Here is a 49565-nt window from a genome sequence, read left to right as displayed (position 1 = left end):
GCTCTTCACTGAGTTTGTCTGATCGCATGGAGCCCCCGAAAAAACCCAAGCTTCGCTCAGCTCAGACTCATTGAAAAGATGGGTTCGGCAAACGCTTACAAGGAAATGACCTCGGGCTCCTGATGATCCACCCTGCCCGGCCAAGCTCACTGCAGGTCGGGCGCCCACCCGATTTTCTAGGCGACCCATGACTACCCACACCACTGCGCAGGCTGTCCCACCCATGCTCGACGTGCAGGGCATTGAGGTGATTTACAACCATGTCATCCTCGTCCTCAAGGGGGTATCCATTCGCGTCGACAAGGGACGCATTGCAGCGCTGCTCGGAGGCAACGGGGCAGGGAAAACCACGACCTTGCGCGCAGTGTCGTGCCTGCTTCGTGCCGAGCGTGGCGAGGTGACCAAGGGTTCCATTCACTATGAAGGTCACCGGATCGACAAGGAGGACGCACCCGCCTTGGTTCGCCAAGGTGTGGTGCAGGTCATGGAGGGACGACACTGCTTTGCCCACCTGACCATTGAGGACAACCTGCTTGCCGGCGCCTACAGCCGCCGCGATGGCAAGGGTGCGGTGCAAGCGACCCTCGATAAGGTCTACACCTACTTTCCACGCCTGAAAGAGCGTCGTCACAGCCAGGCCGCTTATACCTCGGGCGGCGAACAGCAAATGTGCGCCATCGGCCGTGCGCTCATGGCGAGTCCGAAGCTCATCCTCCTCGACGAACCTTCGATGGGCCTTGCGCCGCAGGTCGTCGACGAAGTGTTCGCGATCGTTCGCGAGCTCAACCAACGCGAAGGTACGACTTTCCTGCTGGCCGAGCAGAACACGGCCATGGCCTTGCGCTATGCCGATCACGGCTACATCCTGGAGAACGGCCGTGTGGTCCTCGATGGCGCTGCGGCGGATCTGGCCGCCAACGATGACGTACGGGAGTTCTATCTCGGTCTGGCCGACCGGGGCCAGAAGTCATTCCGGGAGGCGCGAAGCTATCGCCGTCGAAAACGCTGGCTGAGTTGACCCGGCGGTAACCGTCAACAGATACCGAGGAGTAACCGTAGTCATGGAATGCCACGATACCCCCTATGACGCCCTTGAGACTCGGTCCGCAGAGCAGCGAGAAGCCGAGTTCTGGAAGGCCCTGAGGCTCACCGCCGCGCATGCCAAAGCCAATGCATCAGCCTGGGCAGATAGGCTGCGCGAGATAGAACCTGAAGAACTTACTGGGCGCGACGCACTCGCACGCATTCCAGTCTTGAGAAAGAGCGAGCTGCTGGCATTGCAAAGAGCAAGTTGCGAGCGCGGTGGCGATGTGTTTGCTGGCCATGCCACCGTTGGTTGGACCACGCAGCAGCCACACCGGGCCACCGCACTCCGCGTATTCAGCTCCCCTGGCCCCATCTATGAACCTCAAGGCAGCGGCATTGATCCCTGGCGCATGGCGCGCGCCCTGCACGCAGCTGGGTTGCGCCCTGGGGAATTGCTGCACAACAGCTTCTCTTACCACTTCACCCCGGCAGGGGCCATGCTCGAAGGCGGCGCGCATCGGCTCGGATGTACGGTTTTTCCCGCTGGAATCGGACAGACCGAGTTGCAAGTGCAGGCCCTCGCCGATTTGGGCGCGCATTGTTATGGCGGAACGCCCTCATTTCTCGGCATCCTGGTCGATCGCGCCCAAGCGTTGGGCATCGCGCTGCCAAGACTGACCAAGGCACTCGTCTCTGGAGAAGCATTGAACAGTGCGCTGCGCGAGCGGCTGGATGCCGCAAACATTACCGCATTGCAATGCTATGCCTCCGCAGATGTGGGCCTGATCGCCTTTGAAACCCGAGAACGAAACGGATTGCTTATCGATGAATCCGTGCTGATCGAAATTTTGGATCCAAACAATCGTCCCGTCCCTGATGGCGAGGTCGGTGAAGTGGTTGTCACCGTACTCAACTCGGCATACCCGCTGATTCGTTTCGGCACAGGTGATCTGTCCTCTATCGTTCCCGAATCGCGTCACACTCCGCTATCTTGCGGCCGCACGCAATTGCGCATCGCAGGCTGGATGGGCCGAGCTGATCAGGCCACCAAAGTAAGAGGCCTTTTCGTTCACCCGCATCAGATTCAGGATGTTCTGAAACGCCATCCAGAAGTCCGCTGGGCACGACTGGAAGTGTCGCAGCGCGACGGAGAAGATCAAATGCAACTGATCTGCGTCTCGGAAGTGGCATCGCCCAACCTGGCCCAAACCCTGCAACAAACGATGCGCGACCTCACAAAGCTGCGCGCCGAAGTCACCTGGCAGTCCAGCGAAAATTGGCTGCAGAATGCACCTACCATTTCAGACCTTCGTGCCAGACCTTCAAGCCAAGCTCAGGCCGATGGTTGAGGCGACAACCCCATCATGCCCGGACCGACCGCTGAATTCTGGAACGAACGCTTTCTCACCCACACGACTGGATGGGATCGCGGCGCGGTACATCCACAACTTCTGCACTGGATCGCCGAGGGCACGCTCGAACCCTGTCGCATTCTGGTGCCGGGCTGTGGCGCGGGGCATGAGGTTTTGCATCTGGCGGCCGCAGGGTTTGAAGTCACCGCGTTGGACTACGCGGAGCAGGCCGTCGCCCTGGTGACCGAGCGCTTGCAGAAACAGGGCTTGAGCCCGACCGTTTTGCAAGCCGACGTGCGGCAATGGGACGCCCCGCAACCGTTTGACGCCATCTGGGAGCAAACCTGCCTTTGCGCGCTTTACCCGGACGATTGGATGACTTACGCTAATCGGCTGCATCACTGGCTGGCACCACATGGGCGGCTCTTCGCCCTGTTCATGCAGACCGCAAAACCCGGCGCAGAGGAAGGGTGGATACAGGGCCCGCCCTATCACTGCGACATTCTGGCCATGCGCGCAGTATTTCCTTCCACACGATGGCAGTGGCCCAAGCCGCCCTACCCGCGCGTTCCGCACCCCGGCGGTTCGGCCGAACTGGCGCTCGTGCTCTCCCCAGTTGTATCAGACGCGCGGAAATAATCGGCCATGCCGTTCGATCTGGGCAGCGCGGCAGGTCGCCGCTTGAGCAGCGATTTTTCCGACGTTTTGGCGTTCAAACAACGAAACTCCCAAGCCCGCAGTTTGTCTGCATCGAGAATTTCCACCCCGCCATACCGCAGATGCAGCACGCCGTCCGCCTCCAGCCGTTGAAAGGCCTGATTCACCCGCTGGCGCGACAAATGACAAAGCTGGCCGATTTCTGACTGGGTGACTTTCAGCGCGCCGCCATTCGCACCGGAGAGCGGGTGAAACAAATGCCGCAGGGTTCGGGCGACAATCGATTCAGCACCGCTTTGCTGATCGTCTAGCGCCTGCAAAGTCATCAGTTCGAGACGGTCATTGAGTTGCTGCAGCAGGTAATGGTTGAAGGCAATATTGCGCTCCAGCAACCAGAGAAAAGTTTCGCGCGGCACCAGCGCCAATTCGCAAGTGCGTATGGCTTGGGCCTGATAGCGCCACACCCCCAACCGCATCAGCGTTCCTTCGCCGAACCAACCGCCAGCCCCCACGCCGGAATAAACCAACGGTTTGCCAGTGGTCGTTGTCACGGTAAATTTCGCAAGCCCCGACATCAAGCCGATCCAATGCTGGGCCGTTTCGCCCAAAGGCTGCAGCGCCTGCCCTGCTGGCACGCTCTGGTAGCCCACTTCCGAAGCCACACGGGCCTTTTCTACTGGCTGCAAACGCCCCCACCAGCCGCTGCGGGCTGCCCAGATTGGCGTTTTGGAGTCGTTCATGCAAGTGTTTCCTGGCTCAGGCTCTATGCTCGCGATTTTTTGCCGTCACTCGCATGACTGCGTGTAAATATCATGACTTAACGCAATGCAGCGTTGAGAGCGTCACCCATAAAAAAACCGGGTCATCCCCGGTTTTTATGTTGCGAGCCTCACTCGCAACATGCAGGCAAAGCGCCGTGCTGTATTCAGATCAGGAAAGATTCCTTGCTTTTGCCGCCGTCCACCGCGCTTTGAAGCCAGCGCGGCATTTTTCCGCGGCCAGTCCAAGTTTCGCCCGTCTGCGCGTTGCGATATTTCGGCGCGACCGTCGATCCCTTGGACGACGCCCCGCCACGACGCGAACCGAGATCGGCCAAGGTAATACCGTATTCATCCATTTTGGCGCGAATATCGCTCACCACGGCAGCAATCTCTGCCTTGCGTTGCGTTTCAGCCTGCTGTTTGAGGGCTTCAATCTGTGACTGCAATTCTTTATACGTTGCCATGAGCACCTTCTCCTGTGTTGAAAGTTAAAACCGGGCCCATCATACGACAAAACAAAAAATAAAAAAGCCCGCACAAGGCGGGCTCATTCATAAGCACTGGAATGCTTCAATCCATCATTCGATGGCCTTGGTGATATCTTCTACGACCTTTTTGGCATCGCCGAAGACCATCATGGTTTTGTCCATGTAAAACAGTTCGTTATCCAAGCCGGCATACCCTGCAGCCATCGAACGTTTGTTCACGATCACCGTTTTTGCCTTGTAAGCCTCAAGAATTGGCATACCGGCAATCGGTGATTTTGGATCGGTCTTCGCCGAAGGATTGACCACGTCATTGGCGCCAAGAATCACGGCGACATCAGCCTGCCCGAACTCTGGGTTGATATCGTCCATTTCGAAAACCTGGTCGTAGGGCACCTCGGCCTCGGCAAGCAGCACATTCATATGGCCCGGCATGCGGCCAGCCACAGGGTGAATCGCATATTTCACATTCACGCCGCGCTCGGTGAGTTTCTGCGCCAGTTCCTTGACCGCATGCTGCGCGCGGGCCACGGCCAAACCGTAACCGGGCACGATGATGACTGTTTCGGCATTGGACAAGAGAAACGCGGCGTCGTCCGGGCTGCCCGATTTCACCGGGCGTTGCTGCACCGCTGCGGCGGTTGTGGAAGACTCGGCGCCAAACCCGCCCAGAATCACGCTGATGAAAGACCGGTTCATCGCCTTGCACATGATATAGCTCAGAATTGCACCGGAAGATCCGACCAATGAACCGGCGATGATGAGCATATTGTTTTCGAGCGAAAAACCAATGCCAGCCGCAGCCCAACCGGAATAGCTGTTGAGCATCGACACGACCACGGGCATATCGGCGCCGCCGATGGGAATAATCATCAGTACGCCCAACACGAAGGCCAACGCCATCATGATGAGAAAGGGCGTCCAAGCCGCCGTAGCCCAGAACCAAAGACCAAAAGCGATAGCCGCCAGAAAAATAATCAGGTTGAGCCAATGCTGCCCGGCAAACCGCACGGGCGCGCCCTGGAACAGGCGGAATTTGTAGCGCCCAGCGAGCTTGCCAAAGGCGATGACCGAACCGCTGAAGGTAATGGCGCCCACGACCGTGCCGATGAAAAGCTCGATACGGTTCCCCGGAGGCAGCGGGTCACCTGCAGCTTGAACGATGCCGAAGGCGTGGGGCTCGGCGACTTCGGCCACGGCGATACACACTGCGGCCAGACCGATCATGCTGTGCATGAAAGCCACCAGCTCGGGCATTTTGGTCATTTCGACGCGGTTGGCCATAAAAGCGCCAATGCCGCCGCCGACCACCAGCCCGAGTAGCACATATCCGAGACCAAGCGCCCCGGCATCGCCGCCCACCTTAATAATCAAGGCGACTGTGGTGAAGACGGCGATGACCATACCTGTCATGCCGAACACATTTCCGCGCCGGCTGGTCGTTGGGTGCGACAAGCCTTTGAGCGCTTGAATGAAAAAGACCGCTGCGAGCAAATACAGCAGGGTCACGAGATTCATGCTGAGTGTCATAAATTGAGTCCTTGATGCTGCGAGTCACCTGCCGCGGTTCGAAACAGATCGGTGCGACATCTGTTGGCGAAGCGGTAACGTCAGGTATCTATTGGGGTGTGATTTAGCTCTTGCCGGCTGTTTTCTTTTTGAACATGGCCAGCATGCGCCGCGTCACGAGAAAGCCGCCGAATACATTGACCGCGGCCAGCGCAACCGCGAGGGTTCCCATGATTTTGCCCAGAGGCGTCACGGTCAACGCGGCGGCCAGCATGGCGCCCACGATGATGATGGCGGATATGGCGTTGGTCACCGCCATCAGCGGGGTATGCAAAGCCGGGGTGACATTCCAGACCACGTGGTAGCCCACATAGATTGCCAAAACAAAAATAGTGAAATTGATCACCAGAGGAGAGATTTCATGCATGGCTCAGTCCTTTTTCAGGATGAAAATCATTGACAGAGTGAAAAATCAGGCCGTCTTGCGCAGCAACTGTCCATCGCGGCACATCAGGCAGGCGGCGACGATGTCGTCTTCCATATTCACCACAAAGCCCTTTTCCTTGTCGAACACCAGTTTCAGAAAATCGAGCACGTTGCGCGCGTATAGAGCCGATGCATCGGCGGCCACGAGAGCGGGGAGATTGGTTTCTCCCACCAGGGTCACGCCATGCTTGACCACGGTTTTGCCAGCTTCGGTCAAAGGGCAGTTGCCGCCCTGCGCTGCGGCCATGTCGATAATCACCGAACCCGGTTTCATCGACTTGACCATTTCCTCGGTAATCAGCACCGGCGCCCGGCGGCCCGGAATCAGCGCCGTGGAAATGACCACATTAGCCTGCTTGACCCGCTCGGCAACAAGGGCGGATTGCCGCTGCATCCAACTGGCGGGCATCGGACGGGCATAACCGCCGACGCCTTGGGCAATATCGCGCTCTTCATCGGTCTCGAAGGGCACGTCGATGAACTTCGCGCCCAGCGACTCGATCTGCTCTTTCACCGCAGGACGCACATCCGAAGCCTCGATCACCGCGCCCAAACGTTTTGCCGTGGCAATGGCCTGCAAACCCGCCACCCCGGCGCCCAAAATCACCACGCGCGCGGCCTTGACCGTGCCCGCAGCAGTCATCAGCATGGGCATGAAACGCTGGTAAACATTGGCCGCCAATATGACGGCCTTGTAACCGCCGATATTGGCCTGGCTGGACAATACGTCCATGCTCTGCGCACGCGAGGTACGGGGCGCCGCTTCGAGGGCAAACGCTGTCAGGCCCGCGTCGGTCATGGCCTGCAAGCCTTCGGCGTTGAACGGGTCGAGCATGCCGACCAACACAGTGCCGGGCTTCATCAGCCCAAGTTCCTCGGCTGTGGGGGGCCTGACCTTGAGCACCATTTCGGCCGCAAAGGCCTCAACGCGATCACCGATGGTGGCGCCCACGGCGATGTAATCTGCGTCGGGGGCGTCAGCGCGCAGGCCAGCATCGGCTTGCATCACCACGGTGTGCCCCTGGGCAATCAATTTTTTGACTGTTTCCGGTGTTGCTGCAACACGGGCTTCGCCGGCCAAAGTTTCCGCCGGAATGCCGATACGCATGGAGTCTCTCCTTTGAAGTCTGCTTTATCGGGGTCTGAACGCAGCACGAACACGAGATCGTTTCAGCCCCACTCAGTCGGAACAAATCTGCTTGCCTAAGCAATAGATCCAAGCGCAGCATTATCCCGCGTTTTCCCTAAGATTGCTGCAGCGCAAATTACGTACATCAGGAAATCTCTTTTGCTTTTTTTAATATTTTGCATCAAGCCCTATTTCTATTTCTTGCATTCTTGCCGCTATGCGATTTGATCCCTCTGCGCGTCCTCGCGTCACCGTTGCCGCCATCGTCGAACAGGACGGTCGTTTTCTGCTCGTCGAAGAGCAGACGGCGGGTGGCCTGCGCCTGAACCAGCCCGCAGGCCATCTGGAAGTGGGTGAAAGCCCGCTACAGGGCGCGGTACGTGAAGCACTGGAAGAAACCGGCCGGGTGTTCGTCCCCACCGGCCTGGTGGGCGTGTATCTGTCGCGCTCCCAGCGTCAAACGGCCAGCGGTCATCAGGACGTGAGCTATCTGCGGCTCACGTTCTGCGGCGAAGTCTCTGCTGCAGACCCGGGGCGCGCGCTGGACGAGGGCATTGTGCGCACGTTGTGGATGGACCTCGACGCCCTGCGCGCCAGTGCCAGCCGTCATCGCAGCCCGCTGGTGTTGCGCTGCGTAGAGGATTACTTGCGGGGGCAGCGCTACCCCCTGGAACTGATCGCCACCGACCCGAGTGTGTTCGGTTGAACCCAGCCTTCTTTCTACAATTTGCGCATGACATCTTCTTCTCGCGGCACCGTTGTGGTCGGGCTTTCCGGCGGGGTCGATTCCTCCGTTTCCGCCTGGCTGCTCAAACAGCAGGGCTACACGGTCGTTGGCCTGTTCATGAAAAACTGGGAAGACGACGATGACAGCGAATACTGCTCCACGCGTCAAGACTGGCTCGACGCCGCGAGCGTGGCCGACCGTATCGGCATCGATATCGAGGCGGTGAATTTCGCCGCGGAATACAAAGAGCGGGTGTTTGCCGATTTCCTGCGCGAATATGCCGCCGGACGCACGCCCAACCCGGACGTGCTGTGCAACGCCGAGATCAAGTTCAAGGCCTTTCTCGACCATGCCATGCGCCTGGGCGCAGACCGCATCGCCACCGGACATTACGCGCGGGTGCGTGAGACCGACCACGGCTTCGAGCTGCTGCGCGGGCTGGACGCCTCGAAAGACCAGAGCTACTTTCTGCACCGACTCAATCAGGCGCAGCTCGCGCGCACGCTGTTTCCGGTGGGCGAGCTGAACAAGACCGAAGTGCGCAAAGTGGCCGAAGCGATAGGCCTGCACAACGCCCGCAAAAAAGACTCCACCGGCATCTGCTTCATCGGCGAGCGCCCGTTTCGCGACTTTCTCAGCCGCTACCTGCCCACGCAACCCGGCGCGATGAAAACCCCGGAGGGCAAAACGGTAGGCGAGCATCTGGGACTGGCGTTCTACACCCTCGGACAGCGCAAAGGCATCGGCCTGGGGGGAAGCAAGAGCGGCAACGGCGAGCCCTGGTTCGTGGCCGGAAAAGATCTGGAACGCAATCAACTCATCGTGGCACAAGGCCACGATCATCCGCTGCTGCTAAGCCACACGCTGCAGGCGCTGTCGGCCAGTTGGGTGTCGGGCACGGCGCCCGCTGAGGCGGCCTGCGGCTACGGTGCGAAAACCCGTTATCGTCAGGTGGACGCCGCCTGCCGTTTTCAGGACCAAGGCCCTGAGCGCTTCACCTTGAAGTTCGACGCACCGCAATGGGCGGTGACACCAGGACAGTCTGCGGTGCTGTATGACGGCGAGGTCTGCCTGGGCGGCGGCATCATCGAGGCCGCATCGAGGAACGACTGAAAATTTTCAGTTCATACGGGCCAGCAGGGTTTCAACTTCGTCGAGCATGGCGCTGAGCCTGGGCTGCTCGCCGCCCTCGGTGGGCTCTAGACGCCCGTCGAGTTCCTGCTCCAGAAAGCACACGGTCATGCGCACAAAAGTGCTGTCGAGCGCCTTGCGCACGGCTGAGAGCTGCTGAGCCACCTTCAGGCAGGGTTCGCCCTCTTCGATCATTCGCTGCACGCCGCGCATCTGCCCTTCGGCACGCTTGAGGCGGTTGAGAATGTCCGTGCGAGAGGCTTCGTTGGTCAGAACTGACATGGTGATGGCTCCGGGAATCTGTATGGGCTTGGTGCTGCGTTTCATCCAATCTTCTCCATCATAGGCGAGCGGCTCGAATCCGTCGGCCGCGTCCGCCAAGCCCATTTAAGCCGCATGAATCAACGCCACCGGCTCGGGTGCGAGCAAGCTGCCATCGCGCAGGCCGCGCGCCGTCGCCAGGGTCAACCAGCCGATGATCACCGAGGCCAGCGCCAGCGCCAGAATGGCAAAGGTCTGCATCGCACCGTTTTGCGTCATGAGGGCGAGGTGCATCGACAGTCCGGCAAACGCAGCCAAGGGAAAGGACAGCGCCCAGTGGCCGATGGTGAAGGCTTCTTGCATCATCGGCTTGAAGGACAGAAAGCTCAGGATGACGAAGAACAGCGCAATGCCCCACGCCCCTTCCAGTGCCTCGACGGGTGCACCCAACTGGGCAAGGCCCAGGCCGCCGGCCGCCGGAGGTGCTACTGTGATGAACAGCATGGGCAAGAGCTTGCGCGGCAGCATGCCGAAGGCCGCGACGCGCACCATGAACAGCACCAGCACCACGACAAAAAACAGTGCACCGATTGTCCATTGCGCTACAGACCAGATCTGAAAACCGAGAGCGACGCCGGCAAAGGGCACGACCACATTGCCCGCCGCAGCCAGAAAGAGCGCAGGGGTAATGCCCGCCCAGTTGGGGCCTTTTTCAGTCGCTGCGCTCTGCCGCAGGCGATGAAAGACCCATACCGTCGCAGCCAACTGAGCCAAGGCGCCGAACATCCAGAATCCTGCCATCCAGACGCTGTTGGCGCTCAGAACCTGCACGGCAAACCCGGCAACGCACATCGGCCAACCAGTCGGATGCATGCCGCTGCAATCTCAGCCCGGTAAGCAGCGCGAGCAAGCCCAGCGCGCCGATGGCGGCCCAGCCCAGCACTTGCGAGATCATGGCCGCAGGTTCACCGAGCAGGGCCGTGGCCTGATGCCAAGCCAAAGCGAGGCCGCCCCAGCCCAGCACCACGGCAAACCAGCCGGGCGCGAGGAATTTGAGGCGGGGATGAGCCGAACGTGCCATCACCCTGCCCGATCAGCCGCAGCAGTTGGCTTTGGAATCGGGCACACCCAGTTTGCGCAGGAAAAAGCCCAGCGGGCACAGATTGGTGAAACCGAACTGCAGCAGGTTGGCGCCCACGAAACCGGTGAACAGCAGGAACCACTGCGAGACGAAGATCGGGCTCGCGGGTGCGCCCAACAGCACTGAGATCAGGATGAATGTGCCGGCAATGACACGGATATAGCGTTCGACAGTCATTTGAAAATCTCCAAGGTTGTGTTGTTGAATCGTCAGATTCAGGTCGTCAGCACAGGCTCAGCCGGTGCGGCCGGAGCCTTGGGCGGAACTTTGGGCTTCACCCGGATCTGCCAGACGTAGTAGAGCAGAGGGATGACGAGCAGGGTGAGGATGGTGGACAGCAAGGTGCCGAAGATCAGCGATACGGCCAGGCCACCAAACACCGGATCGGACACCATGATGGCCGAGCCGAACATGATGGCCAATGCCGTGAGCAGAATCGGCCGCAGACGCACTGCCCCTGCCTGCGCGACCGACTCTTGCAGGCTGTAGCCGCGAGCCCGGTAATCGAGGATGAAGTCGATGAGCAGCAGCGAGTTGCGCACCACGACGCCCGCGAGCGCGATGACCCCGATCATCGAGGTGGCAGTGAACGACTGATGCGTGATCCAGTGGCCGGGGAACACGCCGATGAGCGTCAGCGGAATGGCCCCCATCACAATGACCGGCAGCAGGAAGGACTTGTAATACGCCACCAGCAGCAGGTAGATGAACACCAGCGCCACCATGAAGGCCGCGCCCAGATCTCGGAACACGTCGAGCGTGAGGCGCATTTCGCCACCCCACAGCAGTTGATAGCCCTTGAGGTCGCTCGCTGGAGTTTCGGTGAAGCCGAGGTTGCCGGTGGTGAAGGTGGTGCCGTTGGCCAGTTTCTTGCCGTCGAGCATGGAGTTCAGGCTCAGGGTGGCATAGACCGGGCTGGAATGAATCATTTCGCCCCCCACATAAACCACGGGATGCTGGTCACGGCTGTAGATGGGTTTGGCCAGCGTAGTCTTCTCCACCGTGGCGATGCTTGAGAGCGGAATGACCTTGCCTTGCGCATTCTGGATCGGCACGTCGAGCAGTTGCTGCGGGTTCTGGCGATCGGCGCGCGGCACGCGCACGATGATGTTGACCGGCTCCAGCGCGTTGCTGTCATGCACCGCACCGACCTTCAGCCCCGACACATAGTTGTGCAGCAGCTGGATGATCTGCCCCGGCACGATGCCCGACATCGCCGCTTTCTGGCGGTCGATCTTGATGCGGTATTCCGAAGATGTGGACGTCACCGAGTCGTCCTGGTTCATCAGGCCATAGGTTTTGTCGAAATCGCCCAGCACGTCTTTCGCGGAGGAGCGCAGAGTCGCATAGCTCGGGCCATACAGCTCGGCCATGACCTGCGCACGCACCGGCGGGCCCGGCGGGGTTTCGAACAGTTTGATGAAGGTCGATGGGAAACGCGCGCGCACCGGGGCGAGCTGCTCGTAGAGCTTCTGCACAATGGCATGCGACTCCACCGAGCGCTCGTCCTTGCCCACCAGATTGACGCGAATCTGCGCAAAGTTGTCGCCGCGCTTGAGCATGTCGCCGCGCACCAGCGAGGCGAAGTCGATCGGCGCCGCCTGCCCAACGAAGGTCTGGTAATCGACCACATAAGGATTGGTCGCCAGCACATCGCCCACCGCACGCGCCACCTGATCGGTGCGCTCGAGCGTCGAGCCCGCCGGGGTGTCGATCTGCACCAGGAAGGTGTTGGTGTTGTCGTTGGGCAGCATCTTGAGTTCGACGCCCATCGCCGACAAGGGGCCGTTCATGCCCGAGGGGCGGATGAACTGCCAGGCCGGCATCAGCATGGCCGCGATGAGCAGCAGCAGCACGGCGAGGAACATCAGGTTGCGTTGAACACGGTTGCGCAACAGCGGCTCGATCAGGCTCAGATAGGCCGTGTGCAACTTGTCCTGCTTGTGCGCGCCTTCTTCTTCCAGGCTGCTGCTGTGCGCCAGCGCCTCGCGCATCGCTTTTTTGCTCAGCCAGACGCGCGCCGCCCAGGGCACCACGGTATAGGCCAGGATGAGCGAAGCGATCATGGCCACCGGTACGTTGATCGGAATGGGCCGCATGAAGGGCCCCATCATGCCGCTGACAAAGGCCATCGGCACGAAGGCCAAAATCACCGCCAGCGTGGCCATATTGGTGGGATTGCCGATCTCGTTGGTCGCCTGAATCACCGTTCGATTGAAGTTCTTGACCGGCCCGCCATGCAGGTGGCGGTGGATGTTCTCGATCACCACAATGGCGCCATCCACCAGCAGACCCAGCGAGAGAATGAGCGCGAACAGGGTGATGCGGTTGATGCTCTGGCCGACGATCAGATCGACCGTGAGCACGGCGAACAGCGTCAGCGGCACGGTGAGCGTCACGATGCCGGCCTCGCGCCAGCCGAGGAAAAACCACAGCAGCAGCGACACGCTGACAATGGCGATGCCCAGATGCTCCACCAGCGTGTTCACCGCCTCGTTGGCCTTGTGGCCGTCGTCGCGGGTCACGGTGACATGCACGCCCTGCGGCAGCGCATAGCTCTCAATCTCGCTGAGCTTGGCGAGCACATCGTGCACCACGACCACCGCATTGGTACCCGATTTTTTGGCGATGGCCAGGGTGACCGCGCTCATCTCCTGACCATGCGGCTTGCCCTTGGCGGCCAGGCCCCAAGCGAAGTGCGACAGATCGTCCACCTGTTCCGGCCCTTCGGTGACCTTGGCCACATCCTTCAGATAGACCGGCTTGCCGTTTGGCGCGCCGATCAGGATGTCGCCCACCTGCTGTGCGTTGCCGAGGAAGCTGTCGATGCGTACCGGGGTGACCTTGTTGCCATCGACCAGATTACCGATGGGCGCCGCCGCGTTGCTGCCTTGCAGAATCTTGTCGAGCTGTTCGAGCGGAATGCCGGCGGCCGCCAGCTTGCTCGGCGAAATCGCCACGTTCACCGCGCGCGGTGCCCCCCCCACCACTTCGGTGAACGACACCCCGGGCACGTTGCGCAGATGGGCCAGCACCTTCTCACCCACGTCGCGCAATTGCATGCCATTCATCGTCGCGGACGACAGTGTGAGGGTGAGGATGGGCACGTCGTCCACATTGATCGGCTTGATCACCGGCTGCATCGCCCCGGGGGGAATGCGGTCGAGGTTCTGCATCAACTGGTTGTACATCTTGACCAGGCTTTTCTCCTGGTCTTCGCCCACTTTGAACTGCACTGTGACCACGCCGAAATCGTTGGTCGCATAGCCATAGGTGTGATCGACGCCGGACATCGAGGCCATGATGGCTTCAAGCGGCTTGACCACCAGATTCTGGATCTCCTGCGGCCCGGCCCCCGGCTTGGCGACGATGATGTTCGCCGCCGGCACCACGATCTGCGGGTTGTATTCGCGCGGCGTGACCAGCAGCGCCAACACCCCGGCGAGGGTGAGGCCGACCATGATCAGGGCGGTGATTTTTGATTCGATAAACGCGCGGGCCAGCTTGCCCGCGCTGTTCATGGGAGCCGCATGTTCAGCCACGGTTGCCTCCGCCGATCTTCACGCCGTTTTCCACTGCAGGCAGATTGCTGGTGACAATGGTGTCGTCCGCGTTCAGCCCGGCCTGAATTTCGACATCGGCGCCCATTTCCGCGCCCAGACGCACCAGACGGAAGTGAGCAATGCCGTCCTTGTCGACCACGAACACCCCGGTCATTCCGGCGCGATCGACCACGGCGCTTTGCGGCACGCGCAACTGCGGCGAGCTGCCGACGGCAAAGCCCACGCGCACGAAGCTACCGCTGTCCAGCCCGGCGTTGGCCGGCAGGTCGATCTTCACCGTGTGGGTATGGCTCATCGGATCAGCCACCGGCACGGCCTGGGCGATGGTGCCCTGCAGCGATTTACCGTTTGCCAGCACCTGCACCTTGTCGCCCACCTTGATCTTGGCGAACACCTCACCCGGCACCTGTGTCGTCACCTGCAGCTTGCCCTGCCCTTCAATCACCAGCACCGGGCGGCCCGGCGCGGCCAGGTCACCCTGGTTGGCCATCTTCTGCACCACCACACCGGTAATCGGCGAGGTCACGGAGGAATAGCGCATCTGCGCGGCAGCGGTGTTGTAACCGGCCTGTGCTGCGGCCACCTGCTCCTGCGCCACCTGATAGCGCAGCTGCACCTGATCCCATTGCTGCTTGGGAATGGCTTGTTCCTTGTAAAGATTGCCGAAGCGCTCGAAATCACCCTTGGCGTTGGCCAGATTGGCCTGCGCCTGCGCCAGCCCAGCGCGGGCCTGCGCCACCTGGCCCTGAATGTCGGTGGGATCGACCTGGAACAGCAACTGCCCGGCCTTCACCGTCTGCCCTTCTTTGACATTGAGGGTGCGGATATAGCCCATCAACCGCGAGGCGACCTGCACCTGATTGCTCGACATCACCGTGCCCGACAGCAGGGTGAGGTTTTGCTGATCGCTCGAAGCGAGCTTGAGGGTTTGCGCCGCCACCACGCGGGGTGCGGCGGCGGTTTGCGCGGTCTCGGAGGGATGGCCGCAGGCCGACAACAGGGCCGTGGACAGCACGAGGGCCAGCGGCGCGCGGCGCAGCAAAGGCAGGACAGAATGATTCATGGCGGTCATGAGAGAAAGATCAGATTCGGATGCACTTTGGAAAACGACAGGCTGCGAACGGGAACAGCATCCAGACGGTCGCGCTCAAGGGTTGGAAGGGGAGACAGCCGCAACAGCCTGCGCCGTCGCGAGCTGCGCCACCGGCTTGATCGGCTGCGTGGCGTCGAGCGTCAGATCGCCGATGGCTAGCCGCAATGCGGCGCGTTGCAGATTGACCTGCTGCTTGGCCATGATGAGATCCGCCCGGGCCTTGTCGAGCTGTGCCTGCGCACCCTGCACTTCCACCAGCGTGCCCACGCCATCGGCATAGCGCTTGCTGACAATGCGCGCGGCTTCTTCCGACTGCTTCACCGCCAGCTCGCGAGTCTTGACCTGATTGGCGGCATCGGCCGCCTTGCGATAACTGTCTTGCACCTGCATGCCGAGCTGGTTCTGTTCGCTCTGCAGTTTGGCCTGCAGTTCCATACGCTGGGCCACGGCCTGATCGACCGCGTTGCGCGTCACACCGCCGTCGAAAATCGTCCAGTTGAGCTGTGCCCCCACGGTGTAGCTGCGCGATTCGAAGCCGAGGTTGGGATCATTGGTATCGAAGCGCGCCATGGCGCCGACTTGCGGATAACGGTCAGCGCGCGCCACCTCGATCTTGCCGCCCGCCGCGGCGATCTGGTGCTGCAGCGCTTGAATTTTCGGATTGCGCTCCATCGCCTGTCCGACCCACGCATTCGGGTCGCCCTCGGGCATGGTCACCATGACTTCCGGCCCCAGGGTGATGGGCTGATTCAGCGGCACACCGAGCACCACATGCAGCGCGTCCATCGCCTGCGCTTCCATATCGGCGGCCTGATCCTGTTGCAGCTTCACGTCTTCCTGACGCACCTGCGCGGAAAGCAAATCGCTCTTGATCACCATGCCTTGCTTGAACAAGCTGTCCACCGTTTTCACCTGGCTTTGCGCCGCCTCCAGCGCCTTCGCCGCCACGCCCTTGAAGGCACGCGCGGTGTACACGCCGTCATACGCCTGCAGGGCGTGGTAGATGATCTGCTGCCTGGCCGCCTGATCACCGGCCTGCGCCGCCATCAGCATGGAGCGGGCCTGTTGCAGATACCCCTGCAGCTTGCCACCGGTGTAAATCGGCAGCTCGGCCTGGATGCGGGTATTGAAATTGTTGACCGAACCGGGGTAATTGAGCGAGTTGGGCGCCACACTCAGCACATTGGGGTTGGTCGGGTCAAACTGCCCGGCGCCGAAATCGTTGAACGTCGCCTGCCGCTGCGACAGCTTGATGCCGAAGGCATTGAGCGCGTCGTTGGTGCGGGTCACCCCTGCCGAGACCGTGACCTTGGGCATTTTGGCGCCCTCGGCCTGATTGATGCCGGCACGCGCCTGCGCCATCTGCGCTTGTACCCCCATCAGATCGGGGTTTTGCCTCAGCGCCACTTCCACCGCCTGGCGGAAATCCAGCGTTTCAGCCTGCGCCGACGCCAAACTCCCCAGAACGTAAAGACAAGCACCTGCCAACAACCCGACGCGCACGCGTCGAGGTATGGAATCCGTCATCATCCAGCTCCGCCAGAAAGAGGAAATCTAACCAAGGAATGCGTGTAACCGCCCCTGAAGCACCTACACCCTCAGGTGTATAGCCCCCACGCGGGGCAGACTGCTGCCGAGAATAGCCGCCCTGCTGGGCGAGGTCACGCGATATATACAGACCGGAGTATATCAATACCCATGGGGGTATATGATTTCCCGTTTTGCAGAGGGGCGATTTGTCGCCAAGGCGCGACAAACCTCTTTCCGACCTTTCCGACCTATCCGCGCTCAGGCCGCCCCCGGCTTGGCCTTGAGCGCCTGCGCACTTTCTTTCAGCGCGCGGTCGATGAAGGCGCCGTAAAAATCCGCCGTCGGCGCCCCGGTGATGCGCTCGCCGATCTCTTTACCGCCGGGCCCGAAAAACAACACTGTCGGCGCAAGCCGGATGCCGAACTGCCGAGCCAGTTGGACGCCCGTCGTCGGCTTGCCATCGAATCCGGTGACCGGGGTGCGGCTGGTGATCTCGATCTGCTGCACCACATAGCCTTCTTTAGCCATGAACTGATACTGAGTGCGCCGCAGCTTTTCGCAGAACGGGCAATTGGGCAGACTGAACATGACTATGAGAGGCTGATCCTTTGCCGCGGCCTGAAGTGCACTCTGCTGCAGGTTCTGCACCGGCGGCAGCGGCGTTTCCGCCCAGGCCACGCCTGCCGTCAGGCTCAGCAAAAGCAGTGAAACAAGGCGCAGAAACTGTCGCCACTGTTGGTTTAATGCGACGAAGCCCTCGCGAAGATCGCACTGAGCGCCCCCAGGGCTGGACTGCACCCAGCCCGGCCCCCGTGGGGGGCAAGGAAACTTGGGGCGGCCCTGCGTTTCCTTGAGAGAAAACACCTTCATCTTCGACATACTGACACCTCGACTCCGAAGTCACGGGATAATGGGGGTATGTTATCCACAGCCCGATACCCAGCGGCAGCGTCAGTGATCCGTTTTTCCACCCTGCTGCTTACCGCTGCGGCGCTTCTCAGCGCCTGCTCTCCCGCACTCGACTGGCGCGATGTGCGACCGAAAGACATCAACATTCTGCTGACCTATCCCTGCAAACCGGAGCAGATCGCGCAGGACGTGGAGCTGGCCGACCAGAAAATAAAAATGAGCATGACCGGCTGCGTGGCCGACAAAATGACCTTTGCGCTCGCCCACGCCCAGCTGCCCAACCCCGCGCTGGCCGCCCGGGCGCTGGCTCAGTTGCATCAGGCCGCGGTGGACAATGTGCATGGCAAGGTCACCTTCTCATCGCCTGACATTCCCAAAAATGCCACACCGGGTCTGCCAGACGGCCTGGATCTTCGCATCGACGGTCAGACACCTGACGGCAAGCCGGTGCGAGAGCGGGTTTTGCTGTTCAGCCAAGGCAATAACGTCTATCAGGTCACGGCGTTTGCCCCCACAGACGACTTCAATGATGAAGCGGCGCAAACTTTCGCCGGATCTGTGAATTTATCCCCCTCCCCCTGAAAACCAGCGACCTATCATGCAAAGCAGGTTCACTCGCCGGTAAGGTTCGTATGCCCGGTCTATTCATCATTGCCCACGCCCCGCTCGCCAGCGCCTTGAAAGAATGCGCCAGCCATGTGTACGCCGGATGTCCGCAAAAGTTGCTGGCTTTCGACGTGGCGCCCGACGCCGTGGTCGAAGACACGGCGCAGGCCGCCCTGCCCGCGCTGCGCCAGGCCGCGGCAGATGGCAGCGCCCTGGTGCTGGTCGACGTTTTCGGCGCCACGCCGAGCAATATCGCGCTGCGACTGTCCGAGCTGGCGGGCGACCTCAAGCTCAAGATCGTGGCCGGGGTGAACCTGCCCATGCTGCTGCGGTCGGTGTGCTATCAGGCTGAGTCGCTCGACGGTCTGGCCGCCCGCGCGACGGCTGGCGCCATTCAGGGAGTGGTTCAGGTTTCCGCAGACGCCCCACAACAACAGTCCCTCCGCAGTCCTTCTCATGCCGCAACGCATCATTCAAGTCAGCAATAAGCTGGGTTTGCACGCCCGCGCGTCGGCCAAGCTCACCAAGCTCGCGGGACAGTTTCCCTGCGACATTTTCATTTCCAAGGGCGCGCGTCGCGTCAACGCCAAAAGCATCATGGGGGTGATGATGCTGGCGGCGGGCATCGGCTCCACCGTCACGGTCGAAGCCGAAGGCGATCAGGCCGATATCGCCCTCGACGCAGTGCAGGCGCTGTTCGACGACAAGTTCGGCGAAGGCGAGTAAGCGCGGCGCAAGGCCTCGCAGCTTTACATATCTTCACCCTCGCGAGACTTGCGGGCAATCGCCGCCTCGCAAAATGGATTCATCGTCACTTCCTTTTCAAGGACTGCCATGAATCCTCAAACCTCTTCTCCTTCCACGCCCGCCAAGGTGTCGCGGCTGCGCCGCACTCTGGGCATGGTCAGCGCCGCAGTCGTCGTCGCCGTGGCCAGCCACGCCGCGCTGGCCAGCGCGCAAACCCCGCCGCCCGATGCCCCCATGCAGCACGGCGCCATGGGGGGCAAGATGGGACATTGTGGCCCCGGCAAACACGGCGAACGCGGCATGGAGCGCATGCTCTCCAAAGCTGGCGTCAGCCCGGAGCAACGTGACAAAATGCGCGCGCTGCAAAAACAATCCTGGGAAAAAGCTCGCCCGGAAATGGAGCAAATGCGCGGTCTGATGCAGCAGCGCATGAAACTGCTGGCCGCGCCGCAGATCGATCGCGGTGCACTCGAGGCCTTGCGCGATAAGCAGATGGCCCTGGCCAACCAGCTCTCGCGCAACCGCACACAGACGCAGTACGAAATGGCGCAAATCCTCACCCCCGAGCAACGCGCCAAGCTCTACGCCATGATGGAGCACCGCATGGAGCGCATGGAACATCGTCACGGCCACGGCATGGGCCCTGGCATGATGCAATAAGGTTTCTTCACAGAGGGGCGCAGGCCGCTTGTCGCGGCCTGTCTGTTTTTACCGAAACTTTGTTTTGCTCAACGGGATTTCCCATGACCCCGCAAACCCGCACCTCCCCCAGCCAGCTGCTGCTGGTTGAGGACGACCTCCGGCTGGCCCAACAGGTCAGCGACTTCCTGCAAAGCGCCGGCTGGCAGGTGACGCATGCGGCCAATGCTGCGCAGGCCGAGGGCGAACTCAACCCGCGGCGCGGTGACGCACTGGGTTTCGACGCGCTCGTACTCGACCTCATGCTGCCCGACGGCGACGGCCTCGACATCTGCCGCCGCCTGCGCACGCACAGCGATCTGCCCGTGCTCATGCTGACGGCGCGCGGCGACCCGTTCGACCGCGTGGTCGGGCTGGAGATCGGCGCCGACGACTATCTCACCAAACCGTTCGAGCCGCGCGAGTTGCTGGCGCGGCTGCGCGCCATTACCCGCCGCCGCGCGGGCAGTCTGTCGCCGCGCGATCCGCAGGCCGAACAAATCCTGCGCTTCGGGCGCCTCGATATCGACCCTGCCGCCCGTCAGGCACGCATCGATGGGGAAGACCGGCCGATGACGGCCTACCAGTTCGATCTGCTGCAAGTGCTCGCGCGCCATCCGGGCCGGGTGCTGACGCGCGAGTTCCTGCTGGGCGCCGTCAAGGGGGAATCGCTCGAAGCCTTCGACCGCTCCATCGACGTACATATCAGCCGCATCCGCGCCGCGATCGAAGACGATCCGCGCCACCCCCGCCGCATTCTCACCCTGCGCGGCGCGGGTTATGTATTCACCAAATCGCAGGACGGCATCTGAACATGGCCTCGCCCATGCCGCCCGGCGCCGTGCCGACCCCGCCCGCAGCGACGGAGCCCGGCGTAGCCAAGCAGGCCAAACTCTGGAAGCGGCTGTGGATCGCCCTGATTCTGGCGCTGCTGGTGCAGGCGCTCGTTTCCGCCCTGGTGTTTCACTGGGTGTTCGAGATGGATCCGCAGCGCGCCCAGTTCCGGCGCGAAGTCTTCCGCGCCTTCATGCAGCAACACGGCATCGGCCCGCCCTCGCCCTGGCGTCATCTGCTGATGTCGCCCTTCTTCGGCACCGTGGTCACCGCCATTCTGCTCAGCCTGGTCACTTACCCCATCATGCGGCGGCTGACCCGGCGGCTGGAAAATCTCCAGCAGGGCGTGCGCGCCTGGGGCGGTGGCGACCTGAGCGCGCGCGTGCCCGTGCAAGGCCGCGACGAAGTGGCGCAACTCGCGCAGAGCTTCAACACCGCCGCCAGGCGAATTGAATCGCTGATGCAGAGCCACAAATCGCTGCTGGCCTACACCTCGCACGAACTGCGCACCCCGCTCACCCGGCTGCGTCTCAGCCTGGAAACGCTGGCCGCCCCCGTGCCCGCCGCTGCGCGCGATGTCGCCGCGCGGGCTGCCAAGCACGATCTCGCCGAGCTCGATGCGCTGATCGACGATATCCTGCTCTCCAGCCGACTCGATGCCGCGACCGGACAAACCCTGCAACTCGAAGAACTGGACCTGCTCGCCCTTCTGGCCGAAGAAGCCGCACGTTTCGACGTTGAAGTGCACGGCGACTGGATCACCCTGCAAGGCGACGAACGCCTGCTGCGCCGCGCTGTGCGCAACCTGCTCGACAACGCCCAGCGCCATGCGCCGGGCGCCGCGCCGCAAGTCAGCCTGACCGCGGTGCAGGGCGGCGGCATCATCCGCGTCTGCGACCAGGGGCCAGGTATTCCCCCGGCCGATGCGCAGCGCATTTTCGAGCCTTTCGAGCGCTTGTCCGGGCGCGGCGAAGGCACCGGGCTGGGCCTGGCCCTGGTGCGCCGCATCGCCCGCCAGCATGGCGGCGAAGCCCGCTGCCTGCCCCGCGCGGGCGGCGGCACCTGCTTCGAAATCTGGCTCGGACGCAAGCCCTGAGCGCGGCGCCGCCGTTGCCGCCGCGCGCAAGACTGGCGCAATACTTGCTTGGCCCGTGCCTGCTTTCAGAACCTCCCATTGGAGCGACCGAAAGCTCCGGTTTTTTTAATACCATGCGTGACCGGACGCGCAAAGTCGCAGCAAAACAGGGGCTATTCGTTCTGCTTCGAGAGCATCCTGGGCCGCCTGCCATCGCTGGCGAACATCAAAACATCGCAGTTCACACCTCTTAAGGAAAAAATCATGACGTTCACTCTTCGCAAGCTCGCATCGCCGCGCCGTCTGGGCGCGCTGGCGGGTTCCGTGGCGCTGTCCGCGGTTTTCTGCGCCAGCGCATCTGCAGCCTCCATCGCCCTGCCGCAGAAATACAAGGAACAAGGCCACCTGACCATCGCTGCCGACGCCACCTATGCGCCGATGGAATTCATCGCCAAGGACGGCAAGACCGTCATCGGCGCCGACGTCGATCTGGGCAAGGCCATCGCCAAGAAGCTCGGCGTGAAGGCCGATTTCATCAACGCCAGTTTCGACAGCATCATTCCGGCGCTGCAGTCGGGCAAGTACGACATGAGCATGTCGTCGTTCACCATCACCAAAAAGCGTGAAGAAGTCGTCGACTTCGTCAGCTATATGACGGCGGGCACCTCGTTCTACGTCAAGGCCAAGGGCGGCCCCAAGGTCAATGGGCTGGCCGATCTGTGCGGCATGTCCGTGGCCGTGGAAAAAGGCACGGTACAGGCCGCAGACGCCGCCAAGCAGAGCCAAGAATGCGTGGCCGCCGGCAAGAAGGCCGTGACGGTGTCGGTGTTCCCCGACCAGAACGGCGCCAACCTCGCCATCGTCAGCGGCCGCGCACAAGTGGGCATGGCCGACTCGCCGGTGGCGGCCTGGATCGTTGAAGAGTCTCGCGGTCAGTTCAAGCTGACCGGCGAGTCCTACAACTCCGCGCCCTATGGCATTGCGATTCCGAAGAACAGCGGCCTGGCCGAGCCGGTATTGCAAGCCCTCAAGGAAGTGATCGCCAGCGGCGAATACGCCAAGATCCTGCACAAATGGGGCATCACCCAGGGCGGCATCAAAGACCCCGCCATCAACCCGGCCGTGCAGTAAGCACCCTCGCAGCCAAGCTATGTAGTCGACCTGATAAGACTTGGTGCCCTGCGCCCGGGCGGCAAAAGAAGCCAACCTGGGGCAGGGCTGCAACCGTATCGGCGCTTGCTCGTCCTGGGTCTTCCTCTCTTATCCCCATCAGTTTAGGAATCGAATGATGATTCGCGTTCTCCGAGGCTTCGCCTCTCTCCGCTGCGGCTTGGCCGCCCTTAGCGCAATCGCAATCGGCATGACCCTGGCCTCTTCGGCTGCGGCGGCCACGATCGCCCTGCCCGCCAAGTACAAGCAGCAAGGCGAATTGACCTTTGCTTTCAATGCCGCCTACGCGCCCATGGAGTTCATCGCCAATGACGGCAAGACCATGATCGGCCTCGACATCGATCTGGCCAACGCCATTGCAAAAAAGCTTGGCGTCAAGGCCAAGTTTGTCCAAGCTGGTTTTGACACCATCATTCCTGGGCTGCAATCGGACAGGTATGACTTGAGCATGTCGTCTTTCACCATCACCAAAAAGCGCGAGGAGGTGATGGACTTCGTCAGCTACTTCACTGCTGGCACCTCCTTTTACGTCAAGGCCAAGGGTGGCCCCGCGGTTGCCTCGTTGGGAGATTTGTGCGGCCTGAGCGTGGCTGTGACCAAGGGCACGATTCAATCCGAAGACGCCACCAAGCAGAACCAGGAATGCAAGGCTGCGGGCAAGAAAGGCGTGGACGTGCAGTTCTATCCCGACCAAAACGCCGCCAGCCTGGCTATGGACAGCGGCCGCGCGCAAGTGTGCATGGCCGACTCTCCGGTGGCGGCGTGGATCGTCAAGGAATCGCGCGGCAAGTTCAAGCTTTCGGGTGTGCCCTACAACTCCGCGCCCTACGGCATTGTCATTCCCAAGAACAGCGGCCTGGCCGAGCCGGTGCTGCAGGCGGTCAAGGCGGTCATGGCCGATGGCGAGTACACCAAAATCCTGAAAAAGTGGGGCGCTGAGCAGGGTGCGATCACCACGCCTGAAATCAACCCTGCCGTGCAGTAAGTTCAATCCCCCGCTGTGACCGCGCGCCACAGCGGGTCGCCTGATCGGTTCCATTCCATGCGACCTGACGATATTCAAGCCATCCCGGCCCGCCATCCCGGCCGCTGGGTGGCCGCTGCCGCTGTTTTTGTGCTTCTCCTAGCCACGGCCTACTCATTGACGACCAACCCGCGCTTCGAGTGGTCGGTCGTCGGTGAATATTTCTTCTCTGTGCGCATCCTGCACGGTTTGCTGCTCACGCTCGAACTCACCGTGATTTCGATGGTCATCGGCGTGGCGCTGGGCGTGCTGCTGGCGGTCATGCGGCTTTCGCACAACCCGATGGTCTCGAAGGCGAGCTGGTTCTACATCTGGCTGTTCCGCGGTACCCCGGTGCTGGTGCAGATTCTGTTCTGGTTCAACATCACCGCGCTCTACCCCAATATCGGCTTTGGCTCCTGGAGTTTCGATGCCAACAACCTGATCACCCCCTTCGTCGCCGCCATTCTGGCGCTGGGCCTCAACGAAGGCGCTTACATGGCCGAGATCGTGCGCGCGGGCATTCTGTCGGTGGACGAAGGCCAGAGCGAGGCCGGGGCCGCCCTGGGCATGTCGCGGTTGCAGATCATGCGACGCGTGGTGCTGCCGCAAGCCATGCGGGTCATCGTGCCGCCCACCGGCAACGAGGCGATCTCGATGCTCAAGACCACCTCGCTGGTCAGCGTGATCGCCGTAAGCGATTTGCTGTATTCGGCGCAACTCATCTACTCCGTGAACTACCGCACCATTCCGCTGCTGCTGGTGGCCAGCATCTGGTACCTGATCGTGACCACGTTGCTGTCGATCGGGCAGTTCTACATCGAACGCCATTTCGGCCGCAGCGCCACCCGTCAACTGGCCCCCACGCCATTGCAGCGTCTGCGCCAGCTCGCCTTCGGACGGGGCGCAAACAACGAGGGCGCCCAATGAACCAGCCCATGGTCAAGGCCGAAGGCGTGCACAAACGCTTCGGCTCCGTCGAGGTGCTCAAGGGCATTTCGATGGAGGTCGCGCGTGGCGAAGTGGTCTGCCTGTTGGGTGCATCGGGCTCGGGCAAATCCACCTTTCTGCGCTGCATCAACCACCTGGAAAAAATCGACGCCGGCCGTCTGCTGGTCGATGGCGAGTTGGTCGGCTATCGCCAGGTCGGCGAACGGCTGCACGAGTTGCACGACCGCGACATCTGCCGCCACCGCGCCGAAGTCGGCATGGTGTTTCAGCGCTTCAATCTGTTCGGCCACATGACCGCGCTGGAGAACATCATCGAAGCGCCCATGCTGGTGCGCAAAATGCCCAAGGCGCAAGCCATCGAGCGAGCCCGCGAGCTGCTCGCCCGTGTCGGTCTGGCCGATCGCGGCAGCGCCTATCCCAACCAGCTCTCGGGCGGCCAGCAGCAGCGCGTCGCCATCGCCCGCGCACTGGCCATGAGCCCCAAGCTCATGCTGTTCGACGAACCGACCTCCGCACTCGACCCCGAACTGGTCGGCGAAGTGCTCGACGTCATGAAATCGCTCGCGCGCGACGGCATGACCATGGTGGTCGTCACCCACGAAATGGGCTTTGCCCGCGAAGTGGCCGACCGCGTGGTGATGATGCACCAGGGAAAAATCATCGAATCGGCGCCGCCGGAGCAGTTTTTCGGCGCGCCGCAGCACGAGCGCACGCGGCAGTTCCTGTCCAAGATTCTCTGAGGTCATTGCCCAATTGCATTTGGCCCCAGAGGCATTAGCATCGTTTCCGTTTGTAACAACACAGCCACGGAGATCGATCATGACTCGCAGCCCCACCTCCCCCGCTCGCCGCCGCGTTCTTGCGCTCGCTGGCGGCGCCGCTTTGCTCTCCCCTCTTGCCCTGCGCCCTGCGTTTGCGGCCGAGTACCTCACCATCGCCACCGGCGGCACCAGCGGCGTGTACTACCCGCTGGGCGTTGCGCTCTCTCAGATCTACACCAAGGCCATACCTGCGGCCAAGAGTTCAGTCCAGGCGACCAAGGGTTCGGTGGAAAACCTCAATCTGCTCGAAGCCGGGCGCGCCGAGCTGGGTTTCTCGCTGGGCGATTCGCTGTCAGATGCCTGGAAAGGCGAGGCCGACGCCGGGTTCAAAGTCCCGCTGAAAAAACTGTGCACCATGGCAGCGATCTATTCCAACTATGTACAGATCGTGGCGCGCGCTGAAAGGCAAGAGTATTTCGGTGGGCGCACCCAAGAGCGGCACCGAACTCAACGCCCGCGCCTTGATCAAGGCTGCCGGGCTGAGCTACAAAGATTTTTCCAAGGTGGAATACCTGCCTTTCGGTGAGTCGGTGGAACTGATGAAAAACCGCCAGCTCGACGCCACGCTGCAATCGGCAGGGCTGGGCGTGTCTTCGTTGCGTGATCTGGCCGCCTCGCAAAAAATCGTGGTGGTTCCCGTGCCTGCCGACATCATTGCCAAGGTGGGCGATCCGGCCTATCAAAGCGGGGTCATTCCGGCAAACACTTATGAAGGCCAGACCGCCGCGGTGCCGACGGCGCGCATCCAGAACTTCCTCGTCACCCGCGAAGGGCTGAGCGAAGAACTGGTCTATCAGATGACCAAGGCGATGTTCACCCACCTGCCCGAACTCGTGGCGGCGCACGCCGCGGCCAAAGGCATCAGCCTCAAGGACGCACCGCTGAACTCGCCCGTGCCGCTGCACCCCGGCGCGGCCAAGTACTACCGCGAAGCGGGTGTGCTGAAGTAAACCCCAGCAAGGCTTTTTCGCCTCGGCCCGCCTGCATGGGCCGTCTCATCCATCGTGTGGCGCCGCCACGAGCGGCCTTCACGCGCCTCGGATTCCAGCCATGAGCACCACCGCCGACGACCTGATCCACACCTCCTCCGAGCCGCACGCCGACAGCGGCCACCAGCGCAGCTTATCCGGCCTTGCCCAGCGCAGCGTCATGGCCGCGGCGCTGGCGTTTTCGGCCTATCAGCTCGTCGTAGCCGCCTTCCACCCGCTGTCGAGCCTGGTGATGCGCTCGCTGCATGTGGGCTTTCTGATGTTGCTGGTGTTCTGGGTCGTGCCGGCGTTCAAGCGCGGGAGCTGGATGCACCGCATTCCGTGGTTCGACTGGTTGCTGGGCGCAGCCGCCTTCGGGCTCGGGCTGTATCACTGGTTTTTCGAAGCCGACCTGATTCAGCGCAGCGGCGACCCGACGCTCACCGACCTCTGGGTCGGCGCCGCGGTGGTGGTGTTGCTGTTCGAGGCGGCCCGGCGCAGCCTGGGCTTGGCGCTGCCGCTGGTGTGCGCGGCCTTTTTGCTCTACGGCCTGTTCGGCCAGTACCTGCCTGACGCCATCAGCCACCGCGGCTACGGGCTCGACCAGATCATTGGTCAGCTCTACCTCGGCACCGAGGGCATCTACGGCATTCCCACCCTGGTGTCGGCGACCTACATCTTTCTGTTCATTCTGTTCGGCGCGTTTCTCGAACATGCCGGCATGATTCGGCTGTTCAACGCCCTGGCGCTGGGGCTGGTGGGCAAGGCGCGCGGCGGCCCGGCCAAGGTGGCCGTCATCTCTTCCGGATTGATGGGCACCATCTCCGGCTCCGGCGTGGCCAATGTGCTCACGGTAGGCCAGTTCACCATTCCGCTGATGAAGCGCTTTGGCTACTCGCCGGTGTTCGCCGGGGCGGTGGAAGCTACGGCCAGTATGGGCGGGCAGATCATGCCGCCAGTCATGGGCGCGGTGGCCTTCATCATGGCCGAAACCCTCAATGTGCCGTATGCCGACATCGTCAAGGCCGCCGTCATTCCGGCCGTGCTCTACTACCTCACCGCGTTCTGGATGGTGCATCTGGAGGCGGGGCGCAAGAAATTGCTCGGCCTGCCTGCCGACCAGATTCCCAACTCCTGGAAGGCGCTGAAGGAAAACTGGCATCTGGCCCTGCCGCTGGCCGCGTTGGTGTGGATGCTGTTCCACGGCTTCACCCCGATGTTCGCCGGCATGATGGGGCTGTCGCTCACCGCCATTTTGCTGCTGGGCGCAGCCATCGCCGCGCGAATTTCGCATACGGCGTTCCGCATGGTGTTCTGGTTTGCCTGCGGTCTGGGCGCTGCGGCGTTTCTGCAGTTCGGCATCTTGCCGGTGTTGGGGGTCATTGCGGCGCTGGTCGCCATCAACTTGGTGGTCAAGGGCGGACGTCAGACGCTGCGCGTTTTGCGCGACAGCCTGATCGACGGCGCCCGGCAGGCCCTGCCCGTGGGCATCGCCTGCGCCATCGTCGGCGTGATCGTCGGTGTGCTCACCCTCACCGGCGCGGCCACGAGCTTTGCCGGGTTCATCGTGGACATCGGCGCGCACAGCCTGCTGCTGTCGCTTCTGCTCACCATGGCGGTCTGTCTGGTTTTGGGCATGGGCATTCCCACCATCCCGAACTACATCATCACCAGTTCGATCGCCGCGCCCGCCCTGCTAAAGCTGGGCGTGCCGCTCATCGTCAGCCATATGTTCGTGTTCTATTTCGGCATCATGGCCGACCTCACGCCGCCCGTGGCGCTGGCCGCGTTCGCCGCAGCCTCTGTGGCCAAGGCTTCGCCGATGCGCATTGGCTTCAAGGCCACGCAGATCGCGTTGGCGGGCTTCGTTGTACCGTATATGGCGGTGTACGACCCGCAGCTCATGCTGCAAGGCGACTGGACCTGGCTGGGTGTGGCCTATGTGACGGCCAAGGCCATTTTGGCCATTGTGCTGTGGGGCGCGGTGGCCGTGGGTTATCTGCGCGGACCGATGTCGGTGCTTGAACGCCTGCTGGCGTTCTGCGCCGCCGCCTTGCTGATCACTGCGCTGCCGATGACCGACGAGGCCGGGTTCGCCTTGGCGGCCATCGTGCTGCTCTGGCATGGTCTGCGCGCACGCGGACTGGCCGCACAGGCTGCGGCCTGAAAAATCAAAGCTTTTTCTGCCAGAACTGGGCCCGGCCAAAGGCCGGGTCGAGCGCATAGGTCTCGAAGCCGAAACGGCGATAACTGGCAATGGCCGAAGCGTTGCCGTCGAGCACTTCCAGGGTGAGCTTGCCGCAGCCCCGAAGGCGCGCCACGTCTTCCACCCGCTGCAACAGGCGGTGCGACAGGCCCTGGCCACGGTAGTCGGGCTCGACGTAAACGTCGTGCACGTTCATCAGCGGTAGCGCCATGAAGGTGGAGAACCCTTCGAAGCAGTTGATCAGCGCGGCGGGTGTGGCACCGTCCAGGGCAAGGACGCCAAAATAGTCAGAACGCTCGCGCAGGCGCTGCACCAGCACGGCCTTGACCTTGGGAGCGAGGTCTTCGCCGCCGCCCATCGGATCGCGGGCGTAGCGGGAAATGAGTTCCAGCAGCGCGCGGGCATGCTCAGGAAGGGACAAATCGACATCGACAAGGGTGATCACGCTGCACATCTCCAATGAAAACGGGGCGCCTTCGAGACGCCCCGTGTTGGCAGAAATGGTAGCGCGAGACCGGTTCAGCTTATTTTTTGATGTCGCCGCAAGCCACGTATTTCTTCATGTCCTGCGCGCTTTCATGCACGTTGATGGCCATGGGCTCCTTGAACAGATCGTCCATGCTCACGGACGGCAGCTTAGTGACCGACTTGCCGTCCACCACGTTTTCCAGCGGATACTTGGGAACCGGGTTGAGGTTGGCGCAGGTGCCGGGGTGGATATGGTCGGGCTGCGCCACGCCTTTGGGTCCGCCCTTGATATGGACGGTGACTTCGATGCCCTTGCCCATGGGCTTGATCAGGGCGTAGCCGGTTTCACCGGAATTGTTCTGGGCGGCAAGCTCGATCTTCAGTTCGTGCGGCATGGTGGAGGCAAAGGCCGGTGCGGCAGCAAAGCCGAGCAGGGCCAGGGAGAGTGCAAGTTTGTGCATGGTGAACTCCAGGGAAAAGGGCATTGATCAGGGAAAACACCGCGCGCTCTGCGGCGCAAAAGTGCTTTACGAAGCTTAATGAGCCGCGCATCTCCATGCTGGCCCGTCTGGTATTGCGTGGCGCAGGGTGTTTTGCGCCGCCGCGCCGCCGTTACCATCGCCGCATGGCTCTTCAACTGTTTGGTATTCCGGTTTCTCGCGGCATGGCCATCGGGCGTGCCGTCATCCTCGCTTCGGCCCGGTTGGACGTGGCGCATTACTTCGTCGACCCCGGCACGGAAGAGGCGGAAATTGAGCGCCTGCGCGCCGCGCGCCGTGCCGTGCGCGCCGAACTCGACACCCTCAAGGCGGATCTGCCCCCCGATGCCCCGGCCGAAATGGCCGCGTTCATCGATGTGCACAAAATGCTGCTCGATGATCGGCAGATGGCGCTCGACACCATCACCTGGATACGCCAGCGCCGCTACAACGCCGAGTGGGCGCTCACCGCCCAGCTCGACGTCATTTCGCGCAATTTCGAGGAAATGGACGACACCTATCTGCGCGAACGCATCGCCGACGTCGAGCAGGTGGTCGAACGCGTGCTGCGCGCCCTTCGCGGCAGCGCGGGGCTGGCCCGCTCGGCCAGCGGCAACGGCGATCTGGTGCTCATCGCCCATGACATCGCCCCGGCCGACATGCTGCAGTTCAAGACCGGGGTGTTCCGCGGCTTCGTCACCGATGTGGGCGGCAAAACTTCGCATACCGCCATCGTCGCCCGCAGTCTGGATATTCCCGCCGTGGTGGGCGCGCGCTCGGCCGGCAGCCTGATCCGCCAGGACGATCTGGTCATCATCGACGGCGACAGCGGGCTGCTCATCGTCGATCCGTCACCCGTCATCCTCGAAGACTACCGCCTGCGCCAGCAGGAATCGCAGCTCGCCCGCGAACGGCTCAAGCGCCTGAAATTCACCCCGGCGCGCACCCTCAACGCCGAGCCGGTGGAGTTGCTCGCCAACATCGAGCAGCCCGAAGACTGCGCGCCCGCGCTTGAAGCCGGTGCGATGGGGGTGGGCCTGTTCCGCACGGAATTCCTGTTCATGAATCGTGGCGACCATCTGCCCGGCGAAGACGAGCAGTACGCCGCGTACAGCCGCGTGATGCAGGCCATGCAGGGCAAGCCGGTCACCATCCGCACCATCGATATCGGCTCGGACAAACCGCTCGACGCCGAAGACTATCGCGACGGCGAGTTCACCCACCTCAACCCGGCGCTGGGGCTGCGCGCCATTCGCTACAGCCTGTCCGACCCGGCGATGTTCCGCATGCAGTTGCGCGCCTTGCTGCGCGCCGCCGCGCTCGGGCCGCTGAAGGTGCTCATCCCCATGGTGGCCCACGCCAGCGAAATCCGCCAGACCCTTGCCGAACTCAACAAGGCCCGCGCCGAACTCGATGCCAAGGGCGTTTCATACGGCCCGGTGGAACTGGGCGCAATGATCGAAGTGCCGGGCGCAGCCTTGGCGCTGCCCTTGTTCCTGCGGCATTTCGACTTCCTGTCGGTCGGCACCAACGACCTGGTGCAATACACCCTGGCGATCGACCGCGCGGATGAGAGCGTCTCCAACCTCTACGATCCGCTGCATCCCGCAGTGCTCAACCTGCTGGCGCAGATCATCACCCAGACCCGTGCTGCGGCCGCCTGGAAGGGCCGACCGGTGGAAGTGAGCGTGTGCGGCGAAATGGCCGGCGACCCGAGCATGACCCGCCTGCTGCTGGGCATGGGCCTACGCAGTTTTTCCATGCATCCGTCGCAGATCCTCGCGGTCAAGCAAGAAGTGCTGCGCGCCGACCCCGACAAGCTCGCGCCGCTGGTACAGACCGTGCTGTCGAGCTTCGAGCCCGAAGAACTGAAGGCGGCACTGGCGGCGTTGGGCTAAAGACTTGCGGGAACCTGTCGAGCCAGGGCCAGTCTTCACCTGCAGACCTCCTGACGCCCTTTTCTCCGACCGATCCGTGCGCTTCGCCTCGCCTCATTTCCGCCTACGCCGCCTGCGCCGCATCAGCCAGCAAGCCACCCTCTGCCTGCTCGGCGCCGCGCTATCTGGCGCGCCGGTTTGGGCGCAAGGCGCTGACACCCGCGCCCCCGGCTACGCCAGCAGCCTGCCGACCTTGGGAGACCCCGCGCAGGGCAGCCTGTCTTCGGTACAGGAAAAACGTCTGGGCGAAATCATCATGCGAGAAATGCGGCAGGAGCCCGACTACCTGCACGACAGCCTGCTGCGCGACTACCTCCAGGCCATCGTCGACCGCCTCACGCCCGCTGCCCGGCGCACCGCCGAGATGGAGGCGCCCGCGCACTTTCGCGTGTTTCTGCTGCGCGACCGCAGCTTCAACGCATTTGCCCTGCCCGGTGGCTGGATCGGGGTGCACACCGGGCTGATCATCGACGCGCAATCGCACGATCAAGTGGCGGCCGTGTTCGCCCATGAAATGTCGCACATTACCCAGCGACACATCGCCCAGCGGCTGGCGCAGATGGGCCGTGACAGGCTGCTGAGCATCGGCTCGCTGCTGCTGGCCGTCGCCGCCGCGAGCGCGGGGCAAGATCAGGCCGCGCAAGGTCTGGCGATGGGCGGGCAGGCCGCAGCCATCGACAGAGCCCTGCGTTTTTCGCGCAGCAACGAGCGCGACGCCGACCGCACCGGCGAAGAGGTGCTGGCGGAATCGGGCTATCCGCCGCAGGCCATGGCCAGCATGCTGCTACGGCTGCAAAACCTCTCCCGGCTCGACGACTCCGATGTGCTGGCCTTCCTGCAAACGCACCCGCTGACCAGCGAGCGCATCGCCGACGCCCAGGCACGCGGCGGCAACCATCCCCTGCCACCCGACCACGATCTGATGTTCTGGCTCATGCACGCCCGCGCCCGCGCGCTCACCCCAACCAAGCGCGACGCCATGCAGCGCGAGGAAAAGCGTTTCAGCGCCGACAAAGCCGCCTTCCCCGCCCAGCAGGCCGCCATCGCCTACGGTCAGGCCGTGTTGCTGCAAAGGCTGGGGCGGTTCGACGCCGCCGCGGCGGCGCTCACGCGGGCGCAAGCTGCAGTCGCCAGCGCCCCGGCCGCCGAGCGTCTGCCCCTCGATCTGCTGCAGGCCGAATTGCTGCTGGAGCATCAACCCGCGCAGGCCGCCGATGCAGCGCGTGCGCTTTACCGCCAGTTTCCGCAGTCCACTGCCGCCCGGCATCTGTTGGCGCGCTGCCTGCTGGCTTTGCCCGATAAAAAATCGGCGCGCGAGTTTCTGCGCCAGCAGACCGTGGCGCATCCACAAGACATCGTGCTGTGGCAAGACCAGGCCCGCGCCGAGGCCGCCCTGGGCGCCTTTGCGGCGCAACACCGCGCCACGGCCGAGGCTTACGCCCTGCAAGGAAAAACCGAAGCGGCCATCGAACAACTGCACATTGCGCAGCGCACGCCGGGGGCGGATTACTTCGAGGCATCGATCATCAACGCCCGTCTGCGCGCCCTCGAACAAGCGCACGCGCAGCAGGTACAGATCGACAAGGCGCTGCCGCAGTGAACGCCGCGCCGGAGCAATCGAATCTGCCGCGCAAGGATAATGCCACGCATGGCTGCGCCTTCACCGACATCCCCTGCCCCGACCTCCGTGTCTGACCGATTCCCGCTATCGCAATCGCTTGCCCTTGGCCTGCTGGGGCTGGCCATGTCGCTGCCGCTGATCTGGCCTTTCGATCCGGGCGTGGTGGCCAAGATGGGCACCACGCTGGTTGCCGCCGCGCTCTGGGCCGCGGTGTTTCTCGCCGCAGCCTGGAGCGGCCTGAGGCCGCGCTTCGGCCTGGCGGCGCTCGGCTTTGGCGTGGCCGCTGCCGTGGTCGGCCTGCAGACGCTCAGCGGGCAACTCGCCTACGCCAGCCAGGGCGCCATTACCGTGGCGGTGTTGTTGAGCGCGGCGCTGATCGCCGGGCTGGGCAATGCCGCCGTGCGGCGCACCAGCCGCCCGGGCGCGGGTATGGACCCGCACCCCTGGCTCGACGTGGCCGCGGCCGGACTGCTGCTGCAAGGGCTGATTCAGGTGGTGTTCGGACTGGTGCAGTTCGCCCTCTGGCAGATGCCGTCGCTGGCCTCCTGGCTGGCGGCGCATGCACCGCTGTACGCCGACCTCATCAGCTACCCCTCGACCGGGCGGGTGTTCGGCAATCTGCGGCAACCCAATCATTACGCCACCGCCGTCGCGCTCGGCCTAGCCGGGCTGGCCTGGTGGGCGCCGCGATTGCGCGTGAGCGTGGTCTGGGCCGCCGTCATCGGCATGAGCTGGGCGCTGGTGGTCTGCGGCTCGCGCACAGGCATGGTGCAGGCGGTCGTCGCCGCCATTCTGGTGCTGATCGCGGTGCGCGGAGCCTGGCGCAGCCCGCGCTGGGCGGCGCTGGTGGCGGTGCCGGTGCTGTATGCGCTGTGGTGGCTGGCGTTGCGCGAAGCCGATCACCTCGGCTGGATCAGCTTTCTCGATGCCGTGACGCGCCAGCTCGACCAACCCGTCAATGCCCGCGCGCTGATCTGGCGCAATGCCTGGCAGGTGTTCGAGCATCTGCCCTGGTTCGGCGCGGGCTGGGGGCAATTGGGCTGGGGGCTGCAACACGCGGCCATTCATCATGCCCTGCACCCACTGCCACTGGACAATATCGACAACGCCCACGATCTCATTCTGCAACTGCTGGCCGAAACCGGGCTGGTAGGCACCCTGCCGATTGTGATCGTCGCCCTGGCCTGGCTGTGGCGCTCGGCCCGGGGCTGGATGCAACAGGGCCGCGCCGCGCCGAACGACGCCTCGCCCATCGCCCTCGCCGCCTGGATGGGCGTGGCGTTTCTGGGCCTGCACAGCTTGGTCGAATATCCCCTGTGGTATCTGTATTTCCTCTGGGTGTTTGCCTTTCTGGCAGGCTGGATGGACGGGTTCGGCCGCGGCGAGGCCGCCCCAGTCGCGCTGACGCTGCCCCGCCCTGCGGCACTCGCCGTGGGCGCGCTGGCCGTCGCACTGGTCGCCAAGGCGGGCTACGACTACAACCTCACCGACACGGCGTACTCCGCAGATCGCGTTGAGGCCGCTGCGGCCATCCGGCAGGCTCAGCGCGGCGATCTGTTCTTCCGGCCGCTGATCGGCTTTGCCGTGGCCAGCGGCCTTCAGGTGCGCGCGGCCGACTCTCACGCTGAGCTGCTGCGCGAGCAAGCCGAGATCGACCGCGTCAGCCATGCCTACGGCGATCCCAATCTGCTGATCCGGCGCATTCTGTTGCTCAGCCGCCTCGGCCACGCGCAGCAGGCGCTGGCGCTGGCGCGCTACACCGCCAGTTCGTTCTGGCTGTATGCCCCCGGACTGGTCAAGCAGTTCCCTGCACAGGCCGCGCAGGCCGGTCTGTCTGCAGCGCAAACCGCACCCTTGCTCGAAGCCTTGAAGCAAGCCCCCGTGCTGCGACGGGTTGTCGTACCGGTCAATCACTGAACTCACCTCCCGCTGCACGCGGGAGGTGTGCAGGATTTGTCACAACGATCATCGCGCCGCTTGTCGAGGTCTTTTGATGCGGCGCAAAATAGACACTTACTCTGATGATTTCCCATGCCTTCCCTCGCCCGCGTCCAGTCGATGTTGACCCAACCCGCCTTTCGGGAGGGGGTGCGCGATATGCGCGCCGTGTCTCTGGGCATCGCCGCCTGGGGATTGGTGACGGGCGTCGCCATGGTGAAGTCGGGGCTCAGCGTGCAACTGGCGCTGGCCATCAGCCTGTTCGTGTTTGCGGGCAGCGCCCAGCTCGCCGCGCTGCCGCTAATCGCAGCCGGAGCGCCGCTCTGGCTAATTCTGGGCACCGCGTTTTGCGTCAATCTGCGTTTTATCGTCTTCAGCGCGCAAATGCGCCCCTATTTCGAGCAAGTGCCGCGGTGGCGCCGTCTGGCCTACGGCTACCTGATCGGCGACCTGAACCAGGTGCTGATGATCCGGCGCCATCCCCACCCCACCCACGATCCGCAGCAGACGCAATACTTTCTCGGCGTGTCACTGACCAACTGGGTCGCCTGGCAGATTCCCTCACTGCTCGGCATTGCGATGGCACAGCACATTCCCGGCAGTTGGGGGCTGGCGTTTGCCGGTACGTTGGCGCTGCTGGGCATCGTGCTCTCGCTGCTGGCCGACCGCACGATAGCCGGGGTGATCATCGTCGCCTCGGCCTTGAGTGCGCTGCTGTTCTGGCTGCCGCTACGGCTCAATCTGGTGGCAGCCATCGTCGGCGCGCTGGTTGTGGGCATGGCGTGGGAAGCCTGGAGCAGCCGCCAGCTCACCGCGAACGCTGTGCTCGACGGCACCAAACCTTGAGAATCGAGCGGCCATGACCTTGTTCCAGCAGATCGCCCTCGTGGTCGGCATGACGGCCGTCACGGTGCTGAGCCGCAATCTGTTTTTGCTCTCGCGCAAAGCCATGCCCTTGCCCGCGCGCGTCAAGATCGCCCTGCGCTTCGCCCCCGCGGCAGCACTGGCCGCCGTTGTTGCGCCCGAGTTGTTTTTACTCACCCCGCTCGGGCCGCCCTGGGTGAAACTGGGCGCCGCCGTGATTGCGGCGGGCTATTTTTTCGCACGCCGGGGCATTCTGGGCACCATACTCAGCGGCATGGTCGCCTATTGGGCCTTGAGCTGGATCAGCCACACCTGGGCTTGAGAACAACGGCGGGCAAGATTTACTCGTGAGTCGTATTACGGGTGATGTGGTGCGAGGTCGGCTCCACCGATGTGTCGGTGACACAGGTTCCAGCGATTTTTACCCTGCTGTTTTGCCACATACATGGCGTCATCGGCGCGTTGCAGCAACTCGAAGCTGCTGCGCGCATGCGTGGGAGCGGCCGCCACACCGATACTGGCCGTCACCCGCATGCCCGAGAGCAGGTCGTAGCCCGCCGCCGCGCAGACCTCGACGAGCTTGGCCGCGAGCGACTGCGCGGCCGACAGATCGGCCACGGCGCTGAGCGCCACGAACTCATCGCCGCCGATGCGGCCTATGGCGTCGTCGCGCCGCAGCACGTCCTGCATGGCGTGCGCCACCTGCACCAGCAAACGGTCGCCTCGCACATGACCGAGGCGGTCGTTGATCTGCTTGAAGCCGTCGAGATCGATGAAGCACAGAGCGAGCATGTCGTCGCGGGTGCGTCGCGCCAGCGCGGTATCGAGACGCTCCATAATGGCGCGGCGGGTGAGCACCCCTGTCAGCGCGTCGCGCTCGGCGCGGTGCAGCAGCCGGGCGTGGGTGTCGATCTGGTGGGTGATGTCGCGCACGAAGGTCAGCAGCGAAACCACGCGCCCTTCCTCGTCGCGCAGCGCCGAAAGCGTCCATTCCACCCAAATCCGCCGCCGGTCCTTGCGAATGTATTGCGCCTGTTCTACCCAGTTGTCGATCTCTCCGCGCAGCAAACGCTCGTAAACCGCCAGGGTGCGCGCGCGCTCCTCCTCGGGCACCCCCATGGCCAGGCGATGCGTGCCCAGGCGTTCGGCCTCGGAGTAGCCCAGAATGGCCTCGGCCGAACGCGACCAGCGCGTGACGATGAGTTCAGCGTTACTCTCGATCACGCCCCAGGGCAGATTGTCCAGCGCTTGTTCGAGCAACCAGTTCGAGCGTTTGAGCGCCATCGCGGCGGTGACGTCGTCGTGCACATCGTGCGCAATGGTGTAAATGGCCTCGATGCGCCCGCCCATGCCCCGCTCGGGAAACACCTGGATGCGCGCCCAGCGTGGCGGATCGAGGTGTCGCAGCAGGCGCAGATAATCGGCCTGCTTGCCCGCAAAGCCCCGCTCGAACGCGGGCTGCGCCGCAGCCCAGGCCTCATCGCCGTAAAGCTCTTTGAGCGTTTTGCCGCGCAGTTGGTCAGGATTTCGCCGCGCCCAGCTCACATAGGGCGGATTGAAAAAAGTCAGCCGCCCGTCGGCGTCCCAGCGGCCTATGGGCAGATCGACCGCTTCGAGCAGACTTCTCACTTCCGGCACGGCGGCCAGTCCGGGCAAAAGCTCTACCTCGGGCATCGGGGCCGGGTTGGGCTCGGGCTGAAAGGGGTCGCTCATGGAGGAATACAAGTGAGGTGTCGGGATTTTCGGTGTGCGCCGGGTGAGCCGGGTCAACTAGGCTGACGAGATTCTGACGGCTGGCGCGAAGTCGTCAAGAGCACGCTCTACACTACACCCCGGTTTCCTGTGAGGGATTCCACATTTTCGCTGATCGCATTATTTTGCCCATCCCCAATATCCCGCTACCCATGTCCCGCGCCACCAAAATCGTTGCCACCATCGGCCCCGCCAGTTCCTCGCCAGACATCCTCGAACGCATGCTCGCGGCCGGGGTCGATGTCGTTCGGCTCAACTTTTCTCATGGCAAGGCGCAAGACCATATCGACCGCGCCCAACTCATCCGCGAAACGGCCACCCGCCTGGGCAAGTCCGTTGCCATCATGGCCGATCTGCAAGGCCCGAAAATTCGGGTGGGCCGGTTCAAGGACGGCAAGGTCATGCTGCAACCCGGACAGAAATTCACGCTCGACGCCACCTGCGAAATCGGCGATGAGACCCGCTGCGGCCTGGACTACAAAGACCTGCCGCGCGACGTGCACGCGGGCGACCGTCTGCTGCTCAACGACGGCCTCATCGTGCTTACCGTCGAGAGAGTGAGCGGGGAACAAATCCACACCGTCGTCACCATCGGCGGCGAACTGTCGAACAACAAGGGCATCAACAAGCAGGGCGGCGGTCTGTCGGCCCCGGCCCTCACCGCCAAGGACATGGAGGACATTCGCACCGCGATGTCCTTCCAGGCCGACTATCTGGCCGTGTCCTTTCCCAAAAACGCCACCGACATGGAGCTGGCGCGGCAACTCGCCAACGTCGCCGGCGAGCCCTACCACCACAAGCCCGCGCTCATCGCCAAGATCGAGCGGGTCGAGGCAATTCCGGCGTTGGCGGAAATTCTGCGAGCCTCCGACGGCATCATGGTGGCGCGGGGCGACCTCGCAGTGGAAGTCGGCAATCCCGCCGTGCCCGCGCTGCAAAAACGCATGATCCGCATGGCGCGCGAAATGGATCGTGTGGTGATCACCGCCACGCAGATGATGGAGTCGATGATCGTCAACGCTGTACCCACCCGCGCCGAAGTGTCCGACGTCGCCAATGCGGTGCTCGACGGCACCGACGCGGTCATGCTGTCGGCGGAAACGGCGGCCGGCAAGTACCCGGTGGAGACGGTCGAGGCGATGGCCAGCATCTGCGAGGCGGCGGAAACCTACGAAGAGGTCAAGCTCGAACACGACTTCGTCAACAAGCAGTTCACTCGCATCGACCAGTCGATCGCCATGGCCGCGCTGTTCACCGCGCACCACCTCGGCTGCAAGGCCATTGTGGCGCTGACCGAATCAGGCTCCACCGCGCTGTGGATGAGCCGCCACCGTGTCAATGTGCCGATTTATGCGCTGTCGCGCAGCGAAACTTCGGTGCGGCGCATGTCGCTGTATCGCAATGTGCGCCCGATGCTGCTGAGCTTCAGCACCACCGACCGCGACGCCCTGCTCAACCAGGCCGAAGCCCGGCTGATCGAGAAAAACGCCGTGGCCTCCGGCGACAGCTACGCCATCACCTGCGGCGAGCCGATCGGCACGGCGGGTGGCACCAATATGCTCAAGGTCATGCGCGTGCCCCGCTAAACAGCCCGCTGCAGAAAAACGCCCGCAAGGACTATGCTCGACGCGGGCGTTTTGCTTTGAGCGCTCCTCTCAAGGAAACGCAGGGCCGTCCCAAGTTTCCTTGTCCACCTCACGGCTTGCAAGCCGCTCGGATTCGGCTCCCCGGAGTTCGACAGTTACGCTCGTAAGTCCGCGATATCGTTAGGGTGAGCGTCGAAACGTGCCCCTACAGGAGTGCGAGTTGGTCGTCGATCGAGGGTTTCGGGAGCTTGAGTCCTTGAAGGATGGCGTGGTCGGCGTCGCTGAGCGAGGACGTGCCGTCGCGGCGCTCGCCGCCGAGGTGAACCTGGTGGTACTGGATGCGCCGCAGTTGCTCCAGGGCACGTTCGGGTGACAGCTTGGAGTCGGCATCCTTGAGGCGCATGCGCATGACGCGGTACAGCACCAGGGCGATGAAGCAGATCAGCGCATGGGCACGGATGCGATCGGGCAGGCGGTGGAACACCGGGGCGATCTCGATCTCGGATTTGAGGATCTTGAAGCCGCGCTCGATGTCGGCCAGGCTCTTGTAGCGCCGCAGCACCTCGAGCGCCGACAACTCGGGCACATTGGTCACCAACAGCAGCTTGCCGTCGTTGAGCTCGGCACGGGCCAGCGCCTTGTCGTCGATAGCGTAGGTGAACAGGTCCGATTGCAGATCGACCTTGATGATCGAACCCAGGTGCGCCTCGGAGACCGAGCGGAACAACCAGGCCTTGGCACCGGAGTCGCTCAAGCGCCGGCCTCTGAAGGCGGTGCCGCCTTCTTGCGCATCGAGCTTGCCAGCGCGCCGCTGGGCCTCCTGCGTGAGCTCTTCGATATGCTGGCGGCGCGCTGCGGTTTGTTCCTGGGCGCGGCGTGGATCGTGGGCCCAGACCAGGCGCATGTCCTGCCAGCGGGTCTCGCCGAGGACCTCGCGGTTGGCCGTTGCGCAGCGCTGCGCGTGGATCGGCTCCAGAATCTCCGCGAACTCCGCATAACGCCGCCCCGGCACGGCCAGGATGAACTCCAGGGGCTGCTCGGTGCCGCCCACGCGTTGCTCGCGCAGCCACTCCAGATTGTCCAGGCTGAGCAGCCCGCGATCGGCCACCAGCACCACGCGCTTGACCGGGTACAGCGCCAGAACCTCCTGGACCACGGCGCTGAGCGTGGGTGCCTCGGCCGTGTTCCCTTCCCAGACCCGATGCGTCAGCGGCAGTCCCTCGGCCGTCTGCACCACCCCGAGCATGAACTGGCGACGAATCCCCCCGTCCTTGGACATGCCGAACTGGCGCAGGTCGCCGGCCAACTCGGTCTCGCCCTCCACGCCGATGGTGGTCATGTCGTAGAACACCACGGACAGGTCCTGGTCGATCAGCGGGCGCAGCAACCCGGCCAACGCCGCTTGCACGCGGTCCTGGTGCGCGACCAGCGCGTCCATCGCCCGCAGCAACTGCTGGTGGGTCACGGCCTTGGGCGCAAAGCGCGGCAGCGCCACCGTCTGCAGCCAGCGCAGCACCCCGAGCTTGGACGTCGGATCGCACAGGCGGTTGAGCACCATCAGGCGCACCAGCGCCTCGACGTCGATGCGGCTGCGCGTTCGACCAAAAACCCGCCGCAGTTCACCGAACCCCAGTTCGTCCCAAAGCTCAGTCAGCACCCACACATCGCCCAGGGCGCGGCTGGACTCAAACCTCACGTCGGCCACGGTCGCCACCGCCCCGGCGTCTGGGGGCGTGTCGCCCCGAAGTCGTTGCAGGCCGCGGATCACGCTCTCAAGCTGGCCGCCGGCTTGGTCGGCGCGCCCCAGGGTGGCCACCGTGCGTTTCTTCACCCGTCCGCTCTCATCCCGATAAGACTCGACGAGCTGGATGTAGCGGCGGCCGCCGGAGGTGGTGACTTTGATGAACATGCCGCCACAATATATCAAGCCATTCACAAATGGCAAGCGGCCTCACCATGTGGAAAAACGTGCCACCACAGGCACTTTGCGAAAAACAGCGCTAACCCCTTGTTCTGTCAAACCCAGGGTAGGCGTTTTCAGTCAATTTTTGGCTCAAGCTGTCGAACTCCGGGGCTCCGGCCCAGGGGGCGCTCAGACCTGCAGAAACTGCAACTGAATGCCGGTGAGGTTGATCACATCGCCGGAGCGCAGCACCACCGGCATGAGGCCGAGCGAGACGCCATTGACCTGCGCCCGCTTTTCGCCTTCGACCTGCACCAGTTCGTAGCCGCGCGGTTTGTGCATCACGCTGACCACCAAGGTGCCGCGCTGGCCGAAGGTGGTCTGCTCCTTGCTGAGCAGAATTTCCCGCCCCGCCGCATCCCCGCTGAGCACCCTGATCTTGTAGCTGCGCTCGGCATCTCCCGCCCGGGTGCGCGAATCCGAAAAACCCGAATTACCGAAACGGGAATTGCCAAACCCGGTAGTGGCGCCAAAACGTGACGGGCCGAAGGTGGTCTGCCGCGTATCGGACAACAGCCGCAGGCTGTACTTGCCGATATCGACCGTGTCGCCTTCGCGGAAGGGGCTGGACTTGATGGGCGCGCCGTTCAGATAGGTGCCGTTGGTGCTGCCTAGGTCTTGAATGGTGTAGCTCTCGGCATCCGTTCCGCTATCGCGCAGTAACACGGCGTGCTCACCGCTGACCGCCAGGTTGTCGATGACCACATCGTTGTACGGACGACGCCCGAGCGTCGTGCGGTCTTTGCTGAGCACGACCTCTTTCAAAACTTTGCCATCCAGGGTAATCACGAGTTTGGCCACGATTTGAAGTCCGTTTAATGAGTCAGATCAGAATAGAAAAACGCATCGGCTGAGTCAGCGCACAGTCACCAGAATGACGGAAACATTGTCGCGCCCACCAGCCACATTAGCGTCATCCACCAGCTGGCGCGCAGCCGCCGCAGGATGTTCAGCATATTGCCGCAATATGTTTTCAATTTTGGCATCTGTCAACATATCGTTCAAGCCATCCGAACACAGAAGCAACAAATCCCCCGTCATCATGGGATGCATTGCGACATCCGGGTCGAGTCGGGCATCCACGCCTAGCGCCCGCGTCACCAGATTTTTGCCGCCTATCGTTTCCGCGTCCTCGGGCAGAATCAGCCCCATGTCGATCTGCTCCTGCAGGGCCGAGTGGTCGTGCGTGAGCAGGCGCAGTTGATTCTGCCGCAGCAGATAAGCGCGAGAATCCCCTGCATGGGCGATCACCGCCACATTTCCAGTAAACGCCACGGCAACCAGCGTGGCGCCCATCCCGGCATACTGCGCATTGCTGCGCGCGGCCCGCAGAATCTCGGCGTTCACATGGCGCACCGCAAAACGAAGTTCGGTGGACAGATCGAGCGCGGTCACCTTCGGATATTCGGCCTTCAGGCGGGCAATGCGCGCGCAAATCTGCGCCGTCGCCATGCCGCTGGCTACCTCTCCAGCAGCGTAGCCCCCCATGCCATCGGCCAGCACGGCAACCTGCGCCAGGGCATCGAACGCCACCGCGTCTTCGTTGTGCTCGCGCACCCGCCCCGTATGGGTGAGGCTGATCATTTCATACTGCAGGGCGGGGCTGGAACTGGGCGTTTTGGCCATGATGGTACTCATGCCGCAGATGCCGAGGGGCGGCGATAAATCAGCTTTGCCACGGCCCACACCACGATGGCGCCGATCAGCCCGGCAATTTTTTCTGCGTAGGCCGCCCAGGGCAGCGCTTCAACCCAGTGCTCCACTGCGGGATCGGTGACCAGCAGGCCACCGGCAATCCAGCCCAGCAGCATGGCCCCGAGGGTGATCACCACCGGAAAGCGCTGCATCAGGCGGATGACCAACTGGCTGCCCCAGACGATGATGGGCACGCTCAGCAGCAGACCAAACACCACCAGCAGCATGCTGTGCTGCTCCCCGGCGTTTTGCGCGGCTCCGGCAATGGCGATCACGTTGTCCAGGCTCATCACGAAGTCGGCGATGATCACGGTCTTGACCGCAGCCCACAGCTTGTCCGCCGCCTGCACATCGCCGTGCCCCTCTTCCTCTTGCGGAGCGAGCAGCTTGATGCCGATCCAAAACAGCAGCAACGCACCGACAATCTTGAGCAAAGGCAGCTTGAGCAGGGTCAGCGCGAAAAAAATCAACACCACCCGCAACACGATGGCGCCCGCGGTACCCCACAGAATGCCGAGCTTGCGTTGGTGCGGCGGGAGCTTGCGCGTGGCCAAAGCAATGACCACGGCGTTGTCTCCGCCCAGAAGAATATCGATCAGAACGATCTGACCGATGGCCGTCAAGAACTCGACGGTGAGATAGTGTTCCATGCCGATGGCTGCCCCAGGAGGTATCGATGCAGTCCCATCGGGACTTGTCTTGCATCATACCGTTTGTAACCGGGGGCAGCCCCGGCGTTCGCATGGATCAGCGCAGGACTTGCTTGAGAAGCTTGCCCATTTCAGACGGATTGCGCGTCACGGTAAAGCCACATTCCTCCATGATGGCGAGCTTGGCATCGGCCGTGTCGGCCCCGCCGGAGATCAGTGCCCCGGCATGGCCCATGCGCTTGCCCGCAGGCGCGGTGACGCCCGCGATGAAGCCGACCACCGGCTTTTTCATGTGGGCTTTGCACCAGCGCGCGGCTTCGGCTTCGTCAGAGCCGCCGATCTCGCCGATCATGATGACGGCATCGGTATCGGGGTCGTCGTTGAACGCCCGCATGATGTCGATGTGCTTGAGTCCGTTGATCGGGTCGCCACCAATGCCCACCGCGCTGCTCTGGCCCAGCCCGAGTTCGGTGACCTGCGCCACCGCCTCGTAAGTGAGCGTGCCCGAGCGCGAGACGATGCCGATGCGACCCTTGCGGTGAATGTGTCCGGGCATGATGCCGATCTTGATTTCATCGGGCGTAATCAGGCCAGGACAGTTCGGCCCGAGCAGCAGGGTTTTCTTGCCACCGGCCGCCTCCTTGGCCTTCATGCGGTTGCGCACCAGCAACATGTCCTTCACGGGAATGCCCTCGGTGATGCAGATCGCCAGATCGAGGTCGGCTTCCACAGCCTCCCAGATGGCAGCAGCCGCGCCTGCCGGGGGCACATAGATGACGGAGACCGTGGCGTCCGTGGCTGCCTTGGCGTCGGCCACGGTGCCGTAAATGGGAATGCCCTCGAAATCTTCGCCAGCCTTTTTGGGGTTGACGCCAGCGACGAAGCAGTTCTTGCCATTGGCATAGTCGCGGCACATGCGGGTATGAAACTGCCCTGTTTTGCCGGTGATGCCCTGGGTGATGACCTTGGTGTCTTGATTGATCAGGATAGCCATGTTGTCCTCTTGTTCTGTGGGATGCGGCTCAGGCCTGCGCGGCATGAACGGCGGCTTGCGCCGCCTCGCCCATGGTGTTGGCGCTGATGATGGGCAGGCCGGAGTCGGCCAGCATCTTGCGCCCGATCTCTTCGTTGGTGCCCTTCATGCGCACCACCAGCGGCACGCTCAGGCCCACGGTGCGCGAGGCGGCAATGACGCCTTCGGCGATGGTGTCGCAGCGCATGATGCCGCCGAAGATGTTGACCAGAATCGCCTTGACATGCGGGTTGTGCAGCATGATCTTGAACGCCATCGAGAAAGTTGGCGGGCGAGCCGCCGAACAGCTTGATGGTGTCCATCGTCGCCATCGCCAGCCCGGCGCCGTTGACCAGGCAGCCGATATTGCCGTCGAGCTGGATGTAGGCCAGGTCGAATTTGTGCGCCTGCACCTCGGCCGGGTCTTCCTCATCGAGATCGCGCAGCGCCTCGATTTCGGGGTGACGGAACAGGGCGTTGTCGTCGATATTGAACTTGGCATCGAGCGCCTTGATCTGGCCGTTGCCCTCCAGAATCAGCGGGTTGATCTCCACCAGCGAGGCGTCGGTGTCCATATAGCACTGGTAGAGCTTCTTGAGCACGGCAACAGCTTGTGGCTGCGACGCGGCGGGAATGCCGATGCCCGCGACCAGTTCCAGACCTTGCGCGTCCTGCAAGCCAACCAGCGGATCGATAAACACCTTGAGAATTTTCTCCGGCGTCTTGGCGGCCACTTCCTCGATATCCATGCCGCCTTCGCTCGACGCCATGACCGCCACTTTTTGCGTGGCACGGTCGGTGAGCACGGCGACGTAATACTCTTTTTGGATATCGGCGCCCTCCTCGATCAGCAGCCGTCGCACTTTCTGCCCCGCAGGGCCGGTTTGATGGGTGACGAGCTGCATCCCCAGGATTTGCAGGGACAGTTGCCGCACTTCGTCCAGCGTTCGCGCCAGCTTGACGCCACCGCCCTTGCCGCGTCCGCCGGCGTGAATCTGCGCTTTCACCACCCAGACCGGGCCGCCCAACTCCTGCGCTGCGGCGATGGCCTCATCGACGGAAAACGCGGGCTTGCCGCGTGGTACCGGCACACCGTGTTCTCTCAATAGTTGCTTGGCCTGATATTCATGAATTTTCATGGCGTCTCGTCCTCGACTTGTGGTGCAGGCATTGTGCCTTCGGTGCGTTGCTGCGCAGTTTGCTGCGCCCAACGGGGATAAAACTCGGCGACTGCTGGGCTGTCCAGCCGCAGGGCGTGGCAGCGGTTGAGCTGAAAAGGCATACCGGCGGCACGCTCCGTGTCTAAACGCCCCCTGGGTCGGCTCGCCGACCCGCCCCCTGATGGGATCAAGAAAGTTTGGGGCGGCCCTGCGCTTTCTTGAGGCTCCGGCAAGGTAATCGTCGCCAGCCCGGCCAGCCCTTGAATGGCTGCGGTCGGCAGCACTTGCGTCAATTCGGTGAGGTGGGTGCAGCCCAGCACGCCGCCCAGGCGCTCGCGCACGGCGGAACGAAATCCGCGCAGCAGATTGAGGCCGATCAGCCGCCGGTAGGCGTCATCGTGATCGCCGCAGGTGTCGTAAGGGCTGAACAGGGTGTGCGAGCGGGCATCGACGATGTTGAGCGCGTCGTCGATGGTGACGATGAGCAACATGTCATGCACCGGAATGCCCGCCGGGCGGATCCGTTCGGACAGGGTGAGATCGCGCGTTTTCACGTCCCGCAATTCGGCCTGCAGATCCCACAAGCCATCCTCTCGCGCATAGACCTCGATACTGAGACTGCGGCGGTGAACCAGACGGCGATTGGGCGAAGACGGGGCGGCAGGAGTGTCGCGCATGGTGGATCTATTTTTGATGAAGCGCAAGAATCAGTGTAGCAGCCTGCTGCGGCGCAGCAAGTCAGTCGACGTCTTCCGTGCCCTCGCCGCGCAAAACCGCGCGGACGGCGTCCCCGCTGAAGCCACGTTGAGTCAAAAAACGAGCCTGTTTGGCCCGCTCGGCAGCGTCTTGCGGAAGCGCCTGGAATTTTCGCGCCCAAGCGGCTTGGGCGCGAGTCAGCTCACTGTCTTTCAGGGACTGACGCAGATTTGCCGTGGCATCGGACGACAGACCGTGCGCGTCGAGTTCTTGTGCGATGCGCAAATTGCCGTAACGCTGCTGTCGCCGATGAATGAGCGACTGGGCAAAACGCTCACTGCTGAGCAAACCCGCCTGCTCCAGACTGGCGAGCAGGGCATCGATCTCTTCGGGCGCCTCGCAATGGCGCAGCAGCTTGCGCCGCAGTTCCAACGGGCTGTGCTCCCGTTGCGAGAGATAGCGCACGGCCCGCGCACGCAAAGAAGGCTGGGCGCGAGGCAAACTCATGGCAACGGACTCAGTCTTGCTCTTCCTCGGACATATCGGCCGTCATCAGCGCATTGGCCTCAGGCACGCCGAGGCTGGCGCGGACCTTGTTCTCGATCTCGCGGGCGATGTCGGGGTTGGACTTGAGAAATTCGCGCGCGTTGTCCTTGCCCTGGCCGATTTTCTCGCCGTTGTAGGCATACCAGGAGCCGGACTTCTCCACCAGTTTGGCCAGCACCCCCAGGTCAACGATTTCGCCTTCGCGCGAAATACCTTCGCCATAGAGGATGTCGAACTCCGCCTGTTTGAACGGCGGCGCCACCTTGTTCTTCACCACCTTGACGCGGGTTTCAGAGCCGACGACTTCTTCGCCCTTCTTGATGGCGCCGATGCGGCGGATGTCCAGGCGCACAGAGGAGTAGAACTTGAGCGCGTTGCCGCCGGTCGTCGTTTCGGGATTGCCGAACATCACGCCGATTTTCATGCGGATCTGGTTGATGAAAATGACCAGGCAGTTGGTGCGCTTGATGTTGGCGGTGAGCTTGCGTAGCGCCTGGCTCATCAGCCGGGCCTGCAGACCCGGCAGCGAATCGCCCATCTCGCCCTCGATTTCGGCCTTGGGCGTGAGCGCAGCCACCGAGTCGATCACGATCATGTCCACCGAGCCGGAGCGCACCAGCGCGTCGACGATTTCAAGCGCCTGCTCGCCGGTATCGGGCTGAGAAATCAGCAAATCAGGTAGTTGCACTCCGAGTTTGGAGGCGTATTGCACGTCGAGCGCATGCTCGGCATCGATGAAGGCGCAAGTGCCGCCGAGCTTCTGCATTTCGGCAATGACCTGCAGGGTGAGCGTGGTCTTGCCCGAGGACTCTGGCCCGTAGATTTCTACCACCCGGCCGCGCGGCAAGCCGCCTACGCCCAGGGCGATGTCCAGGCCCAGCGAGCCTGTGGACACCACCTGAATGTCGCGCTGCGCCTCGCCATCATCCATGCGCATGATGGTGCCCTTGCCGAACTGCTTTTCGATCTGCGACAGCGCTGCGGCAAGCGCCTTGGCTTTTTCTGGATTCACTGCGGATTTCCCCTGTTCCATGGCACGTTCCTCATGTCTGAATAGCACTGCTGCGCAATTTAGCACAGCTGTATATAAAGACAGATTTTTTCTCCTTGCGGCGCCCAAAAAAAGAGGGCCGAAGCCCCCTCTTTCCACAACTTGCAGCGTGAGCAAGCTTTTAAAAACTATAGCCCACTGCCAAGGTGTAGACCACCGGATTGAACTTGATGTTCGTCGACGCCTGGCTGGTGATGACCGAGCGATCCCGCGTGTATGAGGTGGAGGTCAGTGTGCTGCGCACATCCGAATAAGCGACGGTACTCACCAACGACCAACGCGAATTGAAGCGATAGATCAGACCAATGTGGGCGGCCCAGGTCAAATCGCTCGATAGATGGATATCGGTTGGCCCTTGCGCATGCTCAAGCGGCGGCAATGCCTTGGTGTTACGAAACCAGGTGTAGTTGACGCCCAAGCCGACGAAGGGGTCCCACTTCGCCTCTTTTCCTCGAATGTGGAAGTTGATGAAGGCCGTTGGCGAGTACACATCCAGATCGGTCACACCAACGCCACTGAGCGTGCGCCAGCCGCTGCCCTCTGCATAGGTGCGCACCGTGGGCGGATAACCCAGCGCCAGCTCGAAACTCCAGGGCCCGGGTAGGTTGCGCACGTACCCTAAACCGAGAGTCGTGGCATTGCCCTCCGCCAAATTGAGATTGGGCGGGGTGTTGTAGCCGCTCAAATTCGGCTGGCTAGGATGGTTATTGAGATAGGCAGCGCCGACGTAGATAATATTTTTCGGAAAATCATCGGCATGCGCGGTGGGCAGAAGAGCGAAGCTGGCGGCGGAAAAAATGCTGCCCAGTACAGTGCGTTGTAAGGCATTCATTGCTCGTCTCCTCGTTGTCATTGCGAAATCCAGCCAAAACCCTTCATCGCCTGCAATGTTGTGCTAGCAATGATTTTGTAACCAGCGGGTGTGGGGTGAACGGTATCGGCAAACAGCCATGTGCCCAAATTCGCCGCACTGGCGCCGGCGTCAGCATACGGGGTGTTGACGTTGCACAACAGAGAGCTCGTGGTCGTCGGGTTACACCAAGGGGTAGTCACGTTGGTGAAACCGAATTGCGCCGGATTGGTGACCTCCTGGTTGAGCAGGCTGTAGCCATCGAGCACCTTGACCGGCTGCCCCTGTAGATCGTTCAACAAACGCTGATTGAACACCTGCACCAGATTGGAAAGCAGATAGCAAGGCGCTCCCGTGTTGGTGTTGTCGCACACATAACCGGCAGGAGGCGTTTGCGGCGGCGTCAGACCGGTGTAGGGCAAACCGCGTCCGAATGGCGTCTGCGATGAGTCCGGCAAGGTGTAGACCATCACATACT

46 protein-coding genes and 3 pseudogenes are annotated in these 49565 nt (G+C 62.7%); 23 read left to right on the top strand and 26 right to left on the bottom strand.

What is annotated here, in order from left to right:
* Positions 1-187: 187 nt before the first annotated feature.
* From B7X30_RS10185 to B7X30_RS10175, 3 genes are read left to right on the top strand one after another with little or no spacing between them, the layout of a single operon-like run.
* Positions 188-1018, top strand: coding sequence for an ABC transporter ATP-binding protein (locus B7X30_RS10185; RefSeq protein ID WP_013122570.1), 831 nt, complete (start codon positions 188-190; stop codon positions 1016-1018).
* A gap of 43 nt (positions 1019-1061) precedes the next feature.
* On the top strand, positions 1062-2375 hold the full coding sequence (locus B7X30_RS10180) for a phenylacetate--CoA ligase family protein (RefSeq protein ID WP_286730444.1): 1314 nt from the start codon (positions 1062-1064) through the stop codon (positions 2373-2375).
* Positions 2376-2390: 15 nt separating this feature from the next.
* On the top strand, positions 2391-3017 hold the full coding sequence (locus B7X30_RS10175) for an SAM-dependent methyltransferase (protein ID WP_286730443.1): 627 nt from the start codon (positions 2391-2393) through the stop codon (positions 3015-3017).
* On the opposite strand, the gene B7X30_RS10170 is transcribed toward B7X30_RS10175, so the two are convergent.
* From B7X30_RS10170 to B7X30_RS10150, 5 genes are all read right to left on the bottom strand, one after another.
* Positions 2936-3775: a Crp/Fnr family transcriptional regulator gene (locus tag B7X30_RS10170; RefSeq protein ID WP_286730442.1), complete on the bottom strand. Its 840-nt coding sequence runs from the start codon at positions 3773-3775 to the stop codon at positions 2936-2938. The genes B7X30_RS10175 and B7X30_RS10170 overlap by 82 nt on opposite strands.
* Positions 3776-3960: 185 nt before the next feature.
* Complete coding sequence (locus B7X30_RS10165) at positions 3961-4260, bottom strand: H-NS histone family protein (RefSeq protein WP_276707111.1); 300 nt, start codon at positions 4258-4260, stop codon at positions 3961-3963.
* A 114-nt stretch (positions 4261-4374) separates the two neighbouring features.
* Positions 4375-5811 carry an NAD(P)(+) transhydrogenase (Re/Si-specific) subunit beta gene (locus B7X30_RS10160; RefSeq protein WP_286730441.1) on the bottom strand — a complete coding sequence of 479 codons (1437 nt, stop codon included), beginning with the start codon at positions 5809-5811 and terminating at the stop codon, positions 4375-4377.
* Positions 5812-5914: 103 nt separating this feature from the next.
* Complete coding sequence (locus B7X30_RS10155; RefSeq protein ID WP_013122565.1) at positions 5915-6217, bottom strand: NAD(P) transhydrogenase subunit alpha part 2; 303 nt, start codon at positions 6215-6217, stop codon at positions 5915-5917.
* A gap of 45 nt (positions 6218-6262) precedes the next feature.
* Positions 6263-7384 carry a Re/Si-specific NAD(P)(+) transhydrogenase subunit alpha gene (locus B7X30_RS10150; protein ID WP_286730440.1) on the bottom strand — a complete coding sequence of 374 codons (1122 nt, stop codon included), beginning with the start codon at positions 7382-7384 and terminating at the stop codon, positions 6263-6265.
* A gap of 238 nt (positions 7385-7622) precedes the next feature.
* On the opposite strand from B7X30_RS10150, the gene B7X30_RS10145 reads away from it, so the two are divergent.
* Together B7X30_RS10145 and mnmA are read left to right on the top strand one after the other, a co-directional pair.
* Positions 7623-8111 (top strand): NUDIX hydrolase, encoded by a 489-nt coding sequence (locus B7X30_RS10145; RefSeq protein ID WP_286730439.1) that lies wholly within the window; start codon positions 7623-7625, stop codon positions 8109-8111.
* 27 nt (positions 8112-8138) lie between these two features.
* On the top strand, positions 8139-9245 hold the full coding sequence (gene mnmA, locus B7X30_RS10140) for a tRNA 2-thiouridine(34) synthase MnmA (RefSeq protein ID WP_286730438.1): 1107 nt from the start codon (positions 8139-8141) through the stop codon (positions 9243-9245).
* Positions 9246-9251: 6 nt separating this feature from the next.
* Here the strand turns inward: mnmA and B7X30_RS10135 are convergent, their stop codons facing one another.
* The 7 genes and pseudogenes from B7X30_RS10135 to B7X30_RS10105 form a co-directional block, all read right to left on the bottom strand.
* On the bottom strand, positions 9252-9590 hold the full coding sequence (locus B7X30_RS10135) for a metal-sensing transcriptional repressor (protein WP_324345551.1): 339 nt from the start codon (positions 9588-9590) through the stop codon (positions 9252-9254).
* 60 nt (positions 9591-9650) lie between these two features.
* A pseudogene (locus B7X30_RS10130) lies at positions 9651-10605 on the bottom strand (SLAC1 family transporter).
* A gap of 12 nt (positions 10606-10617) precedes the next feature.
* The gene (locus B7X30_RS10125; protein ID WP_013105126.1) at positions 10618-10842 is read right to left on the bottom strand and encodes a YgaP family membrane protein; all 225 of its coding nucleotides are present in this window, start codon (positions 10840-10842) and stop codon (positions 10618-10620) included.
* Positions 10843-10880: 38 nt separating this feature from the next.
* Positions 10881-14207 carry an efflux RND transporter permease subunit gene (locus B7X30_RS10120; RefSeq protein ID WP_286730437.1) on the bottom strand — a complete coding sequence of 1109 codons (3327 nt, stop codon included), beginning with the start codon at positions 14205-14207 and terminating at the stop codon, positions 10881-10883.
* Complete coding sequence (locus B7X30_RS10115) at positions 14200-15291, bottom strand: efflux RND transporter periplasmic adaptor subunit (protein ID WP_041608564.1); 1092 nt, start codon at positions 15289-15291, stop codon at positions 14200-14202. Before B7X30_RS10115 ends, B7X30_RS10120 begins: the two co-directional genes overlap by 8 nt.
* An 84-nt stretch (positions 15292-15375) precedes the next feature.
* Positions 15376-16848, bottom strand: coding sequence for a TolC family protein (locus tag B7X30_RS10110; RefSeq protein WP_286730436.1), 1473 nt, complete (start codon positions 16846-16848; stop codon positions 15376-15378).
* A 261-nt stretch (positions 16849-17109) separates the two neighbouring features.
* On the bottom strand, positions 17110-17730 hold the full coding sequence (locus B7X30_RS10105; RefSeq protein WP_286730435.1) for a thioredoxin fold domain-containing protein: 621 nt from the start codon (positions 17728-17730) through the stop codon (positions 17110-17112).
* Positions 17731-17805: 75 nt separating this feature from the next.
* On the opposite strand from B7X30_RS10105, the gene B7X30_RS10100 reads away from it, so the two are divergent.
* The 12 genes and pseudogenes from B7X30_RS10100 to B7X30_RS10045 all read left to right on the top strand — a co-directional run bounded on the left by B7X30_RS10100 (position 17806) and on the right by B7X30_RS10045 (position 28780).
* Positions 17806-18342: a hypothetical protein gene (locus B7X30_RS10100; RefSeq protein WP_286730434.1), complete on the top strand. Its 537-nt coding sequence runs from the start codon at positions 17806-17808 to the stop codon at positions 18340-18342.
* A gap of 50 nt (positions 18343-18392) precedes the next feature.
* Positions 18393-18854, top strand: coding sequence for a PTS sugar transporter subunit IIA (locus B7X30_RS10095; protein WP_286730433.1), 462 nt, complete (start codon positions 18393-18395; stop codon positions 18852-18854).
* On the top strand, positions 18823-19092 hold the full coding sequence (locus tag B7X30_RS10090) for an HPr family phosphocarrier protein (RefSeq protein WP_013105118.1): 270 nt from the start codon (positions 18823-18825) through the stop codon (positions 19090-19092). The genes B7X30_RS10095 and B7X30_RS10090 overlap by 32 nt, the downstream gene beginning before the upstream one ends.
* A gap of 108 nt (positions 19093-19200) precedes the next feature.
* Positions 19201-19773, top strand: a complete 573-nt coding sequence (locus tag B7X30_RS10085) for a Spy/CpxP family protein refolding chaperone (protein WP_286730432.1) — start codon at positions 19201-19203, stop codon at positions 19771-19773.
* A gap of 83 nt (positions 19774-19856) precedes the next feature.
* Entirely contained in the window at positions 19857-20603 is a 747-nt protein-coding gene (locus B7X30_RS10080) for a response regulator (protein ID WP_013105116.1), read from the top strand.
* 2 nt (positions 20604-20605) lie between these two features.
* Positions 20606-21721, top strand: a complete 1116-nt coding sequence (locus tag B7X30_RS10075; RefSeq protein ID WP_286730431.1) for a sensor histidine kinase — start codon at positions 20606-20608, stop codon at positions 21719-21721.
* Between the two features lie 243 nt (positions 21722-21964).
* Complete coding sequence (locus B7X30_RS10070; RefSeq protein ID WP_286730430.1) at positions 21965-22831, top strand: ABC transporter substrate-binding protein; 867 nt, start codon at positions 21965-21967, stop codon at positions 22829-22831.
* A 229-nt stretch (positions 22832-23060) separates the two neighbouring features.
* A complete protein-coding gene (locus tag B7X30_RS10065; RefSeq protein ID WP_231836394.1) occupies positions 23061-23855 on the top strand; it encodes an ABC transporter substrate-binding protein in 795 nt (264 codons plus the stop codon).
* 57 nt (positions 23856-23912) lie between these two features.
* Complete coding sequence (locus B7X30_RS10060) at positions 23913-24803, top strand: amino acid ABC transporter permease (protein WP_231836392.1); 891 nt, start codon at positions 23913-23915, stop codon at positions 24801-24803.
* A complete protein-coding gene (locus B7X30_RS10055; RefSeq protein ID WP_286730429.1) occupies positions 24800-25564 on the top strand; it encodes an amino acid ABC transporter ATP-binding protein in 765 nt (254 codons plus the stop codon). The genes B7X30_RS10060 and B7X30_RS10055 overlap by 4 nt, the downstream gene beginning before the upstream one ends.
* 79 nt (positions 25565-25643) lie before the next feature.
* A pseudogene (locus tag B7X30_RS10050) lies at positions 25644-26595 on the top strand (TAXI family TRAP transporter solute-binding subunit).
* 100 nt (positions 26596-26695) lie between these two features.
* Positions 26696-28780 (top strand): TRAP transporter permease, encoded by a 2085-nt coding sequence (locus tag B7X30_RS10045; protein WP_286730428.1) that lies wholly within the window; start codon positions 26696-26698, stop codon positions 28778-28780.
* Positions 28781-28784: 4 nt separating this feature from the next.
* Here B7X30_RS10045 and B7X30_RS10040 read toward each other — a convergent pair whose 3' ends face one another.
* Positions 28785-29273 (bottom strand): GNAT family N-acetyltransferase, encoded by a 489-nt coding sequence (locus B7X30_RS10040; RefSeq protein WP_286730427.1) that lies wholly within the window; start codon positions 29271-29273, stop codon positions 28785-28787.
* A 70-nt stretch (positions 29274-29343) separates the two neighbouring features.
* Positions 29344-29748 (bottom strand): hypothetical protein, encoded by a 405-nt coding sequence (locus B7X30_RS10035; protein ID WP_276728167.1) that lies wholly within the window; start codon positions 29746-29748, stop codon positions 29344-29346.
* A gap of 164 nt (positions 29749-29912) precedes the next feature.
* On the opposite strand from B7X30_RS10035, the gene ptsP reads away from it, so the two are divergent.
* From ptsP to B7X30_RS10010, 5 genes are all read left to right on the top strand, one after another.
* A complete protein-coding gene (gene ptsP / locus B7X30_RS10030) occupies positions 29913-31664 on the top strand; it encodes a phosphoenolpyruvate--protein phosphotransferase (protein ID WP_286730426.1) in 1752 nt (583 codons plus the stop codon).
* A gap of 76 nt (positions 31665-31740) precedes the next feature.
* Positions 31741-33303, top strand: coding sequence for a M48 family metalloprotease (locus tag B7X30_RS10025; protein WP_286730425.1), 1563 nt, complete (start codon positions 31741-31743; stop codon positions 33301-33303).
* 87 nt (positions 33304-33390) lie between these two features.
* Entirely contained in the window at positions 33391-35241 is a 1851-nt protein-coding gene (locus B7X30_RS10020) for an O-antigen ligase family protein (RefSeq protein WP_286730424.1), read from the top strand.
* A 114-nt stretch (positions 35242-35355) separates the two neighbouring features.
* Positions 35356-36108, top strand: coding sequence for an AzlC family ABC transporter permease (locus B7X30_RS10015; protein WP_286730423.1), 753 nt, complete (start codon positions 35356-35358; stop codon positions 36106-36108).
* A gap of 13 nt (positions 36109-36121) precedes the next feature.
* The gene (locus B7X30_RS10010) at positions 36122-36448 is read left to right on the top strand and encodes an AzlD domain-containing protein (protein ID WP_013105102.1); all 327 of its coding nucleotides are present in this window, start codon (positions 36122-36124) and stop codon (positions 36446-36448) included.
* Positions 36449-36483: 35 nt separating this feature from the next.
* On the opposite strand, the gene B7X30_RS10005 is transcribed toward B7X30_RS10010, so the two are convergent.
* Positions 36484-37839, bottom strand: a complete 1356-nt coding sequence (locus B7X30_RS10005) for a sensor domain-containing diguanylate cyclase (RefSeq protein ID WP_286730422.1) — start codon at positions 37837-37839, stop codon at positions 36484-36486.
* 191 nt (positions 37840-38030) lie between these two features.
* On the opposite strand from B7X30_RS10005, the gene pyk reads away from it, so the two are divergent.
* Complete coding sequence (gene pyk / locus B7X30_RS10000) at positions 38031-39464, top strand: pyruvate kinase (protein ID WP_286730421.1); 1434 nt, start codon at positions 38031-38033, stop codon at positions 39462-39464.
* A gap of 205 nt (positions 39465-39669) precedes the next feature.
* Here pyk and B7X30_RS09995 read toward each other — a convergent pair whose 3' ends face one another.
* From B7X30_RS09995 to B7X30_RS09945, 11 genes and pseudogenes are all read right to left on the bottom strand, one after another.
* The gene (locus tag B7X30_RS09995; RefSeq protein WP_156053002.1) at positions 39670-41373 is read right to left on the bottom strand and encodes an IS1634 family transposase; all 1704 of its coding nucleotides are present in this window, start codon (positions 41371-41373) and stop codon (positions 39670-39672) included.
* 183 nt (positions 41374-41556) lie between these two features.
* Positions 41557-42228 (bottom strand): FHA domain-containing protein, encoded by a 672-nt coding sequence (locus tag B7X30_RS09990; protein WP_156053249.1) that lies wholly within the window; start codon positions 42226-42228, stop codon positions 41557-41559.
* A 54-nt stretch (positions 42229-42282) separates the two neighbouring features.
* Positions 42283-43065 (bottom strand): Stp1/IreP family PP2C-type Ser/Thr phosphatase, encoded by a 783-nt coding sequence (locus B7X30_RS09985; protein WP_232054186.1) that lies wholly within the window; start codon positions 43063-43065, stop codon positions 42283-42285.
* Entirely contained in the window at positions 43062-43772 is a 711-nt protein-coding gene (locus B7X30_RS09980; RefSeq protein WP_013105097.1) for a TerC family protein, read from the bottom strand. The genes B7X30_RS09985 and B7X30_RS09980 overlap by 4 nt, the downstream gene beginning before the upstream one ends.
* Before the next feature lie 97 nt (positions 43773-43869).
* Positions 43870-44766 carry a succinate--CoA ligase subunit alpha gene (gene sucD / locus B7X30_RS09975; RefSeq protein WP_286730420.1) on the bottom strand — a complete coding sequence of 299 codons (897 nt, stop codon included), beginning with the start codon at positions 44764-44766 and terminating at the stop codon, positions 43870-43872.
* Between the two features lie 28 nt (positions 44767-44794).
* Positions 44795-45923, bottom strand: a pseudogene (gene sucC / locus B7X30_RS09970) (ADP-forming succinate--CoA ligase subunit beta).
* Positions 45920-46621 carry a DUF2889 domain-containing protein gene (locus tag B7X30_RS09965; RefSeq protein ID WP_286730419.1) on the bottom strand — a complete coding sequence of 234 codons (702 nt, stop codon included), beginning with the start codon at positions 46619-46621 and terminating at the stop codon, positions 45920-45922. The pseudogene sucC and the gene B7X30_RS09965 overlap by 4 nt, the downstream one beginning before the upstream one ends.
* Before the next feature lie 61 nt (positions 46622-46682).
* Positions 46683-47147 (bottom strand): recombination regulator RecX, encoded by a 465-nt coding sequence (recX, locus tag B7X30_RS09960; RefSeq protein ID WP_286730418.1) that lies wholly within the window; start codon positions 47145-47147, stop codon positions 46683-46685.
* A gap of 10 nt (positions 47148-47157) precedes the next feature.
* Positions 47158-48219: a recombinase RecA gene (gene recA, locus B7X30_RS09955; protein ID WP_013105092.1), complete on the bottom strand. Its 1062-nt coding sequence runs from the start codon at positions 48217-48219 to the stop codon at positions 47158-47160.
* Positions 48220-48358: 139 nt separating this feature from the next.
* On the bottom strand, positions 48359-49069 hold the full coding sequence (locus B7X30_RS09950) for an OmpW/AlkL family protein (RefSeq protein WP_286730417.1): 711 nt from the start codon (positions 49067-49069) through the stop codon (positions 48359-48361).
* Between the two features lie 17 nt (positions 49070-49086).
* Positions 49087-49565, bottom strand: a 479-nt coding sequence (locus tag B7X30_RS09945) for an SGNH/GDSL hydrolase family protein (RefSeq protein ID WP_286730416.1), incomplete at its 5' end; no start/stop codon positions are given.

It is taken from the genome of Thiomonas sp. 13-64-67, from assembly GCF_002282795.1.
GTDB classification, from domain to species: Bacteria; Pseudomonadota; Gammaproteobacteria; order Burkholderiales; family Burkholderiaceae_C; genus Thiomonas; species Thiomonas arsenitoxydans.
Note: the sequence above shows the minus strand (reverse complement) of the source record. Positions and strands in the feature narration are given on the sequence as shown.

Coding starts and splice junctions, on each gene's coding strand:
- B7X30_RS10185 (WP_013122570.1), top strand. CDS start 188: ATGACTACCCACACCACTGCGCAGGCTGTCCCACCCATGCTCGACGTG.
- B7X30_RS10180 (WP_286730444.1), top strand. CDS start 1,062: ATGGAATGCCACGATACCCCCTATGACGCCCTTGAGACTCGGTCCGCA.
- B7X30_RS10175 (WP_286730443.1), top strand. CDS start 2,391: ATGCCCGGACCGACCGCTGAATTCTGGAACGAACGCTTTCTCACCCAC.
- B7X30_RS10170 (WP_286730442.1), bottom strand. CDS start 3,775: ATGAACGACTCCAAAACGCCAATCTGGGCAGCCCGCAGCGGCTGGTGG.
- B7X30_RS10165 (WP_276707111.1), bottom strand. CDS start 4,260: ATGGCAACGTATAAAGAATTGCAGTCACAGATTGAAGCCCTCAAACAG.
- B7X30_RS10160 (WP_286730441.1), bottom strand. CDS start 5,811: ATGACACTCAGCATGAATCTCGTGACCCTGCTGTATTTGCTCGCAGCG.
- B7X30_RS10155 (WP_013122565.1), bottom strand. CDS start 6,217: ATGCATGAAATCTCTCCTCTGGTGATCAATTTCACTATTTTTGTTTTG.
- B7X30_RS10150 (WP_286730440.1), bottom strand. CDS start 7,384: ATGCGTATCGGCATTCCGGCGGAAACTTTGGCCGGCGAAGCCCGTGTT.
- B7X30_RS10145 (WP_286730439.1), top strand. CDS start 7,623: ATGCGATTTGATCCCTCTGCGCGTCCTCGCGTCACCGTTGCCGCCATC.
- mnmA (WP_286730438.1), top strand. CDS start 8,139: ATGACATCTTCTTCTCGCGGCACCGTTGTGGTCGGGCTTTCCGGCGGG.
- B7X30_RS10135 (WP_324345551.1), bottom strand. CDS start 9,590: ATGAAACGCAGCACCAAGCCCATACAGATTCCCGGAGCCATCACCATG.
- B7X30_RS10125 (WP_013105126.1), bottom strand. CDS start 10,842: ATGACTGTCGAACGCTATATCCGTGTCATTGCCGGCACATTCATCCTG.
- B7X30_RS10115 (WP_041608564.1), bottom strand. CDS start 15,291: ATGAATCATTCTGTCCTGCCTTTGCTGCGCCGCGCGCCGCTGGCCCTC.
- B7X30_RS10110 (WP_286730436.1), bottom strand. CDS start 16,848: ATGACGGATTCCATACCTCGACGCGTGCGCGTCGGGTTGTTGGCAGGT.
- B7X30_RS10105 (WP_286730435.1), bottom strand. CDS start 17,730: ATGTCGAAGATGAAGGTGTTTTCTCTCAAGGAAACGCAGGGCCGCCCC.
- B7X30_RS10095 (WP_286730433.1), top strand. CDS start 18,393: ATGCCCGGTCTATTCATCATTGCCCACGCCCCGCTCGCCAGCGCCTTG.
- B7X30_RS10090 (WP_013105118.1), top strand. CDS start 18,823: ATGCCGCAACGCATCATTCAAGTCAGCAATAAGCTGGGTTTGCACGCC.
- B7X30_RS10085 (WP_286730432.1), top strand. CDS start 19,201: ATGAATCCTCAAACCTCTTCTCCTTCCACGCCCGCCAAGGTGTCGCGG.
- B7X30_RS10080 (WP_013105116.1), top strand. CDS start 19,857: ATGACCCCGCAAACCCGCACCTCCCCCAGCCAGCTGCTGCTGGTTGAG.
- B7X30_RS10075 (WP_286730431.1), top strand. CDS start 20,606: ATGGCCTCGCCCATGCCGCCCGGCGCCGTGCCGACCCCGCCCGCAGCG.
- B7X30_RS10070 (WP_286730430.1), top strand. CDS start 21,965: ATGACGTTCACTCTTCGCAAGCTCGCATCGCCGCGCCGTCTGGGCGCG.
- B7X30_RS10065 (WP_231836394.1), top strand. CDS start 23,061: ATGACCCTGGCCTCTTCGGCTGCGGCGGCCACGATCGCCCTGCCCGCC.
- B7X30_RS10060 (WP_231836392.1), top strand. CDS start 23,913: ATGCGACCTGACGATATTCAAGCCATCCCGGCCCGCCATCCCGGCCGC.
- B7X30_RS10055 (WP_286730429.1), top strand. CDS start 24,800: ATGAACCAGCCCATGGTCAAGGCCGAAGGCGTGCACAAACGCTTCGGC.
- B7X30_RS10045 (WP_286730428.1), top strand. CDS start 26,696: ATGAGCACCACCGCCGACGACCTGATCCACACCTCCTCCGAGCCGCAC.
- B7X30_RS10040 (WP_286730427.1), bottom strand. CDS start 29,273: ATGTGCAGCGTGATCACCCTTGTCGATGTCGATTTGTCCCTTCCTGAG.
- B7X30_RS10035 (WP_276728167.1), bottom strand. CDS start 29,748: ATGCACAAACTTGCACTCTCCCTGGCCCTGCTCGGCTTTGCTGCCGCA.
- ptsP (WP_286730426.1), top strand. CDS start 29,913: ATGGCTCTTCAACTGTTTGGTATTCCGGTTTCTCGCGGCATGGCCATC.
- B7X30_RS10015 (WP_286730423.1), top strand. CDS start 35,356: ATGCCTTCCCTCGCCCGCGTCCAGTCGATGTTGACCCAACCCGCCTTT.
- B7X30_RS10010 (WP_013105102.1), top strand. CDS start 36,122: ATGACCTTGTTCCAGCAGATCGCCCTCGTGGTCGGCATGACGGCCGTC.
- B7X30_RS10005 (WP_286730422.1), bottom strand. CDS start 37,839: ATGAGCGACCCCTTTCAGCCCGAGCCCAACCCGGCCCCGATGCCCGAG.
- pyk (WP_286730421.1), top strand. CDS start 38,031: ATGTCCCGCGCCACCAAAATCGTTGCCACCATCGGCCCCGCCAGTTCC.
- B7X30_RS09995 (WP_156053002.1), bottom strand. CDS start 41,373: ATGTTCATCAAAGTCACCACCTCCGGCGGCCGCCGCTACATCCAGCTC.
- B7X30_RS09985 (WP_232054186.1), bottom strand. CDS start 43,065: ATGAGTACCATCATGGCCAAAACGCCCAGTTCCAGCCCCGCCCTGCAG.
- B7X30_RS09980 (WP_013105097.1), bottom strand. CDS start 43,772: ATGGAACACTATCTCACCGTCGAGTTCTTGACGGCCATCGGTCAGATC.
- sucD (WP_286730420.1), bottom strand. CDS start 44,766: ATGGCTATCCTGATCAATCAAGACACCAAGGTCATCACCCAGGGCATC.
- B7X30_RS09965 (WP_286730419.1), bottom strand. CDS start 46,621: ATGCGCGACACTCCTGCCGCCCCGTCTTCGCCCAATCGCCGTCTGGTT.
- recX (WP_286730418.1), bottom strand. CDS start 47,147: ATGAGTTTGCCTCGCGCCCAGCCTTCTTTGCGTGCGCGGGCCGTGCGC.
- recA (WP_013105092.1), bottom strand. CDS start 48,219: ATGGAACAGGGGAAATCCGCAGTGAATCCAGAAAAAGCCAAGGCGCTT.
- B7X30_RS09950 (WP_286730417.1), bottom strand. CDS start 49,069: ATGAATGCCTTACAACGCACTGTACTGGGCAGCATTTTTTCCGCCGCC.